Genomic DNA, 57,671 nt, shown 5'->3' on the forward strand with positions numbered 1-57,671 from the left:
AGGAATGGATATTACAGCAATGAGAGCGATCTGGCTGGGGATTTTCATCCTGGGAATCTTTACGGCAGCGGTTTCCTCCACTCTGGTATTCTTACTGTATATTATTCTTTGGGCAGTCCTGCCCAAAGCAGAGACCGCCGCTGATTTCCTGAAAATGAAGGGAAAGCCAATGAATTTCGACAATCTTAAGAATGAGTCCAACAAGCTGGTACAGTTTGCCAACGAGTCTACTCAGAGGGTCGGAGAGATTTATATCGAAAATAAGCCTTACATCAACAACGCCGGCAGCGGAGTGTGGAATGTGCTGAAATACATCATCGGCGGAATCTTTGTCATTATGGCTGTAGGAAGTATTGTAGGAACTTTCGTATTGTTTGGGCTTTTCGGGATCAATTCCAATTTCCCGGGAGCTAATGAGATGCGGTTTTATATGGATGACAATGGCCTGGATAAAGTCCTGGTAGCAATAATGGTTATCGGTTCCCTGATCCCGGCGATTATCTTCAGCCTGCTGAGCATCAGAATTTTCTCCCCAAAAACAAAACTGAAAAATATAGGCTGGGTGCTGGGCGCACTTTTCCTTAGTCTGATTGCATTAGGAAGCTATTTCGGTGTAAGTATGGCGAAAAGAGAAATGCTCTTCAAAGGACATAAGGAAGATACCGAAGAGATTGCCATCGATACGAAGTCTGATACATTATACGTAGATGTTAAGCAGGTCACCATTCCTCAGAATTTCACAGCATACGATGATGATCTTTATTCCGACAAAGTATCAGTATACAAAAAAGACTGGATCCACCTTGACGTGACAAGAAAAGCCGATGTTAAGGCGCCTTACCTGATCATCAAAAAAGAAGCTAAAGGATATAATTTACCATTGAATGTAAGTATTCCGGTTGATGTAATAAACAACAGAATTATCCTTCCGAATTACATCAAATATCCTTACGACCACCGATTCAGAAGCTACAATATTGATTATGAACTTGTACTTCCTTTAAAAACCGTAGTCATTCCGGCAAAAAATGACGAAATCAGTTTCGACGGAGACCTCAATGCAGACGGAATCAACGATAATGACCAGGAAAGAGACGATAACGGAAATATCAGGATTGAAAAAAACAAGATTACCGTAAACGGATCTACCATCGAATACAATTCAGAAGATGAAGACAGCATCATCATCAACGGTAAAAAAGTTCCTGAATCCGAAGCCAACAAAGTAATGGATTCCATCAAGACCAACATCAAGAAAAACTTCAAGAACGGAGATGTAGACATCAAGGTAAATGAAGGGAAAAATGAAATTTCTATAAAAACCAAATAATAAACGGTAGAGAGTGGTTTGAAGGTGTGAATGGAAAGCAACCGTTTGAAATTCACACCCTTCTTCTCTCAGAAAAATAAAAAAAATGCTGTTTTGATATTGATATTTCACCAAATAGTTTTATCTTCGTACAAAATTAATAATCCCAACAAAAAAAATAATCACAATGGTACAGGTCGCATTAGAAATCGTTATAAAAGTCGTTGATTTCATCACCGGTTTGTTTTAAGAAATAATATTTCAATATATTTGTAAAGTATAACCACTTTGGTTATACTTTTTTGCTTTAATGTAAGATCTATGAAAACACTGATCGGCAAACTATTGCTGAAGCTTATGGGCTGGAAAGTCGTTCTGCAGGGCGATGTTAACGTACTCAACCGGTGCATCCTTGTTGTTGCTCCCCATACGCATAATATGGAGTACATCCTCGGCAACCTTGCCTACTGGTCCCTGAAAAAGCCCCTGAAAATCATTATTAAAGATGCCCATACCAAAGCATGGTACGGAAGCGCAGTGAGAGGACTGGGCGGAATAGGTATTGACAGGAGCCAGAAAAACGATCTGGTCAACTTCGTAGCCAAACAGTTTGAAAAAGATGATTTCAGCCTCGTGATTACACCTGAAGGAACGCGGAGCTGGGTACCGAAATGGAGGAAAGGGTTTTACCATATGGCACTGGCAGCCAAAGTTCCCATTGTTCTGGCAGCCGGAGATTTTAAGCGGAAAACCGTTTATCTGGGATACACCATCCCGTATGAAAGGATTGCTTCTGTTCCGTATGAAGAAATCATGGCAGAAATACAGGATTATTATATCAAGAATGACATCGGCCCGAAAGTTCCGGCCAACTGGAATCCGAATATTATGGGGAATTAGGAGTTAGATGTAAGATTTCAGACATCAGATATCAGACTTCAGACATTAGATAGCTTATTAAAATTATAGTATAGTTGTAAACTAATTACCCATTACTCATTACTTTTAACAACTTAAATTACAAAACCATGCAGGGCACCAAGGAAGAAATACTGGCATACATCAACGATTGGGGTGACGAAACATTTCCGAAAACGCTTGACATTAAGTTTACGGATATTGATCTTGAGAATGAGACCTTAACCGCAACAATGCCGGTTTTGCCGAGAATACATCAGCCATTCGGAATTATGCACGGCGGGGCAAGCTGCGTGCTCGCTGAAACCCTGGGATCAAGCCTGTCCAATATTTTTATCGACGGCGATAAATACTATGGAGTAGGCACCAATATCAGCACCAATCATTTAAAAAGTAAAAAGGAAGGAATAGTTACAGGTTTTGTACGGTTCATCAGAAAAGGGAAATCGATGCACGTTTCAGAAATTGAGATCCGTGACGAAAAAGGCCAGCTGATCAGCCATACCACAATGACGAATGCCATTATCCACAAATAAATCCTTCCTGATCCGTGGTCTATTTTAAATTCCCCTTCGATGAACAGCTGTACTCAACCGATGAAGATCCGAATGAAAATCATATAAGCTTTCATCCTTTCAACAGTTCAGAGGGAGTCCGGTGTCCCGGAAAGCTGGTTCAGGTGAATACAGGAACCTTGAACAGCATACCGGATCTTTTTCAGCCATTGCCGGAAGAAGAGCAGGAATACCGGGAAGAAACCCGGGAAGAATATATTGAAAACGTTCATCAGGTTATCCGGCTCATCAAAGAAAACAACCTGCCTAAACTGGTGTATTCCAGAAGAAAAATAGTTGGCGGATTCAGCGAAATTGATCTTCATGCCAGCTTCACCAATCTTTGCCAAGCCTACCCGAATGCTTTCAGGTACATCTTCAATAACGGCGGACATTCCTGGATGGGCGCATTCTCTGAAGTTCTGGGGAAATTCAACAAGTCTACCCATGAATTTGAAACCATGAGCCTTGCAGGCACTCTTCCGGTTTCAGAAGAATGGACGGAAAAGGAAATCGAGGAACAGAAGCCGGTATCGGTTTATATTAAAAATATTCTGGACCGTTACTCCAACGAAGTAAGCATTTCAGCAACCTATGACCATATTTCAGGCAATATCAAACATCTGAGAACGGATTTCAAGGCCAGGATAAAACCTGAAGACCTTGACCGGATCATAGCAGACCTCCACCCTACTCCTGCTGTTTGCGGAATTCCAAAGGACTTCTGTAAAGAACAGATTGAACGGACTGAAAAATATCCCCGCGAGCTCTACGCCGGGTATATCAGGATTGAAACTGGCGAAACAGTACAGTACTATGTGAACCTGCGCTGTGCAAAACTGTTCAAAGACTCGGTTCATCTGTTTGTAGGCGGCGGTATTACCTCCCAGAGTTCTCCTGAAAAAGAATGGAGAGAAACAGAGCTCAAATCTGAAGCAATTTTAAAAAACCTGATCCTTTTATCATAATACTTTCACTGCATCAGGCTGGCTGTACGCTGTAATGAATCAAATAGAATAATAGCTCGGACTAAGTCTTATTTTTTATCTCAATTCAAACTGACCGTCCAATAGAGGCCCATAAAAAAACCTCTTTCAAAATGAAAGAGGTCTATATATAAAAATATTCCGATTATTTCTTAACTCCTACTTTGCTCCAAGTATGTAACACGAAAAGCAAAATCAATCCGATCACTGCCGATGCAATGGAAAATACGAATTTTGAGTTGTCTTCGGATAACATATCCGATTGCCAGTCTAAAGCGTAGATGTTAATCGCTGTAAAAACAATGAACACTACCAAAAATACTTTATAAATCTTCTGCATGATTTTTAAAAATTAATATAATTCTGCACCAGCTGTGCAAAGTTTGCCGTGAATAATTTAATTGAAATAGCCAGCAGGATAATTCCGAAAACCTTCTGAAGGATTGCCAGTGTAGCCTCTCCCATTTTCTTCTCCATCCATTTCGCCGATTTCAGCACCAAATATACGAAAATTGTATTGAGAATAATCCCTAAAATAATATTGATATCATGGAATTCAGCCCTTAACGATAAAGTAGTGGTTAAAGTTCCGGCCCCTGCTACCAGCGGAAATGCGATGGGAACGATGGAAGCGGCCTTTACTTCGGTAGTTTTATGAATTTCAATGCCGAGAATCATTTCCAGCGCTATGACAAAAATCACAAATGCACCGGCAATGGCAAATGAATTGACATCCACGCCGATCAGCTTCAGGATCTTATTTCCTACAAACAGGAATACAATCATGATCAGTCCTGCGGTAACAGATGCCCTGCCGGCTTCTATCTGCCCGAATTTCTGCTGTAAGCTCACTACAATCGGTACAGAACCGATGATGTCAATCACGGCAAAAAGCACCATAAAGCAGGTGACAATCTCTTTTATTGAAAAACCATTAAAAATTTCCATCGTGTTACTTTTAAAGATTTCGCAAAAATATGAAAATAAACTGATTATTTGCTAATCTGTGAATAGAAATTAACGATACCTGTTAGAAGATCATCCAGTGCCTCAGCAGATTTTACAGGAGCATATTTTTCAATCTGTATTTTCTGTAACAGATTCCTGTATTCTTCTGCGATAACAGTACCTTTATAAGATTCCAGGAAAACTCTCATAGCCTCTGAAGAATTCTGTTGATACTGCTTCCTGACTTCAGCATCCAGCTCATCTGCCGTTTGAAAGAATCTTTGATAATCGCCGCTATCTTTAAGATTTTCCAAATAGCTGAAGTAATCATTGATATCACTCTTCATGCTCTCCCTGATCTTTTCTTCAGTTTCTGCTACAGAACCCAATGAATCTGCCGGTGCAGCCTTTTCATTTTTTCGCTGCTTTCTTCTCCAGTTCCTGAATATCAGGTACGCACCGAAAAGCCCTAAAAGGATCAGTACGTTAACCAAAAGTATGTTCCAGTGGAATTTATCCTTTTCTTTTACCTTGAATGAAGTGGTTTTCAGTACAGGAGTGTCAACGGTTTCAAGCAGGTTGTTGGTGTATTCATTGACCTTTTCAACCGTAGTACGAGCTTCCAGCACTTGTTCGTGGGACATGGCAGTCAACGCCAGCATTTTTTGTCCCAGATCTACATATTCTTTGTTTTCCGGGTTAAAAAAAGCAAATGGTTCTGTCTTTACCGAAAGCAGTCCTGCCTTTCTTGGAATAACGATATAATTAGCCAGGATCTCCCCTTTGATACCGGCAGTTCCCGGCACCACCTTAGACGTGATCTTCGGTGCAAACACCTCGTAATCCGGTGAAGGGAGTATTTTAGGCAGTTCCATATTGGTCAGGTTGCCTTCCCCGCTTACCTTAACGACAACATTTACCGGCTTTTTAGCCTCAATTCTTTCTTTGGACGTATTGTAAACACTGATATTAAAATCTCCAACAGCATTCTTAAAACCTTCCGGAGATCCTTCCGGAAGCTTTTTGACGCTGATCTTTACTTTATTGGAGGTCAGCTTATTCTTATTGGAATAGGAATTTAGCGATGCCGTAACTGCCGGAATTTCAACAGAACCGGACTCATTAGGAAAGATCATGAACATAGCAACCACCTGGGAAGAAAGGTTTCCGGGAGCTGAAGGATCAATTTCAGACCTTGCAAAGCTCACAGGCTGCACATCCATATTGTCCTGGTGGGGAAGACGGATATTCTTCACCTTCCTGAAATTGTCTATATTCCTTGAGTAGACTTTCAGGACGGCAATGGTGGGCTGGTCCTGATATACCTCCTTATCCTGTACCTCCATATTCAGATAGACATCCCCGGAGGCTGCGAGAGACTTTTTCTCTACATCCTTTACTACGATATCAAAAGGCTCGGTTTTATAGATTTTATTATTGATGGTCACCAATACGGACCCTATTTTCACTTTTCCTTTTTTCTTCGGCTCAAGCGCCACACGGGTAATGTACTGGGTAATGACGGTATTGGTTTCCGGATCCATATAACCGCTGTTAACGGATCCTGTGCCGATCATATTGAACTTTGACAAATCAGGAAGCCTTATCGGGGTCTGCTGGTTATATTCGCTTCCGTTAAGCTCCAGAACGATTGTCAGATTGACGATATCTTTTCCGCTGTAATCGGTTTTATCAGGCGTTATGGTAAAATTCACCTGCCCGTAAGCGGTTACGGATAGGAGAAGCGCAAGTATGTAAGTTAATCTGTACTGCATTACCAGTCTTTCTCGTTGCTTTCAGGCACCGAATAAGAATTCTTATTTAATATCCTTTTGGCGGTTTCTTTTTCTTTCTCGCCGATTTTATTCAATATGGAGTTTTCCACTTCTTTCGGCATATTGCCTTCATTATTTTTTTTAGGGTCCTGAGTGTCTCCCTGCGGGCCCTGTCCTTTGTTCTGCTGCCCTTTGCCCTGATCCTGCTGCTGGTCTTTAGGATTACCGTTCGGATCATCGTTCTGCTGCTGGTCTTTTCCGCCGCCGCCTTTGCCTGATTTTTTCTGCTGGTCTTTTTTCTGCTTGTTTTCCTTATCCTTCAGCATGGCAATCTCATAGTTCTTGCGGGTAGCTTCACTGTAAGGCTGCTGCTTAAGGGATTGTTTGTAAAATTGGGCGGCCTTTTCAGGATTATTGGTCTGCATGTAGGTATTGCCCAGGTTATGGAGTGCAGCCGCTTTATCCGGAATGGTCTGGGCCAGGCTTTGCGCCTTTTCAAATTCCGCTCTGGCTTCATCATATTTTTTCTGCTTGTACAGGGCATTGCCAAGGTTATAATGAGCCGTAAAATCTTTAGGATTGGATTTAAGCGCGTCTAAATACTTTCCGGATGCCCCGGAATAATCTTTACCATTGAACTTCTGGTTGCCTTCGAATACCAGTGTCTTATAGCTTTTCTGCCCAAAAAGGAATTCCGGGAACATCAAAGTAATAAAAAACGATAAAAAAATAAATTTAGTATTCATCTTGTGCAAAATTATTCCTTTATATGTTAATAAACAGGGGATTATTTGTTAAAGTTGGGTTAAAGTAAAGGCCATCAGATCATGCATCACACATTAAGATCTTTTTTGGGATTAAAAAGGTAAATCAGCATAAAGAAAAAGATGGACACAGCGAGGAAATACTGATAGTAATGGTTGGCATTCTGGGATTTCACCAGTGTTTCCGACGAAGCGGCATTTCTGGCCAGAGCGTCAATAATCCTTTCTGGGGCCTCATTGATGTTATTACCGTCGATAAAGGTTCCGCCGGTAGCTTCTGCCATCTTTCTCAGGGCACCCGTCTGCCTTTTGGAAATCACGGTCTGGCCATTCATATCGGTCTTGTATCCCATCAGCTGCCCGAAGACATATTCCGGTACGGGAGCACCTTCATCCGAGCCTATTCCAACGGAATTGATGGTAATTCCTTCTCTTTTAGCCAGCTGTATGGCTGCGCCGTCATTGCCTTCATTATCTTCCCCGTCACTCAGCAGGATTACTTTCCTGGATCCTTTGGCAACATTCTTAAATTTGTCTGCAGCGACGCGTATGGCTTTCAGGAAATCCGTTCCCTGGATCTGCATGGAATTGGTTTCAATAGCATCGATGTAAGTTTCCGCTGAATTATAATCCGTTGTAAGCGGCATGATGGAACTCGCTTCACCGGCAAAGATGACAATGCCTACTTTATCGTTCTTCATCTTCTGCATGGTTCCCACCATCAGGTTTTTAGCTTCAGTCAGGCGGCTGGGCTGTATATCTTCCGCGTTCATGGAATTGGAAACATCGAGCAGAAAAATTACATTATTCAGCCTCTGGTTGGTTTTCACCACTTCGGAACCATTCAGAAGATCAATAATGGAAAAGATAAGAAATAGGGTTCCCAACAGATACAGAGCCGGAAAAAATTTCGTAAAACCGGATTTTTTCTCAAACAGCTGATCATGGAACCGGCTGTCGGCAAACAGTTCCCTTCTCTTCTTCTTCCATTTCAGGTACTGCACCATTAAAACAGCCAGCAGCGGCAACAGCAACAGCAGCAATACATACCAGTAATTTCCCAAATACCACTCCATCAGCTCAAAATTTTATAAAACAACCATCTCATGAAGGCATCCAGAACCAGGGTTGCCAAAGCGATCCAGAGGAAAATCTTGAAATATTCCTCATAATTATACAGTTTAGAAACTTTTACATCTGATTTTTCAAGCTGGTTGATTTCGTTATATACTTCTTCCAGGCTGCTGTTCGAGGTAGCCCTGAAATATTTCCCGCCGGTCATCTGGGCAATTTCCCTCAGAACAGGCTCGTCAATCTTCACTTCCGCTTCGGTAAATACCAGTTCACCGAAAATATCCAGCTGGGTAGGCATCAGCGCATATCCATTGGTACCGATTCCGATAGCATATACCTTAATGTTGTTATTTTTAGCCAGTTCAGCAGCCAATTGCGGCGACATGGCATTTTCTATTGTATTCACCCCATCCGTCATCAGAATGATGATTTTGCTCTTCGCTTTGCTGTTTTTAAGGTGGTTTACCGCCACTGAAAGTCCTTCTCCGATCGCTGTTCCGGGCTGAAGCTCCAGGGGATTCAGATTTTTAAGCTCATCAATGACTACCTGATGGTCCGAAGTTACCGGCACTTTGGTAAAAGCCTCTCCGGAATAGGTCACAAGGCCTAAACGGTCATTAGGCCTTTTCTCCACAAACTTAATGGCGATATCCTTCAGAGCCGTAAGGCGGTCAGGCGTAAGATCCTTGGCCAGCATACTCAGCGATACGTCTACGGACAGCATAATGTCGATTCCCTTGGTATCGTCACGGTCCTGCGATATGGTAAAAGTTCGCGGCCTCGCCATTGCGATGATAAGCGCGGAGAGAATGATGTACTTGGATAGTTTCAGGAAAAACAATACCGCCTGTATTCCTCCGCTGGCCTGCATATTTTTAACGGTAGGCACTTTAATTCCCTTTCTCTTACTGCTGCTGATATCCCTGAACAGTACAGGGACAAGCAGAATGAAGAGAAGCAGAAACCACGGACTGTAAAACTCAAAATTAAACATCCTTCCTTAAGTTTTCAAATTCAATATCCTTGGACGATCTTTTTACAAACGCGGTGATATCCGCTAAATCCTTTTCCATGGTCCGCTGGTCCGGGAAGGTCTTGGCAAATTTCACCAGGTCCCCCCTCAGGAAAATATCTTCCACTACTTTTTCATTTTCTATCGAAATGGTATTGTTCTTTTTCATTACTTCAATCAGGTCATCAGTGAGCAGGACATCTGCAGGCAGATGATACTGACGGCTGATAAAGTTCCTGGAAATATCGATCAGCTCAACATAGAAAGAACGGTAGTTTCCGTCTTCAATATACTTTTTCTTTTTTAGGGACTCCAGTTCCTTCAGTGTCTGGTTGGTTGTAACCACCGGAGCGCTTTTAACCTTCCTGCCCCATTTGACAAAAGCAATGATAACAATAATCAGCGCGATAAGGGCAATGGCAGCGAGCACATAAAATTTGTAAAGTTCCCAATAATCCTTGATTTCCAGCTTCACCTCCTTATTTTTCATAATGTCATTGATCTGGTCTCCTTTCTGGGCCGTATTAATGACATCTATTTCATAAGGAATGGTTTTCAGAACCCGGTCGCCGACTTTAAATTCAAGTTCAGGAATGGTAAATTTCCCTTCTTCAAATACGGCAAACTCAATTTTTCTTTCGTAAGTGTCTGCATTCTGTCCGATACTGTCTTTGGTTTCTTCAAAGTGGAAAGGCAGAAGCTCATTTTTCGCAGCGGCCGTAACCTGCCTTCCGCTCAGGTTGTCAATCTTCACGGTGAAATGGTCAACTTCTCCTAAGGCTATGGTTTTCTTCTCAAGATTGGAAGAAAGGATCTGCGGAAAAACATGGGCGCAGATAAGAATACAAAATATAAATAATAGTTTCTTCAATGGTTCTTTTACATTTAAACAATATCCCTGTTGTTCCGAAGCATCCATATCAATGGACATTCCGGCACGTCAGGTTTTATTTTTTCTGAAAATAATTATACAGCATCCTGGAATAGTCCGTACCGGTACTGATATTCATAAAGCCTGCCGAACTGTTGGCAAAATCTTCTTCCAGAGCTTTCAATTTCTGTTTTTGTGCTTCGGCAAAAGTATAACGCCAGCGTGCGCTGGAAGTATTGGCCCAGATCTCTTTTCCCGTTTCGGAATCATACAGCAGGGCATACCCAACATCCGGAATGGCATTGTCTTTTTCATCATAAATGCGCAATCCCAATAACTGATGTTTTTTGGAAGCCACCCTCAGCATTTTGGAATCATACGCATCTTCAAAATCTGAAAAAAGGAATACCAGAGACTTCTTTTTAAAAATCCCCATCATATACTCCAGGGCTTTATCCACTTTGGATTCAGCCGGAACATAATCTGCCGTAAGGATCATGCTGATGATGGAAAGGATGTGTTTCCTTCCTTTCTGGGGCGGGATTACTTTATATACCTTATCAGCAAACAGGATCAGACCCACTTTATCGTTATTTCCTGCGGCAGAAAACCCTAAACTGGCGGCAATTTCGGCTACGTATTCCCTTTTCAGCTGGGTTTTGGTCCCGTAATCCATGGAGGCGGAAATATCTACCACCAACATCATCGTGAGTTCCCTTTCCTCTTCCATCACCTTGACGAAGGGCTCCCGGAAACGCGCCGTTTTATTCCAGTCGATCCTCCGGATCTCATCCCCGAACTGATAAGGCCGCACTTCTGAGAACGTCATCCCCTGCCCTTTAAAAGCACTGTGATATTGTCCCATCAAAGTAGCCTCCGTCTTTTTACGGGTACGGATTTCTATCTGCTTTACTTTTTTTACAATATCTTTAATCTGCATGGTCTAATACCGCATTCAAAACAAAGTTAAACTCAGGTTGTTTTTATATTGAGTTATTTCAATTCTATCGAGACATTCAGCCATTCATCATCAAATTTCGGATCATACTTTTTATAGAAGTTAATAGCCGGTTCGTTCCAGTTCAGCACCTGAAAAACCATTCCGGTGTACTTATTGGCCTTACCATATTCCAGTGTAGCCTCAAACAGCAGCTTTCCGATATTCTTTCCGCGCATCCTTTCCGTTACCACGAGATCTTCAAGATACAGTCTTTTACCTTTCCATGTCGAATACCGGCTATAATACAATGAGATCCCTACAATCTCTTTGTTAAGCTCGGCTACAAAAGCGCCCCATACAGGAGATGGGCCGAAGCCGTCTTCCGTGAACTGCACGAGATCAAGGGTAACTTCATGCAGGGCTTTTTCAAAAGCAGCAAGCTCTCTGATCAGCTCCAGCATTGAAGCACAATCTTCCCGAACCGCCTTTCTGATGATTACTCCCTCCATTATGGCGCCTGTATTTTCGCTAAAATCCTGTTGATGATCTCTTCCGTTGAAATTTCTTCTGCTTCCGCTTCAAAAGTAAGCCCGATCCTGTGTCTCAGGACATCCTTGGCCAGCTCTTTAACGTCTTCCGGAATAACGAAAGCCCTTCCTCTAAGGAAAGCATAGGCCCTCGAAGCAATGGCAAGATTGATGGAAGCCCTTGGTGATGCTCCGAATCCGATATAATTTTTCAGTTCGGAAAGCCCGTAATTTTCAGGATAACGGGTAGCAAATACCATATCCAGGATGTACTTTTCTATCTTTTCATCCAGGTAAATCTGATTAATGATCTCTTTAGCGTCAACGATATCCTGCAAACCGATTACCGGATTTACATTCGGCTGATGCGATGTGGAAACCATCCTCATGACCGTTCTTTCATCTTCAAATTCCGGATAGTCAATTGTACATTTCAGCATAAAGCGGTCGCTCTGTGCTTCAGGGAGAAGGTATGTTCCCTCCTGGTCAATCGGGTTCTGGGTTGCCAGTACGAGGAAAGGCTTTGGCAGCTTCATGGTTTCATCACCGATCGTCACCTGTTTCTCCTGCATTACTTCCAGAAGTGCCGACTGTACTTTAGCCGGGGCACGGTTGATCTCATCTGCCAGCACGAAATTGGCAAAGACCGGCCCTTTTTTTATGGAGAAATCGTTATCCTTGATATTGTAGATCATAGTCCCGACCACATCCGCAGGGAGCAGGTCCGGAGTGAACTGGATCCGTGAAAACTCTCCGTGAACGGCATCTGCAAGCGTTTTTATAGCCAGCGTTTTGGCGAGACCCGGCACACCTTCCAACAGGACATGGCCGTTACCCAACAGGCCAACCAGCAGGCGGTCTATCATGTATTGCTGACCGATAATCACTTTATTGATTTCCTGGCGCAGCAGGGTAAAGAGATAATTTTTTTCCTTTACTTTTTCCGTCAGCTGACGGATATCTTCAGCCTGATATGTATCTGACATAGTTCGTTTTAAAATAATGGGTAAATTTCTGATAAATACTTGCATTAATCAACATAATCGATGCCATTTTCTAGTTAAAGTTTGTTAAATATTCCGGCATTGATAACAGCTTTTGAGTAGCAGACAGACTGCGGTACAAGTCCATAATTTCTTTTTTTCATAAAAATCTATAAATTTTACATCAAACCCAGGTTCAAAAATTGTCATTTCCAGTTTATTAAACTATTTTTGGTGATTAAATTTGTGCAAAATGAACTATCATTTTCAGGCCCACAGACAGGTCAGAAAAAACCTTCTGGATATTTTACAGAATACTTCCTATGAAGACCTTTTGCTGATTCCGGACGGTTTCAACAATAATATTTACTGGAACATCGCCCATACCGTGGCGACTCAGCAGCTTTTGCATTATTACCTGAGCGGAAATCCCTTCAGAATAGACAAATACTGGATCGAAACGTACAAGAAAGGGACGCTTCCCAATCTCAACGTCCAGAAATCTGAGATAGAGGACCTTGAATTTCTGCTTACGGAAACTTCCAAAATCCTGATGAAAGATTATGACAGTGACTTTTTTTCAGACTATACGCCTTACACCACAAGTTTCGGAATGGATCTGAAGAGCATTCAGGATGCCATTATTTTCAATAATATGCACGAAAGCCTGCATTACGGCTATGCCATGGCTCAGAAGAGGGCTATTTTAGGAGAAAAATATTAGTACGCATAACAATCAGTACACCTTTTAGATGTAAAATTCCTGAAATACTATTATCTGATCTGATATTCCATCGAGAGATATCCAAAAGACTTCCGGAAACAAGCCCAGGTATCAATACAATTCAGGACAACCTTTATAGACAAATTAATGAATACGAACAACGATAAAAAAGACGATTTTATTTTCGGGCTCCGCCCCGTGATTGAGGCTATTGAAGCAGGAAAGACCATTGATAAAATTTTTGTGCAGAATGCGCTTCAGGGACCGATTTATGCAGAACTGAAGGCTGTGCTGGCCCAGAATAAAATCCGTCCGAACTACGTTCCGGTAGAAAAGCTGAACCGTTTTACGAGGAAAAACCACCAGGGCGTGGTGGCATTCATTTCAGATGTGCCGTTCCATAAAATTGAAGACCTGGTCCCTCAGCTTTTCGAACAGGGAAAGACTCCTTTCTTACTGATCCTGGACCGGCTTACCGATGTGAGGAATTTCGGTGCCATCTGCCGTACAGCAGAATGTGTGGGTATTGATGCAGTCATTATTCCTGAAAAAGGAGCAGCCCCTATCAATTCCGATGCGATCAAAACATCAGCAGGAGGTATTTATAACATTAAAATCTGTAAGGAGCCCAATCTTGCTCACGTAGTGGATTTTCTTCAGCAGAGCGGGATATCTGTTTTTGCCGCCAGCGAAAAAGCCCAGAAACTCATTTACGATGTCAGTTTTACAGAGCCTTGTGCTATTGTCATGGGCAATGAGGAAACAGGGATCTCAAAAGAAGTGCTCCACCATGCAGATGAGAAAATAAAACTGCCGATAGAAGGCAAGACCCAGTCACTGAATGTATCCGTAGCCTGCGGTGCCATTCTGTATGAAGCCGTAAGACAGAAGACGGTAAAAATCAATTAATCAACAACAAGCAAAAGCAATTTAATGAAAAACATAGCAGCAATCGCGCTTATCTCCATAGCCCTGGTATCGTGTAAAAAAGAAACCGCTACAGTCACCAAAGTAGATCCCAAAACCGGCAAAACGGTTACGGTGCAAGTTCCCGCAGATTCTGTGGCGAAAGTGGAAGCCAATCCCGCCATTAAAGATTCAGCAGGCATTTACAAGCAGACCTTTAAACTTGAAAAAGGAAAGACCTATCCGCTGACCACTTACCAAAGAGATGTAAAAACGATGACTGACCCTAAAGGTAAAACCCTAAACGGGATCAGTGAGTCTACCGATGAAATGACGTTTACAGTGAACGATATCAAAGGCAATGTGTATGATATCACTCTTAACCTTATTGCCAAAAGGAATTCCCAGACTTCTCAGGGCAAAACCGTAGTGGTGGATACCAAACAGCCGATTCCTAAAGAAGATGACCTTAAAATGATCTGGAATATCAACCGTGCACTTACCGGAAACAAACTGAGCATGAAAATGGACGATAAAGGAAAGGTAATTTCAATTACCGGTTTTGAGCCTGTTTACACTAAAGTTTCCAATGCCGTGGGAACCCTGATCAAAGATGCCGACCAGAAGGCAGGTATCGTTGCCAGCCTGAAGGAGACCTTCAACGAAAAAGTACTGCGGGACCAGTTCAATAAAAACCTGACCATCATCCCTAAGAAGGGCGTGAAGATCGGGGAAAAATGGTCGACTTCTGAAAATGCGGATGCCGGAGGTAAAATTAAGGTAACTTCCAATTACGTCCTGAAAAGCGTAGGAAATGGCATTGCAGAAATTTCTGTGACCGGAGGGATCCCCAAGAAAACCGAAAAGCAGGCACAGGGTCCGGTTACCCACAGCCTGAGCAGCGAACTGACCCAGAACGGAACGATAAAGTTTGATGAAAACACGGGCTGGATCACCAACCAGAACATCAATGTAAAAACCACGCAGGTGGAATCCATTTCAGACGGAAAACAGTCACAGTCTATGCAGAGCGTAACCAATTCTTCCGTCATGGTAAATCCGTCTGCAAAATAATATAGACAGTCAAAATCATGAAGTATATTTTTGAGTTGGTACTCATTACCATCATTATTTATTTTGTGTGGAACATCCTGAAGAGGATTTTCTTTAAAAAGTTCCACAGCTATATGTTTAATCAGAACCAGAACACCAGAAACAGACAGCAGCAGGATATTCACAACTCAGATAAGGATACAAACAAAGGCCTGAACTGGGATGCGGAAACGGTGGAGTATGAAGAGGTAAAGGAAGAGAAAAAATAAATAACCCAGCCCTTTCAGAGTTTCGGATTCTGAAAGGGTTCTCAAATTAATTAATGTATGCTTAAAAAAAATAAAAACCTGGTTTTCATTCTGGCAAGTCTGGTGGTATTCATCATTCTTGCTTTTGTATATGCCAGTCCCGTACTCAGCGGAAAACAGCTGTTCCAGCATGACATCGTTCAATACAGGGGTGGCGCCAAAGAGCTTCTGGACTACCGTGCCGATACCGGAAAGGAAACCTACTGGAGCGACTCTATGTTCGGGGGAATGCCTACCTATCAGATGGGAAGCCAGTTTAAAGGCGATGTGATCAAAAAGATCGACAGCTGGCTGAATTTCCTTCCGAGGCCCGTGAATTACCTTTTCCTGCTTTTTGCCGGATTTTTCTTTTTGGGAATGGTCGCCGTACGAAACTGGAAATATGCACTTCTGGGCGCTACCTTTTTTGGGCTCTCCACCTATTTTTACATCATTATCGCGGCAGGACATAACGGGAAAGTGAATACCATTGAGTATTTCGCCCCTCTCCTCGCCGGAATACTTCTCGTGTACATCCGGAAACAGTATATCTGGGGATTCATTGTAACAACTTTGTTCATGGGACTTCAGGTTGCTGCAAACCATCCGCAGATGACCTATTACCTGTTTCTGGCCTTAGGATTCTTATTCCTTTCAGAGCTCATCAGGACCATCCAGAAGAAAACACCAGTGAAGCATTTCCTTATTTCTTCGGGAATTATTGCAGCTTCATGCCTGATCGGGGTTGGAATGAATTCCCAGAGGATCATGGCCAATTCGGAATATATAAAAGAAACGGTACGCGGAAAGCAGATCCTGACGAACGAAAGCAGTACGTCCGGTAAATCCGGGATGGATAAAGAAAGCATGCTGATGTGGAGCTACGGCCAGCTGGAGACCCTGAACCTGTTCATCCCGAGACTGATGGGCGGCGGAACACAGGAGCCTGAAGGAAAAGAAATGATGAACCGCGTACAGGAACTGGTGCAGGAAAACGTATCGAGCCAGTCTGAAATGGATCGTATTTCCAAAGGCTTCAGCGGCATGACCTACTGGGGAGACCAGCCCGGAACTTCCGGACCTGCGTATCAGGGAGCCATTGTCTGTTTCCTTGCGGTGTTAGGATTTTTCTTTGCCGGCAGGAAATACAGGTACTGGATCCTCGGAGCTTCAGTACTGACTGTCCTGCTCGCCTGGGGAAGCAATTTCATGCCTCTGTCAGATTTCTTTATTGATTATGTCCCGTTTTATAATAAATTCAGGGCTCCGTCATCTATTCTGGTAGTCGTAGAACTCCTCTTCCCGCTGATTGCCATCATCGGGCTCTACAAGTTTTTCACTGATGAAAAACTGACGGAAGAATACAAGCAGAAGATCCTCCTGTATGTCAGTGGCACAACTTTAGGCCTGCTGCTGATCCTGTTGTTCTTCGGGAAATCACTCCTGGGCTTCCATACGGCAAACGAAAAGATGTACTTCCCGCCTTTCCTTATGGATTACCTGGTGGAAGAACGGTATAAACTCTTCAGGATCGATGCAATCAAAGCATTTTTCTATGTGACGATAGCTGCTGCTGCACTGTTCATGGTGCTTAAAAACAAGCTCAGCCAGAACGTGGCGCTGATCATCATCGGGGCGGTAAGCCTTTTTGATTTATGGACCGTAAACAAGCGTTACCTGAATGATGGAAATTACGTCGACAAGGTTTTTGCAGAAAATCCTTTCCAGACAGAAACTTCAGAACTTTTACAGGAAAAGGTACAGGGCAATCCTAACCTGGAACCTCTCCTGGCGCATGTCAATGTCAACAAAACCCTGGAAACCATCGCAGAAAAAGACCAGACCCATTACCGGATCTTCAATAATATCCTGGGTACATTCAGTGAGACCAATACCTCTTACTTCAAATCCTCCATCGGAGGATACCATGCGGTAAAACTGAGGAGGTATGATGATGTCATCAATGAATATTTCCAGGTTATGGATTCGGTAAAAGTACCGAATGTCCTGAACCTGCTCAATGCCAAATACTGGGTCGTTGGCGGACCGGAGCAGCCTCAGGCACTTCCGAATCCTAAAGCGAACGGAAATGCGTGGCTGTTAAGTGATATCAAATTCGCCAATACACCCAATGAGGAAATTAAATCCATCGGAATCATCGACAGTAAGAAAACGGCGGTTGTTGCTGCCTCAGACCGGAAATACTTTGACGGCAAACCTGTTCAGGCAGATCCGGCGGCGTTCATCAATCTGACGAAATACCAGCCGAATGAACTGGAGTTCAAATCCCAGTCTAAAACGCCGCAATTAGCTGTATTTTCTGAAATTTACTATCCTCACGGATGGAAAATGTTTGTGGATGAGAAAGAAGTTCCTTACATCAAGGCAGATTACCTGCTTCGTGCCGTGCATGTACCGGCCGGAGCCCATAATATCCGTATGGTGTTTGAACCTGAGGTCATTGAAAAGGGGAAATGGATATCCCTGCTGTGCTTCGGGTTGTTCATCCTGCTGAGCGGTGCAGGAATTTTCTGGATGAATAAAAATAAACCCCGGAAAATTACCGTTGAGGAAAAAATATAAATACAACTGCGGGGCTTCATGAAAATGACAGCCCCGCATCATGAAAATCATAACTGTGTTTTATCATTATGCAGCAGAAAAAAGTTCTTATCATCACCTATTACTGGCCTCCTGCAGGTGGACCGGGTGTACAGAGATGGCTGAAATTCGCAAAATACCTTCCGGAATTCGGATGGAAACCGGTCATCTACACGCCTGAAAACCCAAGTTATCCATTGGTAGACGAAAGCCTGATGAGCGACGTGCCTCATGATATTGAAATCATCAGAACGAAAATCTGGGAACCGTACCAGCTGGCAGAAAAGCTGAATAAGAACAATAAAAAATTCAAGGCCGGCCAGTTTGATGTCGGTAAAAACCAAAACTGGAAATCCAGGCTTTCCATCTGGGTACGGGGTAATTTCTTTATTCCCGATGCAAGGGTATTCTGGGTTAACCCATCTGTGAAATTCCTGGAACGTTATCTCCAGGAACATATGATTGATGTCCTCGTTACTTCAGGGCCGCCCCACTCGCTTCACCTGATCGGTTTAAACCTTAAGAAAAAGTTCAGTACCCTGAAGTGGATTGCGGATTTCCGGGATCCGTGGACGGAAATTTCATATTATAAACACCTTAAACTCACTTCCCGTTCGGATATGAAACACCGCCGGCTTGAACAGGAAGTTTTCGCAAAGGCTGACCTGACCCTGGCGACCAGCTACAGCGATGCGGACAATTTCCGTAACAACGGAGCCCATGCTTTATGCATTACCAACGGATTTGATGAAACCGATGCCGGAAGAAGCGGAAAAAGTGCAGATAAAAAAGCTGCCGGAGATAAGTTCACATTAAGCTACATCGGTGTCCTGGAGCAACTCCGGAATCCTGAGATCCTATGGAATGTACTGATTGAACTCGTGGAGGAACAACCGGATTTTGCCCGAGAATTCCAGCTGAAATTCGCAGGCAGGGTAGATAACAGGATCCTCGATTTCCTGATGGCCTCAAATCTTAAAAGCCACATAACCGATCTTGGTTACGTTTCCCACGACAGAGCCGTTGAAGAAATGAGTCACTCAGACCTGCTTTTGATCACCAATTTTCCGGATCCTGCATCCAGAGGCATTATTCCCGGAAAGATTTTCGAGTACCTCGCTACCGGTAAGCAGATCATCTCTTTCGGCCCGGAAGAAGCTGATGTAGCTAAAATCCTGGATGAGAGCCAATCGGGAAAACACTTCAGTTACAACGATGCTGAAGCCGTGAAAATTTTCATTCTTGAACAGTTCAGTAACTGGAAAAGCGGGGTTATCCCTGAAAACAACCGCAATATCAGTCAGTTTTCAAGAAAAAACTTAACCGGCACATTAGCAGAAGTCCTGGATCAGATGGTCCACTGATCATTGATGATGGCGGTCAGGTAATAGGTTCCCTGGTACGGTTCAAAAACCATACGGAGCGTCTTCCAGTCCATTTCATGGTCCGCATCCGGGGCTTTGATGTAATTTTCTGTAAAATCCGCTTCTTTATATACTTCTCTGAGATTATTTAAGGAATTCCCTGCCCCACTGAATTCATTAAAGGTTAATTTTCCGGTGGTAAAATCTCTGGAATATACCCATTTAGAAAGATAATCCCTGAGACTTGCTTTGTATAAATCTCCGGATCCATCCATGGCACCCCAGGTAAACAGGGCCTTGGAAGGCAGGTACTTTTCAAATTCCGCCCTGGTAAAATGCTTGTCTTCCCCGGGACTAACAAATGCATACATGGAGAATGTGATGCCTTTTTCAGGATGGATGTAGGCTGAAAGCTTATTGTATTGCTTATTTTTAAGGATCTGCAGGATTTCATTGTTCAGCCGGGTAATGGCTTCTTCCCTGTTCATTTCGGGTTTGTTCTCTCCTGAAACTTTCTGCTCTGTCTGAGTACTGTCCTGTTGGTTTGCCACAGGCTTTTTCGGTGCTTTTTTACAGCCCAGGATACTTCCTGCGATGATCAGTGACATGAGTATCTTTTTCATTTGTCTTTTTGTTTGCTATAAAGCACCAAATCCGGTGCCATTTATGAAGCACATGAACGGCTAAGGTATCGTCTCGCTTTACGGTTTATACGGTTTTTGTTCTTCTGCAGAAATGGTATGTAATTTATAAATACATTGTACCTTTGTTATATGGAAATGCTGGATATTCTCATCATCGGAGGCGGCCCGATCGGCCTGAACTGTGCACTGGAAGCACGGAAACATCATCTGAACTATCTCATCATAGAGAAAGGCACCATTGTCAATTCCCTGTATCATTATCCTTTATACATGAAGTTTTTCTCCACCGCCGAAAAGCTTGAAATCGGTGAGATCCCGTTCATCTCTGCGGCTACCAAGCCGGGAAGGCAGGAAGCGCTGGAATATTACCAGGGCATCACCCGGCAGAAAAACCTCAATATCCGTCTGTACGAAAAGGTATTGAATGTGATCCGTCATGAAGGATACTTTGAAATCAGGACAACAAAGGCTTCCTATCAGGCTAAAAATGTAGTCATTGCTACCGGATTTTATGACATTCCGAACCTGATGGGTATTCCCGGAGAAGAACTGCCGAAAGTAAAGCATTATTACACCGAGCCCTATCCTTATGCCCAGCAGAAAATAGTGGTTGTGGGTTCAAGCAATTCAGCAGTGGATGCTGCTCTGGAAACATACCGGAAAGGTGCTGAAGTCACCATGATCATCCGGCATGCAGAAATTTCCCCTACCGTAAAATACTGGGTGAAACCGGACATTGAAAACAGGATCGCAGAAGGAAGCATCAAGGCACATTATCATTCGGTACTTACAGAAATTAAGGAACATTCCGTTGTGTTCCGAGATGAAAGCGGGACACTCCGGGAAATCGATAATGATTTTGTGCTGGCTATGACCGGTTACCTTCCCGATTTTGATTTCCTTAAAAACTCCGGGATAGAATTGCAGGGTGACTGCTTAAACCCGTTCTACCATCCGGAAACGATGGAAACCAATGTGAAAAACCTTTACCTGGCCGGTGTTGTGTGCGGAGGAAAAGATACCCATCTTTGGTTCATTGAAAACTCCAGAATACACGCTGAGATGATTGTAAATCATATTCTTTCAACATCAAAATGATCCTTATATTAATGAACCTAAAATGTAAGTCTGACATTTTCCCTTTACCTAAAACTCAACTTTAACCCCGAAAACAAAATTCCTCTTTGCTGCCGGATTGTAAAACCGGTTCCCGAACGCATTGATATCGAATCCTGAAACATACTCCTCATTGTACAGGTTCTGCACCTGTAATTGCAGGCTCACCCGTGTATGCTCAAAGTATATGGGATACCTGAACTGGATATTGCCTATGAAACCGGATTCCGACCACACCGAATTGGCATCATTCAAAGGAATTGCTGAAGTATAAAAATGGGAATAGTCAATGGACAGTTTTTTGAAAAAGGTGAAATTCAGTAAAGAGCTGAGTGTGGTTTTGGGAACGCCTGTCAGGTCATTTCCGGAAAAGTCGTTTTGGTTCTGGCGATAGTCTTTAAAACTGAAATCATAGAAGCTTCCTGAAAACCGGAACCGGAAATGGCTCAGGAAACGATTCCTGAAATTGAAATTCCTGGATTCCAGGAGCAGTTCCAGGCCTTTCTGAACGGTTCCGCCTGCATTCACAAAATATTCCTGCCCTGCTTCATTTTGCCTCCGTACAATAGCATCCTTCAGCCTGAAATCAAAATAGCTACCTTCAACAAAAACAGCATTCCCGAACTCTTTCCGGATGCCGATTTCCTTATTCCAGCCATATTCGGGATGAAGCCCGAGGTTAAATTCCTGATTGGAAGACCGGATTTCCTCATTGGTGGGTGCCGAATTCCCTTTCCCGATTTTAGCCCTCACCGAAAGCCTTTTGGTAATAAGGTACGTCAGTCCGAAATTCGGGAGCCATTGATTCTTAAAATGGACATTTCCCTGTTGACTGCCTGGAAAAAACCGTTCCCATTCATAGGCATTGGAATTCAGGCTCAGAGAAACATCCGTAAACAGCCTGTCGTAAATATTGAGCTTCTGGGAAATAAAATAAAAACCTGACCTGTTTTTAATCCGGTCAAAATTCTGTGGGTTCCCTTCAATTCCCCTGTTGTTATCGTAATTCTTCACCAGGATATCATTCAGTCCGCCTTCAAAACCGAGCCGGTAAGCCAGCGAAATGTATTTCCAGTTCTTTTCATAATTAACGTGGGTTCTTACCGCAAAATTCTTCTCAAAACGGTTTTCAAAATTGGTAATAAAAGGGTTTTCAAAATCTACATAAGATCCCTGGACCATTATAAAATGGGAAAATTCCGGGGTGAACTGATACTGATGGGAAATTCCTGTCAGAATCATCCGGTTGCGGATGCCTGCATGCTGCTCCCGGGCTCCCGGCGTTGTTTTGGTAGCCGGTCTTGCCTGTCTTCTGTCAGACTGCATCTGTTCCAGCGTCAGTCCGCCCGGCGTTTCATAGTCAAGATCACCCAAAAGCAGCATTGCTTTCAGGTTCCCTTTTTCTGAGTACCGGAAATGATCTTTCAGGAATACCTGCATCCGCTGGACGGATGACTGCTCACGGTAAGAATCTGTGCGGTAATAATTCTGGAATAGCTCAATAAAATGCTTTCCCAGCTGTTTTGAAACATCAATGCTCTGACTGAACATTCCGTAACTTCCGATCGCCGCGCCGGCAGAACTGTGTTCCGTATTCCGGGTCTGGAGAAGCACTGTTCCGCCTGTTACCGCTCCGTAATCACCGCTTTCAGGGCCTTTATATACTTCCATCCTGTTGATAAGCTCCGGCGAAATGATATTGAAATACGTATTACCCGAAGCATCGGAAAGGATAAAATCATCCAGGTATACTTTTATGTTCCGTACCCCGAACGGAGACCTGAGCGTACTGCCCCGGACAGAGATCCTGTAGCTTCCCGGAGAACGTTCTTCCATTCTGGCTCCCGGAACCTGATTAAAGGATTCCAGCAATCTTTCCGGGGTATTCTGATTCAATAGTGTCCCGGAAACAACAGCAGCAGATTTGGTAGAAGCCATGAAAGGGACCGGTTTCTTATAGGCATCAATCCGCACTTCCGATATCAGTGTCGCAGAATCTTTTTCCTGAGCATACAGGACAGAGCCGGAAAATACAGTAAGCAGCAAGTATAGTTTCATCATCGCTATAGATGAGCAAAAACTGTTCTTTTTATGCTGATCAGAGCAAATTACCGAAAGACTTTAACATCAAAAGCGATATATTAATTCAGGTTACTCAAAAATAATCTGATTTTCAGGATAATTTGACCAGTTCAGGAAGGGAGATTTCCAATGCGTTGGCTACTTCCAGCAAAGTATAAAGGGTAGGATTAACTTTACCGTTTTCCAGCTTTTCAATGGCCTGCCGGTCTTTGTTGCAGGCACGGGCAAGGTCAGACTGGCTCCAGCCCTTTTGTTCACGAAGTCTGATGATACGTGTACCTAATGCTTTTTTTAGTTGATCTCTGGTCATGATTCAAATGTCAGCCAATTTGCTGACAAAGATGTCATATTTTTATATGACATAGCATTATTTGTCTTTATATTGTAATATAATTATATGACAATGACCACATCAAGAAAATTAAAAGTTCAGAAAAATATCAAACCCGGACTTACGGAATGGTGACTGTTCCTGAAATAAGACTTACGGGAAAATGGCTTATCCGGTCAGGATTTGCGGAAGGACAACGGGTCAATATCCAGCAGAGAAAAAACATGATCATCATCACCATTGATCATTAAAACTTAAAGCCATTGAATTCTATATACCTTTTTCATTATAAATACTATTAACCCTTTAAGTACTTAAAGGGTTAATAGTAATCTGGCGGATTAATTGTGTATCTCTTTCTTATGACGGAGCATCCATGGGACAACATAATAAAATGCAATGGCAACGATGGTTAACACCACTCCGGTCCCGATCCACAATACGGTAAAGCCGAATTTTTCAGCTATAAATGTTCCGAGGGAAGGCGTGATGATGAACGCAATGGAAAAGGAGATGCCAGTCAGTCCCATATACGCACCTTTGTTGTTTTTTCCCGCACGTAACGCCGTGATGGTCGACATAAACGGGAGTGCCCAGATTTCTCCCACACAGAGCAGGCTCATGGAAACGACCAAAGCAACCATGTGATGACTAAAGCCTAAAAGCGCATAGGACAAACCACAGATCAGTGTTCCCAAAAACATGGTTACAGCCAGGCTGAAATATTTTTCCGCTACCTGTACCAGCCCCATTTCCAGCAATACCACTAAAAATCCGCTGTAGCCCAGGATATAGCCTATATTCTGCTGGCTCAGGTGAGCAGAATCCTTATAGAAAATCGTAAGGGTACTGAACAACTGAAAGAAGCAGATGGAAAATACCATGCACAGGAAACAGTACACCATGAATTTGCTGTCGCGGTAAGGCGAACCTTCTTTTTTTAACTCAATGGCCTCCTTTACTTTTTTAACTTTCAGCCTGGCCAGCTTATTACGCTTCCTGAAGAAAACAATATACAGGATCCCTGCAAGCAATGCCGTAAGTGCGTTACTCAAAAACAGGAACTCATAAGAAATCGCTGAAAGAATCCCTCCCAAAGCCGGTCCGATGGAAAACCCCAGGTTTACAGCCATACGGTTAAGCGAGAACGCACGGGTAATATTTTCTGGTTTCGCATATTTTGTAATGGCCACGGAATTCGCGGGCCGGAAGGATTCGCTTACGATACTCTGGAGCAGGATAATGGCCGCCACTCCCGCTTCTGTATTGAAAACAGGAATTAGGCAGAACAGAGGCACACTCAGCAATAAGCTCAGGTACTGCACTTTATATTCCCCTATTTTATCGGTAATAAACCCTCCCAGCCAGGAACCGATTACGGAGCCGATGCCGAAGAAACTCAGTACGATTCCGGTATTTTCTATGCTGAAATGCAGGTGATTGATCATATACACTCCCAGGAATGGCAATACCATGGAACCGGAGCGGTTGATCAACATGACCAGGGCAAGCATCCAGCTTTCGGTGGAAAGTCCTTTAAAAGAGTTGGTATAAAGACGTATCAGTTTCATAATTTTTATTTTTAATCATTTGTTTGTATGTTTTAAAAAGCCCTACAGCCGCAGCCCGGCTTGAACGGAGCTCTTTTTTATTTTTAAGGCGGTTTGGTTGGCCAAATAAAAAAAGCGGGAGTGGAAGACGGAAAAAGCTGCCCAAAAAACTTCTTCATATAAAAAAAACAGGACTTATAATAAGCCCTGTCCATTTATAATATTATATAAATATTGTTTACTCCGGCTTATAAGAGTCTTTTAATGTTACAGTTCTGTTGAAGACCAATCTGTCCTCCGCAGAATCCTGGTCTTTTGTGAAATAACCAATTCTCTGGAACTGAAGGGGCTCACCCACAGCTGCATCTTTCAGTCCAGGCTCTGCAAATCCCTGCACTGAAGTTACGGACTCAGGATTGATGAAGTTGAGGAAATCCACCTCTTTCTCAGCGTCAGGCTGCTCTACGGTAAACAATCTGTCGTAATTCCTCACTTCTACCGGAATCGCATGCTTTGCCGAAACCCAGTGAATGGTTCCCTTAACTTTCCTGAGGCTTTCCTCCGTTCCGCTTCCTGATTTGGACTTTTCGTCATAAGTAGCGTAAATGGTTGTAATTTCCCCGTTCTCATCCTTCTCTACCCTTTCACCTTTGATGATGTAGGCAGATTTTAAACGGACTTCCCCGCCTAACTTGAGCCTGAAAAATTTATTATTGGCTTCTTCCTTGAAGTCTTCACGTTCAATATACAATTCCCGTGAAAACGGTATTTCCCTGGTTCCTGCATCTTCCTGCTCAGGATTATTTTCCGTTTCCAGCCATTCTTCTTTTCCTTCAGGATAATTTTCAATCACCAGTTTAACAGGGTCTACAACCGTCATGACCCTTTTGGCGACTTTATTCAGGTCTTCACGGACACAGAATTCCAGTAACTGGATCTCAATGAGGTTTTCCCTTTTGGCAACCCCTACTTTTTCTATAAAGTTCCTGATCGAGGCAGGGGTGTATCCTTTCCTTCTCATTCCTGAAATGGTAGGCATCCTCGGATCATCCCAACCGTTGACCACTTTTTCGGCAATCAGCCTCTGTAGTTTACGCTTGGACGTAATCATGTACGAAACATTCATCCTTGCAAATTCCCTTTGCTTAGGAGCAATCTTGGAATCGTCATATACCTGTTCCAGGTACCAATTGTATAATGGCCTGTGGTTTTCGAATTCCAGAGAGCACAGTGAATGTGAAACCTGTTCTATATAATCGGATTCCCCATGGGCCCAGTCGTACATCGGATAAATTTTCCATTCTGTACCGGTTCTGTGGTGAGGCCTTTTCAGGATCCTGTACATCACAGGGTCCCTCATATTCATATTCGGCGAAACCATATCTATCTTTGCTCGCAAAGACATGGAACCTTCGTCAAACTCACCGTTTTTCATTCTTTCAAACAGGTCCAGCGATTCTTCTGCCGGACGGTTTCTGTACGGTGATTCCACTCCCGGCTCAGCAGGGTTTTTGCGCTGTTCGGTAATCAGTTCGGAAGGCTGTTCATCCACATAGGCTTTTCCTTCTTTAATAAGCTGTACGGCCCAATCATAAAGCTGCTGGAAGTAATCTGATGTGTACAGTATTTTATCCCATTTGAACCCTAACCACTCAACATCTTTAATGATGGAATCCACGAATTCCTGTTCTTCTTTCTCAGGATTCGTATCGTCAAAACGAAGGTTAACGGGAGCGTTGTACTTTTCGCCCAGGCCGAAGTTAATGCAGATAGCCTTGGTATGGCCCACATGCAGGTAACCGTTTGGTTCAGGCGGAAAACGGAAACGGATCTGTTCTTTGTTCAGACCGTTTGCCAGATCATCTTCAATGATTTGCTCAATAAAATTGAGTGATTTTTTTTCTTCTTCCATGACTAGCTTTTTACATAAAAAAGGTCCACAAAGTTATGTAAAATTTAGGGTTTATGAAAAACTTCTTTTACAGCTATCCAGGAAGGATATATGACAGGCCTTTAGAACGCTGTCCTGTCACTGTCATATTTTTCTAATTTATGTGACATATTCAGACAGGATGGCTCTCCGGAAATAATAACCAATATGAACTGATAAAAATCACCTTTAAGAGAAAACTAAAGCGCAAATACCTATATTACAATACTTTAATACTAATAAGTCAATAAATCTACAAATTAACTCTAATTATTACAAATACCTGATATTCATTTAATTAATATAAAATATCGAGTTAAAAAACAAATCAGATAAAATATCTATTATATGAACATTTATAAGAAAAACCATTCAAATACATCGATTGGCATAGATATTGCAACACTTCCCTTTGTAGAGAAACACATGGTAACCAAAATTTCAAATAATGAAAAGTCTTAAGCTAAAGTTTTCACATTTTTTAGAAAACATTAAACGGGCCATTTTCGTGACCAACGAAATTTAATGGCCAGGATTACGGAAAATCAACACATTTCCGAAAAAATTTATTACTTAAAATAAAGCTGTTCGCCCTTAAGGTCCAAATAATTATCGAAATTATTGGTAAACAAGCCTCCCGTGCCTAAGCCCTGAGGCTTATTACTTTTTTTGGTATAGGTATATTGCGCTATGGCATTGAGGCCAATGTTGCTTTCAAGAGCAGAGGTAATCCACCAGTCAATATTCCGGTTTTCTGCCAGTTCTATCCATTCGTCACAGCCTCTGAAACCTCCCACAAGGGCAGGCTTCAAAATAATGTATTGTGACCTTATGGTTTCCAGCAATTCCACTTTTTCCTCTGTACCCGCAATTCCGATCAGCTCCTCATCCAATGCTATAGGGGTTGGCGTATTCAGGCAGAGTTCTGCCATGTGCATCCAATGGCCGGCTTTAATAGGCTGCTCAATAGAATGGATATCAAGGTCTGCCAGCTGCTGTAAAACAACGCCTGCCTGTTCTTTTGAAAATGCCCCGTTGGCATCTACACGCAATTCCAGGACGTCCCGTGAGAATTTCTCCCGCAGCTTATGCAGGATCCTGTGTTCAGACTGCCAGTCCGTCCCTATTTTAAGCTTGATGCAGTGAAACCCCTGGTCCAGTTTGTCCTGTATCTGCTCTTCCATAAACTGAACATTCCCCATCCAGATGAGGCCGTTAATTATAACCGGAACCTTGCGCTCCGTAAATTCGCTTGGAAAATACAGATTCCCGCCGTATTTCAGATTGAGCATGGCCTGTTCATAACCAAACCATATGGATGGATAGTCTTTAAGCTCTCCATATAAATTATCAGGGTGCTGATGAATATTAAGACAAAGCCATTGAAGCTTTTCTTCGTAATCCGGCCTGTCGTCAAAGCTCAGTCCCCTGAATAGGGCACATTCCCCTACTCCTTTGTTTCCCTGATCTGACACTTCAAGAATAAAGGTTTCTTTTTCATGCAAAACGCCTCGGGAAGTTCCTCCCGGGCGTTTAAATTCTAATAGATATCTGAAATATTCTGCTTTCATTCTTTCACACTGTCAATTCTCATAAATTCTTCTGCTTTTTCCACCATCTTGATATTCCCGCAGAAAAACGGTATTCTCTGGTGCAGTTCCGTGGGCTCAATTTCCAGGATCCTTCTGAAACCATCTGTAGCCTTACCGCCGGCCTGTTCTGCCAGGAGGGCCATAGGATTGCACTCATACAGCAATCTCAGCTTACCATTCGGCGCCTGAGAGTAAGACGGATAGATATAAATCCCTCCTTTAAGCATATTCCTGTGGAAGTCTGCAACAAGTGAGCCAATGTACCTTGACGTATACGGACGGTCACCTTCTTCCATCTGGCAGTATTTAAGATAATTTTTTACACCCTGAGGAAATTTGATATAATTTCCTTCGTTGATAGAATATATCTTACCATTCTCAGGAAACCTCATATTCGGATGGGAAAGGTAATAGGTTCCTAAAGAAGGATCCAGTGTAAATCCGTTCACACCGTTACCGGTAGTATACACAATCATGGTAGAAGAACCATACACTACATATCCTGCTGCAATCTGGTTGACCCCTTTCTGCAGGAAATCTTCGAGCTGAACCGGTGTCCCGGGTTCTGTCACCCTCCTGTAGATGGAAAAGATGGTCCCTACGGAAACATTGACATCAATATTGGATGATCCGTCCAGCGGATCAATCAGTACAACATATTTGCTCAGATGCCCGTTGCCCATGCACTTGATATCAATGAAATCGTCATTTTCTTCCGATGCAATCCCACAGACTACCTCCCTTTGTGATAAAGCAGTAATGAAAATATCGTTGGCCATTACATCGAGTTTCTGCTGCTCTTCTCCCTGTACATTCTGGCTGCCCACTTTTCCGATGATATCTGCAATCCCGGCCTTGTTAACTTCTCTGTTAACTACCTTTGAAGCCAGCCTTATTGCGCTGAGGAGCCGTGAAAGCTCTCCTGTTGAATACTGAAAATCGTCCTGCTTATCAATGATGAATTCCCCTAACGTCTGTAGTATCTGATCTGGCATATTTTGCTTTTTATGATTTGCCTCAAATTTCGTAAAATTTATAACATATGGAAATTTTTTAGAACAAAAGACACTAACCCCTGTTTTTCAAATATATACAGTGTTAAAAAGCATTTCATTCATCATTTTTGCACTGCTGTGCTTCACCTTTTAACAGGCTAAGAAAGTAAAAAGTAATGATATCCTGTCCAGTTTATATTTTAATAAAATCTTAATTCTGAGTTTTCGGCCTGCATTTTCATATCTCACCTTAAATTTATAATTTTGACAACCGAAAAAAACACCTGTATTTAATCTAACAATTTTATTTTTAATATTTTAATGAAAGTTTTCAAGTTTGGCGGCGCATCAGTTAAAGATGCCGAAAGTGTAAAGAATGTATCTATGGTGCTGAAAAGCCAGGGGTTTTCCAAATGCCTGCTGGTTATTTCCGCTATGGGTAAAACGACGAATGATCTTGAAAAAGTGGTAGAACTTTACTTCAAGAAAGATAACTATCAGGCCGAAATTGAAAAGATAAAACATAAACACATCGGTATTGCAGAAGGTCTTTTTAATGAAGGCCATGCTGTTTTTGCTGAAATCAATCTTTTTTTCGATGATATAGATTCTTTCCTGAGAAGAAACAAATCCCCGAACTATAATTTTGTCTATGATCAGATAGTAAGCTGCGGGGAAATGATCTCCACTAAAATTGTAAGCGAATACCTCAACGAAATCCAGTTTACCAACCAGTGGCTGGATGCGAGGGATTATGTAAAAACAGATAACTCTTACCGTGAAGGGGTTGTTGACTGGGATAAAACGGAAGAATTCATTTCTACCTTAAGCAGGGATATCTGCTATGTCACCCAGGGATTCATAGGTTCCGATGACAATAACTTTACCGTAACCCTGGGCCGTGAAGGTTCCGATTATTCAGGTGCTATCTTTGCCTACTGCCTGAATGCAGAAGCCATGACGATCTGGAAAGATGTTCCGGGTGTCATGACCGGAGATCCAAGGAAATTCCAGAACGTATCCCTACTTTCCCATATCTCCTACGAAGAAGCTATTGAAATGGCATATTACGGAGCGAGCGTCATCCACCCTAAAACACTGCAGCCTCTACAGCAGAAAAATATCCCGTTCTATGTAAAATCCTTTATTGATCCTACCAAAGAAGGAACAAAAGTAGGTGCTTCTGAAAAGAACCTGAGTGAAGAATCCTATATTTTAAAAGAAAACCAGACCCTACTGAAAATTTCTACCCGGGATTTTTCATTTATTGCAGAAGACCATATGAGCCTGATTTTCGGATATCTTTCCAAATATAAAATCAAAGTTTCCCTGATGCAGAATTCTGCCATCTCATTGGCCTTATGCCTGGAGGATAAATTCAACAATGCTGAAGAGCTGAATCTTGAGCTTCAGAAAGTATTCAAAACAGACCTGATTAAAAATGTATCTTTGTTTACGGTAAGAAATGCTAAGATGGACCATATCGATCAATTTTATCAGGAAAAAAACGTATTGCTGGAACAGATTTCCAAAAATACGCTTCAAATGGTAACACAATAAAACTAATAGCGACTAAACACACATGAGTTTAATTTCGAAAAACGATCTGATCAAAGCTTCCGGTTTAAGCAAACTTGGATTCCTCAAGAATCCGGTAGCCTCTGCCATCATGCGTATTGCCAAAATCAACGAGGTCAACAAACTGTATAATACCCTGAAGGACAAGGAAGGAAAAGACTTTTTCGACTCATTTGTAAGAGAAAGAAACCTCAGCTATATCGCTTTTGAAGAAGACCTTGCCAAAATTCCCAAAACAGGACCCTTTATTTTGGTCTCCAACCATCCGCTGGGTGCTATTGACGGAATTCTGATGTGCAAGATCCTTACGGAAGTCCGTCCGGATTTCAAGGTCATGGGCAATTTCCTGCTGGAAAAAATAAAGCCTATGGAACCGTATGTGATCTCCGTCAATCCTTTTGAAGGAAGAAAAGAAGCGTACAGCAGTTCTTCCGGAATGCGGGGAACCCTTAAGCATTTACAGAACGGAGGCTGTGTAGGTATCTTCCCTGCCGGGGAAGTATCCAACAAGAACAATCCATATGGTGAAATACTGGATAAAGACTGGGAGAAACCGGCGTTAAAGCTGATCCGTGCTGCAAAGGTACCAGTGGTCCCTATGTATTTCCATGCCAAAAACAGCCGTCTCTTCTATCAGCTGTCCAAATTGCATCCTAACCTTCAGACACTGATGCTGCCTGCGGAAATGATGAATGAGCGGGAAGATCCTATCAGGATCCGTTTCGGAAGGCCGATTTCAGTAAAAGCCATGGATGAAATGGAAACTATTGAAGAACTCGGCGAATTCCTGAAGCGTAAGGTATACATGATGAAATCCTATTATGAAAAGAGGAAATCGCTTGCCCAGGCCATCAACCTGAAAAACCTTTCGGTTAAGTTCCCTTTGCTGAAAGAAGAAAATATCGTCCAGAATATTATTGATGAAACCCCGAAAGAGGACATCCTTCAGGACATCCGCAAACTCAAGGATACGGATAAAATGCTTTTCAGGAACGGAAACTATGAAGTTTATTTTACCAATTATGAGGAGATACCTTCCATCATGAGGGAAATCGGACGCCAGCGTGAGCTGACTTTCCGTGCCGTTGGAGAAGGCAGTAACCTTCCGTTTGACCTGGATGAATATGATAAGAATTATCATCACCTTTTTCTCTGGGACAGCACGGCAGAACGCCTTGTAGGAGCTTACAGGATGGCGCTGGGTAAGGAAGTGATGAAGAAATCAGGCATTAAAGGATTTTATACAAGTTCCCTGTTTGAATTTGAGCAGGATATCCACCCTTTCTTCAAGAAAGTAATTGAAATGGGAAGAGCCTACATCTGCCAGGACTACCAGCAAAAGCCTTTGCCATTATTTCTTTTGTGGAGGGGAATCGTGCATGTATGCCTGAGAAACCCGGATCATAAATTCCTGATGGGCGGAGTGAGCATATCCAATAAATTCTCTGAGTTCTCAAAGTCCCTGATGATTGAATTCATGCGTTCCAACTATTTCGATTCTGCGGTAGCCCAATACATTACTCCGAGAAATGAGTATAAAGTAAAGCTCCGTGACCGGGATAAGCACCTGTTCTTTGACGAAATGGAATCTGACCTGAATAAACTGGATAAGATCATCGATGATCTGGAACCGGAACTGAGGCTTCCTGTCCTGATTAAAAAATATATTAAGCAGAATGCCAAGGTAATTGCCTTTAACGTGGACCCGAATTTCAACGATGCGATAGACGGTCTGATGTACATCAGGATCAGTGACCTCCCCGAAAGCACCATAAAACCGGTACTGGAAGAGATGAGCGAGCAGATCCGGAAGGAACAGGAAAATAATCCGGCTGAAAATCAATAGGTTTTTGATTTCTTCTAAAAAAACACGGTTAATATTTGCTTCATAAACAAAAACGCAGTACTTTTGCAACACTTTAAAACAACGAAGTAACACAACAACCATATAATGGTTTCTTAGCTCAGTTGGTAGAGCAATGGATTGAAAATCCATGTGTCCCTGGTTCGATTCCTGGAGAAACCACTTGAAAACCTCTGATGAGTCAGAGGTTTTTTTGTTTCTGCAATCAGCATCAGTTTCAAATGGAATACAGTTATGCTTACGTTTTTTTATTTGCTCAGATCCTATAAACCTGAACCTATTCAACAAAAAAAGCAGAATGAACACTGTATCCATTCTGCCTGATGTATCAATTGTATCCTGATTGATTTATTACATTGGCCATCCTCCGTGGTAAGAAGAGTTCCCAAGATCAATCTTTTCTGCGCTAACCACGAAACTGATGTACATGCTGTTATCGTCTACAGCATCAAAATCTACCTCGTGCTGGATTACGTATCCGTTGGTCCATTTCAGTGTTGTTAATGTTCCTTCTTCATGAGATTTGTTAAAGGTTACTTCTCCTTCGGTAGGCTTGTACTTACCGTTCAGCAAACTTTCAAGGATATCTGATTTGTCAGTCGCCTCTACAGTAATCTTGATGAGTGCATTGGAAGGATCTGATGCTACACGTCCGGAAACGTCTGTGGATCTCGATACGCTGTAGTTAAGTTTTAACAGCTTTTGTGCTTCACCGTTGTTGAATTTTAAAATTCCTCTTGAATTCATTTCTGCCATGATCTGTAAATTTTAATGGTTAATATTCTGTGATTGTTCTTTTGTATGCATCAAATTTAGATGGAATAACAATATGCAGGTACAAATTCCAGTTAAATTTTAAAAAGTGTAGTAGTTCTACGATTTTTCAAATCTCTGAATATGATGTCATTGAAATGATAAACCGGCAACAGCACAGCAATTATCTAAAAATTTAAACCAAATCACTTGCGTGGTATTGTAAAAAAATATACTTTTGCAACACTTTAAAACAATGAAGTAACACAACAACCATATAATGGTTTCTTAGCTCAGTTGGTAGAGCAATGGATTGAAAATCCATGTGTCCCTGGTTCGATTCCTGGAGAAACCACTTGAAAACCTCTGATGAGTCAGAGGTTTTTTTGTTTTAATCTGATATTTTCAAAGACCTCACAGACCCGTCAATTTATATAAGAGAATCATCAGATTTATTGTAATTCCAGTAACAATTTTCCTGAATCCCAGACGGTTGCAAACTCACCGTTTAAATTGGCGAGAGCGGTAAGGTGGATCAGTTCTGAATCATATTTCTCACCATTAATACCGATCCTGTCGAATGCAGCGGTTGCATCAGAAATTACGTAGGTTTCATACCCAAAGTTTCCTGCCATCCTTGCAGTGGTTGAAACACAATGATTCGTGGTGATTCCTGCGATGACGAGGGTTTGAATATGCTGCGCGTCCAGCTTTTCCTTTAAATCAGTCCCGATAAACGCACTGTTTACCTTTTTAGTGATAACAGATTCTCCGGAATGAGGCAGTACTTCATCACTGAACTGAAATCCGGGATGGGACTCATGAAGTCTTGAGTCCGGATTTGCGGAGCTGTGCCTGACGTGAAAAACAGGAAGCTCAAGTTCCCTCCACTTTTCCAGCAGCCTTGCACAGATTTTTTCTGCATCTTTATTATTCCTGTTGCCTCCCCAATACGCATCATCCAAAAAGCCTTTCTGTATATCAACCAGAATTAATGCCGGTTTCTTATCCCTTAGTTTACCCATAGTAATTTATTTTGAATATAACAATCAGAACATACGGTTGTAGAGGAATTCGTTGTACCGGTCAGTCAAAGAAGCTTCAAACAGGTCAAATACATGGATCGCTCCGGGAATCACCCACAGTTCAGTAGGCACTCCTGCCTGGTAAAGCAGTTGGGAAAATTCAATTGCTTCATCCCTTAAGGGATCAAGTTCGCAGGCAACGATGGTGGTTCTCGGAAGATTTTTAAAATCATCATAGTTGGTGAGGTCTGCATACCGGATGCCTTTATCTTTATCATCAGGCCCTAAAAAATGGGCCCAGGCAATTTCAGCATAGTTCCTGTTCCATATCGGCGCATCCGTAAACTCTTTCATGGAAGGCGTGTCAAGCCTGTTATGGATCACAGGATACAGTAAAAACTGATGTTTTATATTTTTAATATCCTGATCATTGGCCATTTGGCTGACTGCAGCTGCAAGATGTCCGCCTGCACTGCCACCGAAAACAGTGAGGTTTTCCGGATTAATTCCCAGCTGCTGTTTACCGTTTGTAATCGTCCATTGCAATGCATCAAAGCCATCCTGCACCGGAACCGGAAACCTGTATTGCGGAGAAAGCCTGTAATCTACTGAGATAATTGTAGCATGAAGTTTTACTGCGATTTCAAACATCTGCTTATCTACCTGTTCCGGAAGCCCGAAAATATACCCTCCTCCATGAAAATAGATGATCGTCCTGTTGCTGTCGAACTTTTCCGGCTGATAAATATGAAGCCTTATCTGATGATCGTCACCGGAACTTTTGACAAAAATATCTTGTACTGTGATATCACCAGGTGCTGTAAAAGGATATGTTTTTGCAAATGTCTCTTTTTCTTCCTGTACAAGTTCCGGATGATTCAGAAATTCATTTTCGTCTAATTCCAGTGAAAACGGAAAGCGATCTATGCTTTCTTTAAGGTCTTTATCGATTCTGTTTAAATCCATAATGCTTGTGTTTTTGAAATATAAAATTATGTATTTTTTATTTTTACCAATGGCGGTTTCTTTTATTGTGTAAATTTATATAATCAATATACAACGGTCAATAGGACGGTCAATTGTAAGAAACGAACAAAAATGTAAGTATGAAAATTAAAGAGTCTTCTACCAATCATGAAAATAAGAAGAATTTAGAACAAAGCTGCTCAGAGATCTACGCCGTAAATCTGATCAGCGGAAGATGGATTCTTTCCATCTGCTATTGTCTTAGACAAGGTACACTCAGGTTTTCCGAACTCAAAAGTAGGATGCCGAATATCAGTGAAAGAATGCTTACCATGCAGCTAAAAAAAATGGAAGAAGAGCAGTTGATCTCCAGAAAATTGTATGCAGAAATCCCTCCGAGAACCGAATATGAATTAACGGCAACAGGAAAAAAATTAATCCCAATTCTTGATGAGCTGGAAATATGGGGCAAAGAACATAAAAAGCTGAAAAACGAACTTTAATTAGAAATATGCTCAGGATATTAAATTGATCTGCATCGGAAAAACCCTAACAATAATTAACATAATACCTGGTAGCGGTTTACATGGAAATTAATTATCTTCGCCCTTTAATTTATTTGGAACAATGAAGAAGATCATCTCCGGATTATTTCTGTTTATAGGGGTATTGATATTTTCCCAGGAATCCATCCAGTTTCAGGATGTGCCTTTCAAAGATCTTATTGCAAAAGCGAAGAAAGAAAATAAACTTATTTTTATTGATGCCTATGCATCTTGGTGTGGCCCCTGTAAGATGATGGAGAGGAATGTATTTACCAAAAAATCCGTCGGAGATTACTTCAATACCAATTTTGTGAATGCAAGATTCGATATGGAAAAAGGCGAAGGAAGGGAAATTGCGGCCAAATTCGGAGTTCGCTCCTATCCTACCTACCTTTTCCTGAATGGTGACGGAGAACTTGTTTCGCAAAACTTCGGATATATGGAGGAAAGCCTGTTCCTATCGATGGCTCAGGACGTTAATTCACCCAACAACAAAAAAGGGTCTTTAAAAGACAGGTTTGCCAAAGGGGAAAAAGACCCGGAATTCCTGATCAACATTATGAAGCTGAACTCCGGTTCCGATTTTGATTTCGCCAAAAAAGCATCAGAAAGATATTTTGAAAATAAAAAAGCTGCCGATGAGCTTTCCAAAGAAGATATCGGATACCTTCTTTTTTTCCTTAAGTCGAGTGAAGATCCCAATTATAAGATTTTTACAGCAAGAAAAGCACAGATCATCCAACAGCTTCCTGAAGAAACATACAGGCAGTTTGACAACCAGCTGAAGCTTGCCAAAATTGTGGAACAGTCCATCGATGAGAAGACTAAAACCATTAACAGCGCTTATTTTATGAAAGCAGCGGAACCGTTGGTAGGCACCTATGATGCCACTCTAAAGCTTAATCAGACCAAACTGGCCTATTATAAGCAGAATGCCAATTTCCCTGAATATGAAAAGGCAGCCCTGGAATATTATAAAAATTCAGATTCTTTTGAACCGAATGAACTGCTGAAAGCGGCGTGGGTATTTTCGGAACATATAAAGAATCCGGCATCCCTGAAAAAGGCGGCTGAATGGGCGGAAAAATCCGTCATGAGAGGAGAGACATCGGAGAACACCTACATCCTTGCAAAACTGTATTTTTTAACCGGAAATATGGAAATGGCTAAAACCTATGCGGAAATGGCCAAGAAGATGGCCATCCAGTCCGGCAAAGATGACTCGCTTTCAGAAGATTTACTTAATCAGATCAAATAACACAGATGAAATATACTTTATTGACCGCAGCTTTCACCCTGTTGGTATACGGAAACATTCAGGCTCAGGAACAGGAGCCATCCAAAAGCCTTTACATCAAAGGAAATGCATTATTTATTCCTATAGGGGTTCTTAACGCAGGGGTGGAATACCAGCTCAGCAAGAAATATACTGTGCAGGGAGATATTTTTATTTCTCCATGGAAATCATTTGCAGGACATGAGTTTCAGTATTATTCAGTTTCCGCAGAAGGGAGGTATTATTTTGATGAAGCTTTCAAGCACTGGTACGTCGGAGCCAATATAGCAACTTCGGCTTTTGTACTGCAGAAGTGGAATTACTGGAAAGCCGGGGTGTACGAAAATAAAGAGACCGGCGAAAAGTTTGAGAATTCTGAACTGTACCAGAAAGGGCATTCAGTAATTTTCGGGATTACAGTCGGGTACCAGTTTAACCTTTCAGAACGGTGGAATATCGACATCTATGCCACTGCCGGGACATCCCAGGATTTTTACAAAGGGTATGAAAGAAGCACCGGAAGGCGCTACGATTCTGCCCAGAAGTTCAATAAGAGCGGTGAGATCCTTCCTTACAGAGGAGGGGTGATGATTTCCTATAAACTCAAATAATATGAAACTATTCGGACAAAAACACCTGATCATCTGTGCCATTACCTTTGTCATCCTTTTCCTGATGAATTATATCGGGAATGATCTGCCTGACAAGCTGCAGAGAGCGCTTTTAACGGCATTTGCAGGGGTAATCGGTTTATCTATTGGGCTTATCATCTATAACAGGGGCAAGAATGACAATCAGCCTCCTCAGAATTTTGATTAATCCTGATATACGACATACTTACTTCTGATCTTTTCGAACTTCTCAAGATCCGGCTGCCAGGATTTTTTAATCTCTGACACTGAAGTTCCTTTAATGATCTGTTTTCTCAGTTCATCTGTACCCGCAAGCTTATCAAACCACAGGTTTTTTAGGAAAAAATCCTGTTCAGGATTTTTATAATACTGGTATGCTTTGACTACCCATTCAAGGTTCAGCGCACGCAGGTCCTCAGGATACTCGGAAAGGTTTTCTCCATAACATAATTTACCGTTCAGGAACGGGTCTTTCGCTCCGGCATTTGGCTTTGGAATAAATGTATATGGCAGGCCTTTGGTCCAGGGAGAACCGTAAACCTGAAACGGAAGGGCTGTTCCTCTCCCTACAGAAACCTGGGTCCCCTCAAAAAAGCACAGGCTCGGATACAGATTGATCGACTGGTCATTCGGGAGATTCGGAGAAGGCTTGTCTGAAATAGCATAACGTTGTTTCTTACGGTAATTCTGCATTGGGATTAAGATATATTTAACCTGAATACCATTCTTCAGCCATTTTTCGCCATTCACCATTTTCCCGTATTCACCAATGGTAAGTCCGTAAACTACCGGAACTTCATGGAGACCTACAAAACTGGACCATTTCTTTTTCAGCACAGGTCCGTCTGTATATCCGTCATGGGGATTGGGCCTGTCCAGCACCATCACTTCAACATTGTTTTCAGCCGCAGCTTCCATAAGATAGGTAAGCGTTGAAATATAAGTATAAAACCGGACACCAACGTCCTGGATATCAAACACAACAATATCAATTCCTTTTAACTGTTCGGGTGTAGGTTTTTTGTTATTTCCGTACAGAGAAATGATAGGAATCCCGGTCTTGGCATCAGTGCCGTTCTTTACTGTTTCTCCCGCATCTGCATCTCCCCGGAAGCCATGCTCAGGAGCGAAGATGGCTTTGATACGGATGTTATTTTTAATCAGGAAATCTACCAGATAGGTTCTGTCATGCATCAGTCCGGTCTGATTGGTTACAACCCCAACTGTCTTATTTCTGAGCAGGGGAATGTATTTTTCCGGCTGATCCGCTCCTGTTGCAAAGCCGGATTCCTTCTGAGCCTGAGAATAATATTGGTTGAATACTCCTAAAAAAATTAGGCAAATAAAAAGTAAATTTTTAATTTTGAAATCTAAATTCATAAACTTGAGCTTTCCTTTATATTTCTCCAGAAAAATAGCGCTTTCCAAAGATAACAAAAATAACCTTTCGAGGGTGATTATCTTTATCGGCAGGCTCTCCGTGGCACTCGGAATCATTGTTTCCCTGATTACGGTTTCTACGGGTTTCGGCTCAAAAAAAGCCATAAAGGAAAGACTTGCTGATTTCAGCGGCCACATTACCATAAAATCCACGCGGTCCAATTCTTCCTACAATACTTCTGTCCTGGACAACAATGGCCTTGAGCTTAATAAAATCAAAGCACTGCCGGATGTGCAGAGCGTTCAGAAGTATGCTATGGTGACAGGGATTATGCGTAACGAACATAATTTTGCCGGCGTGATCTTTAAAGGAGTCGGCAAAGATTTCGACAGCCTGCGCTTCAAGAAATTCCTTATCGCAGGAACAACTCCTAAAATAACGGAACAGGGCTACAACAACGGCATTACCATTTCGCAGAAAGTAGCCAATGACCTTCACCTGAAAGTAAAAGACAGCATTGTCACCATCTTTTCAAAAACAGACCAGAAACCTGTCTACAGGAAATTTGAAGTGGTAGGCATTTACAAGACAGATATTAAAATGATTGATGACCAGTTTGTGATTGGCGACATCAACCAGGTCAGGAAAATCCAGGATATGAAACCGGATGAAGCAGGCGGAATTGATATTTTCCTCGATAATGTAAACGACATCGATGCTGTTTTTCCGGATGTTGAAAAACTGATCGGCTATAAAAACTATGCTGAAAAAGCAACTGAAAAGTATCCTCAGATTACTGACTGGATCAGCATTTTTGATACGAATATTGCCCTGATCATCATCATTATGCTAATCGTTGTTGTTATCAATATCATCATGGTCCTTTTAATCCTGATTATTGAACGCACCAATTCTATCGGACTTCTTAAAACGCTGGGCGCAAGCAATGGACAGATCCGTGCTACATTCATTAATTACACCCTGATCATTATGGTTCCCGGACTTTTATACGGTAACCTGATCGGCATCGGACTGCTGCTGCTTCAGAAGTTCCTGGGCATTATCCGGCTGAATCCTGAAAACTATTACGTCAGCACCGTTCCTGTAGACCTTAATCCTGTGGCGATCATTTCGATCTCCCTGGGAATCCTTCTTATTTCCGGTCTGGCCCTCATTATTCCGAGTTATCTGATCAGTAAGATTTCTCCGGTGAAGGCGATTAAGTATAATTAGGGGGTTAGACATTAGATATCAGATACTAGACTTCAGATTTCAGACTTCAGATATCAGACTTTAGGCAGGAGGTTTTGAGGGAAGGATAGCAAAGATGTTATCATAGTTCTGACCGATCACCAGTACCGGTTTGGTTTTTCATTATAATTTAAAGCCGTATCTTTGCAGCGTTTATATAACCATTTATGAAATACGCTAACAATATTCTTGAAACAATAGGAAATACCCCCTTGGTAAAGCTGAATAAAGTGCTTGGAGAAGATTTCCCCGCGCTGGTTCTCGCCAAAGTGGAAACCTTCAATCCGGGAAATTCCGTAAAAGACAGAATGGCTGTCAAAATGATCGAAGATGCCGAAAAAGACGGCAGGCTGAAGCCAGGCGGAACCATCATTGAAGGTACTTCCGGAAATACCGGAATGGGACTTGCCCTTGCAGCCATCATCAAAGGCTACAAATGTATCTTTGTGACCAATTCAAAACAATCCAAAGAAAAATGCGATATCCTGCGTGCCGTAGGTGCTGAAGTTATCGTTTGCCCTACTGACGTAAAACCTACCGATCCGCGTTCTTATTATTCGGTTTCCAAAAGACTGGCTACCGAAACGGAAAACGGATGGTATGTAAATCAATATGATAATTTATCCAACAGGGCTGCCCATTATGAGTCTACCGCTCCTGAAATCTGGGAGCAGACGGATGGCAAACTGACCCATTTTGTAGCAGGTGCAGGAACAGGAGGTACCATTACGGGATGCGGAATGTTTTTCAAGGAAAAAAAACCTGGTATCAAAGTTATCGGTGTGGACACTTACGGTTCCATCCTGAAAGAGTATCATGAAACCGGCGAACTTCATTATGATCATGCCTATACCTACATTACGGAAGGAATCGGGGAAGATATCATCCCTGACAATTACGATATGTCCATCATTGATCACTTTGAAAAGGTAACAGATAAAGATGGTGCACTTTACGCAAGAAAACTGGCTAAAGAAGAAGGCATTTTCTGCGGTTACTCTGCCGGGAGCGCCATCGCTTCACTGGTACAGATGAAAGACCAGTTTACAAAAGATGATATCATCGTCGTTTTGCTTCATGATCACGGTTCAAGATACGTGGGTAAAGTATATAACGATGAATGGATGAGAGAAATGGGCTGGCTTGACTAAGCAGGCTCCGCTATAATCAATAAAAAAAACCAGGGCACAAATCGATGTGCTCTGGTTTTTTTTATTTGTCATCCATATTTTGCTTAATGGCTTTTTTTAAGTACTGATAATCACTTTTGCTCATTGCTGCCGCGGGAAACATGTAGCTGTATTTGCCTTCCAGCGCTATGTATTTTTCCTGAATGTCAAAATGCGCAAAGTCTTTCCATTCACTCGTTTCCTTCTCGCCATCTATATTTACAGTAAAGAAGTTCCCATCCAGCCTGATTTCATATACTTTGCATCTGTCCAGAGTATTGAGGTAAGCATTGACCTGCTTTTTCCATCTTGATACTTTATTGATGCTCACGGACAGAAAAACAGCACACAACAGAAAAAGAAAGCTGACGAAATATAAGATGCCGGACTTCTCCTTACTGAACTCATCCCTGAACAGAAATAAGATCAAAAGAATCAGCGCTGTGATGATGGTCGTTACCGTTTTCCCTCTGGTTGTTGAAGAGAAAAAAAGGCTTCCCTGATTTCCGCTGAAATAAATCTCTTCGAAATACGACCGTTCTGGTTTCAGTACAATTACTTTTTCTTCACTCATACTATTGTTTATCCTGCAAAGCTAACCAATTGGGCCGATATGAACCGATTAAATACCCATTAAAGATGTATTATTCTAGAATTTCCGGTGAATGTAATACCTCACTGGAATTGATCATCTATTGTCCTTCTTCATACCGATTGCTTATTGCGGCCAGTTTCGTCATCAACTCACGGTTTTTCTGTTTCATATCTTCAAGCTTTTTCAGCATTTCGTGGATTACCTCCAGTCCGGGGAGATTGATTTCCAGGTCATAATGCCAGTTGGCAAATTTTTCAAATGCAGGCAGGTCCTCATACATTAGATAGCTTGTTTCATTTTCCGTCTTCACGGTGAGGAGGCCATTATCCACAAGGTCATTGAAAAATGTGATTTCAATATTGTATATTTTTACGAGTTCTTCCCTCGATATTCTTTCAGTCATGGCTCAGGAATTTTTCATTTGTTCAAAAAGTTCTTTCTGCTTATCAGTAAGCTGGGTTGGGATTTTTACATCATAGGTAACCAGGAGATCCCCATAATGCCCTTCTTTCCTGTACACCGGAAATCCTTTTCCTTTCAAACGTACGGTTGTCCCGTTCTGGGTTCCGGGTTTTACTTTAAGGTTAACGCTGCCTTCAAGCGTTTTTATGTTGACCTCCCCTCCAAGCACTGCCGTATACAGATCAATGCTTACTTTGGTTTTCAGATTGTCTCCTACCCTTTCAAAATCAGGATCCGCAGGAATATTGAATGTTATATACAGATCTCCGGAAGGGCCACCGTTAACTCCGGGACCGCCATGTCCTTTAAGCTTGATCTGCTGCCCGTCATAGACCCCGGCAGGAATGGTAATCCTTACTTTTTTTCCGTTGATCTCAAAAGTCTGGGGATGGGTAACAGCAGCATCCCTCAGATTTAGATTCAGCTCAGCGTGGACATCCTGCCCTTTGAATTTTCCTGAAGCACTTCCGCGTGAACTTCTTCCGAAACCACCCCCACCGCCGAACATGCTCTGAAAGAAGTCGGAAAAATCTTCACCTTCCCCAAAATCGGCACCGGAGAATCCGCTTCCGCCAAAATCCTGTCCCTGATATTGTCTTTGCTGTTGCTGCTGGGCTTTTTCATATTCCTCGCCGTGTTTCCAGTGCTCGCCGTACTTATCATATTTGGCCCGGTTCTCCGGGTTGCTCAGCACTTCATTGGCTTCATTGAGTTCCTTGAATTTTCTTTCTGCTTCTTTATCACCTGGATTGAGATCAGGATGAAGCTTCCGGGCCAGTTTCCGGTACGCTTTTTTAATATCATCCTGTGTGGCGTTCTTACCTACGCCCAGAATGGTATAGTAATCTATATAAGCCATAGAACAGTGTTTTCTGAAAAATCAGCAAATTTGATGCTGAAATCATTTATAAGAATGTTAAATAAAGCTATCTTTGGTTAAAAGCAGTATATGAAAGAGGTATTGAAAAATTATTCCGGCATTCTCTGGTTGTTGTCCGGTATCGTATTGGGAAGCATCATCGGAATCACTGCTCCCGGAACCGTACCTTACCTGAAACCTCTGGGCGATATTTTCCTGAACCTTCTTTTTGTAAGTGTTGTTCCGCTGGTCTTTTTTGCAGTGGCCAATTCCATAGCTTCTCTTGAACAGCAATCTGAATTCGGGAAAATAGTTTTCACCATGATCCTCACTTTTCTGCTGTTCATTATCATTGCGGCCCTTTTTACCATTGGTGCGGTTTACCTGTTTCCGGTTTCCGGAATCACCGGAAGTGCGGAAGCCCTTGCTGAAACGGCTTCTGAAGACAGCTGGGGGAATCGGATCGTCAGTTTTTTTACGGTAGGTGAGTTTACAGAACTCTTTTCCCGTAAAAATATGCTGGCCCTGCTGATCTTTGCTTTCCTTACCGGTTTTGCGGCCAGGAAGTCCGGTGAACAAGGACATGCCTTCAGGACGTTTATGGCTTCGGGATATGAGGTCATGAAAGAGCTGCTGCTGATCATTATGAAACTGGCTCCCATCGGGCTGGGTGCTTATTTTGCGTATCAGGTAGCGACGTTAGGCCCGCAACTATTCGGTTTCTACGCCAAACCTCTCGGACTTTATTACGTTGCAGGAATCATTTATTTCTTTGTATTTTTTTCCCTCTATGCTTTTGTTTCAGACCCTAAAAGCGGAATCAGGAACTTCTGGGGCAGTGCAGCCTATCCTACTCTAACAGCTTTGAGTACGTGCAGCAGCTTTGCTACTATGCCTGCCAATCTCCAGGCTGCCGCAAAAATCGGTATTCCCAATGCGATTTCAAACCTTGTGATTCCTATCGGCACTACGTTGCATAAAAACGGATCGTCCATGTCTTCCATCATTAAAATTTATGTGGCGTTTATGATTATCGGCCGGGATTTTTTTGAACCTACGAATTTATTGCTGGCCCTTGGGATTACTGTTTTTGTGAGCATTGTAGCCGGTGGTATTCCCAATGGCGGATACATTGGGGAAATGCTGATGATCTCAGTTTACAAGCTTCCACAGGAAGCAGTTCCGGCAGTAATTATCATCGGAACATTGGTAGACCCGTTGGCTACGGTTTTGAATGCCGTGGGACAGGTGGTAGCGGCGATGTTTGTGAACAGGTTTGTGAAGGTCGAGGTTTGAGGGATTTTAGATTATAGATCTTAAATTTAGATTCTGGATTCTGTATTTTTAGTGTGTCGTCTTGGTTATTCACTTCTTTTTACCGGTTCCAGGTTTTCGTATTCTTCTGAGGTGAATAGGCGGTATTCTACCCGGAATGTTTTGCCCAAAGGGGTTTCCAGGGAAAAGCCGCCCGGCCCGAAACCATCGGTGACATCCAGGGTAAAGTGGGAATATTTCCAGTATTCGAATAAATCGCGGTCGATCCAGAATTCGTGGCCGTTGATCGTTCCGATCATGGCATCATTCATCCTGGGAAAAAACCCTCCTTTCTCAAAGCACTGGGGCTGGGTTCCTTCGCAACAGCCGCCGGCCTGATAGAACATCAGGTCTCCATACTTTTTTTCAAGCTCCCAGATCACTTCCAACGCTTTTTCTGTGGCGGACAACCTTGATATTTTGGTCTGCATATTTTTATTTTTTAATGTTCGTTCTTAAGAGTCTCAACGGTTAATCCCTGCAAATGCCGGGCAAAAGCTTCCGGGCATCTTCAATCAGGATTGTATGCTTTAAGATGTTCCTTTCCGGAAGGATTTAAAAATCCGGCAAGGTTATTTGCCGGATTTTCAGGATACCAGATGCATCCATCCGATATGTATCCCTTAAAATTATCGTTATCCTTTAGCGTGAGGGATAGGAAGGGCGGCGAGGAACGAGCCGGTGCGCAGCGAAGCGGAGCACCGAAACGAAGTGCAGCCCTGGATAGCCCGACCCGCTTGTAACGGCAATGCAAAATCTTACAGATTTCAAATCTGTAAGATGAAGCCCGGATACAAAGGGGCACGCCCAAACCTTAGTTAGAAGAATCCTAATTTATTCTTGTTGTAAGAGATCAGCATATTCTTGGTCTGACGGTAATGGTCCAGCATCATTTTATGGTTCTCTCTACCGATTCCCGATTGCTTATATCCTCCGAACGGTGCTCCTGCCGGATAAGAATGGTACTGGTTCACCCAAACTCTTCCTGCCTGGATCTTTCTCGGAATATTGTACAGCTGGTGTGCATCCCTGGTCCAGACTCCGGCTCCCAAACCATAAATGGTATCATTGGCAATCTTAATGGCTTCTTCTTCATCTTTAAAGGTTGTAAATGCCAATACCGGCCCGAAGATTTCTTCCTGGAAAATCCTCATCCTGTTATTGCCTTTAAAAATGGTCGGCTGGATGTAATATCCGTTTTCCAGTCCGTCTCCTACATGGTTCACATCTCCTCCGGTAAGCACTTCCGCACCTTCTTCTTTTCCAAGTTTAATGTACGAAAGGATCTTATCTTTCTGGATCTGGGAAGCCTGTGCACCCATCATAACGGTTTTATCTAAAGGATTCCCCACTTTGATGGCTTTTACCCTTTCAATTACTTTTTCTATGAAGGCATCTGCAATATCTTCCTGCACAAGCAGCCTGGACGGGCAGGTACAGATTTCCCCCTGGTTCAGCGCGAATAGTACCGCACCTTCAATGGCCTTGTCTAAAAACTCATCGTCAGCCGCCATTACTGAACTGAAGAAGACGTTTGGAGATTTTCCTCCTAATTCCAGGGTTACCGGAATGATATTTTCCGTAGCATACTGCATCACCAGCCTTCCTGTCGCCGTAGATCCTGTAAATGCGGCTTTGGACACTTTCGGATTGGTGACCAGCGCTCTTCCGAGTTCCGCTCCGAACCCGTTAACGATATTAACGACACCCGCCGGCAATAAGTCTCCGATAAGCTCCATCAGTACCAAAATGGAAATGGGTGTGCTTTCTGCGGGTTTCAATACCACGCAGTTTCCTGCGGCAAGAGCCGGAGCCAGCTTCCATACCGCCATCAGGATCGGGAAATTCCACGGGATGATTTGCGCGATAACGCCCAGCGGCTCATGAACAATCAGGGATACGGTATCTTTATCCAGCTCGTTATGCGAACCTTCCTCTGCCCGGATCACGGAAGCAAAATACCTGAAATGGTCAATGGCCAACGGGATATCGGCAGCAAGCGTTTCACGTACAGCCTTACCATTATCAATGGTTTCTACCGTGGCCAGATACTCCAGGTTCTGCTCTATCCGGTCGGCAATCTTGTTCAGGATCACGCTCCGTTCCGTAGAGGAAGTGTCCTTCCAGGTCTGAAAAGCTTTTTCAGCAGCATTTACTGCCAGTTCAAGGTCTTCTTTGGAAGAATGGGCCGCCTGCGTAAATACTTTCCCGTCTACCGGGGAAACGACATCAAAATACTGTCCGTTGACCGGTGCCGTAAATTGTCCGTTGATATAATTGTCATATTTTCCTTTGAATTCAGGCCACTGTAAAATAGTGCCGGATTGTTGTTCTGTCGTAGTGCTCATAACTGTGTTATTTGAATTTTAATTTTATACTGTCACCAAATTACACATCTCATGAAAAAACAGATAGCACAATCGTCCAGAAAAACTTCATAATCGTATTACCTACCTTAATTTTATCATTTCATTAACAAAACTGCTCTGTTAAAATTGTTTATATTTGGGTTAATATGCCCATCAAAATGTTTCACTTATGAATTCCAATAAGGTTTTACTCAACAGCCCAGCATTGAAAGCAGAAAAGCAGCTATCCACCCTGGTTGAACACCGGACAACATTCAACCTGAACAACTGTGAATTCAGCATTTATGAAACCCACCGGGCGGCTTACGGCGTAAAACTGCATTTTGACCATATTGCCTTTACCGCCATGCTCCGCGGCAAGAAACATATGAAACTGGAAGATAAGACAGGGTATTTTGATTATTTTCCCGGCGAAAGCATCCTCGTTGCTCCCGGCGAAACCATGGTCATTGATTTCCCCGAAGCAGACGAAACCCCGTCCCAATGCATTTCCCTGAGCCTGAATCCCGATTTTATCGAAAATTCCCTTCAGCATCTGAATTACCATCTTCCAAAAATCGACGAAACCTCGCAATGGAACATGCAGCTGGATGAATATTTCCTGTTCAACAATCCTTCCCTTGCCTCAGCCACCAATAACATCATGCGCATCGCCATGGACGATAATTCTCAAAAGGATATCATGGCCGATTTTGCCCTCAAGGAACTGCTGATCCGGCTGATGCAGACCCAGGCCAGAAGCATGGTGGAAAAGAACATTTCACGGAACAAATCCCGCATCAGCTTCGCCGTCGACTATATCCGCAAAAACCTCCATCAAAAACTCACCATAGAAAAGATTGCTGAATTTGTTTACGTCAGCAAATCCAATTTCTTCAAGCTGTTCAAAGAAGAACTGGGCATCTCCCCCAACGATTTCATTTTACAGGAACGCATCAACCGCGCCAAAGAACTCCTGGCCACCCAAAACAGCATCAAAGAAACGGCTTTCCAGACCGGCTTCTCCGATGCGAATTATTTTACGCGGGTGTTTAAGCAATGGGTAGGCGTGACGCCGGGAAGTTATCGGGAAAGGAGGATGTTATAGGATTTGAAAAAAATATTCCTGCCGTTGCAGAGGTTGTTTATAAGATTAAATGATTTCTGAGCTTCCATAATCATTTCTTTTCTACCCAGATCTTAAAATTGAAGCCAGCTGATACATCTATCCAATCTCTTTTGTCTTCTGCTATTTTTATATTGGAATAGCATGTAATAAATTTTTTAACCATCTATTTCAAATATAATTCAATAGAATTTGATGTAACTATACCATCGTAAATATTAAACTCATCTGAATTTAATATATTTTCCTTTACTACCCTACCATTATAAACCAATCTAAAACTGACCATACTTTTACGGTAAGCATCTTTTACTAAATAATAGTGTTTCAGGTTTTTATATTTCTCCCTGTCTTTTTCGAAAAAAACGGTTACCGGCATAGTGACTTCCAGCATTTCATCAGGTTGAATAGCAAAAAAATGATCTTTTACGTCATTAAAATGAGGTGCGGAATAGTCACTGATTCCATAAGTCATGTTTTTGACCGTATATTTTCCTTTTACTGATAATGTTATGCTGTCTATATCATAAGCTCTGTTAAGGCTGTTTTGCTCTGTCAGATCATACTTATACATAATAAAAGTTTCTTTACACTCATTCTTAAAATTGATTTTTATCCTGTCATTATCTTTTTCTTTCACTGTCATCGATATACATTTAGATTGTGACCAAATGAATACCGGACAAAACAACAGGTATAAAATTAATAATTCTACTATTCGTTTTTCTTTAGCCATTGATGATCTAGCGCTTTCTTCGTTGGTGCGAATATTTCGTTTGCATTGCATGAGCAGTTTAAATCTATTTTTTAATTTTTTCAAAATTTTTGCTGATAAACTAGTAGTACTTAAATTTTGCACCTGTTTATTTACATGCTTCCTTCCATTCTTCAGTACACTTCTTTTTCCACCCTTTAGGAAAACATCTGCTATTTTGTAAATCTTTAGTTTGCTAAATGCCTATTAAATATCACTCTTATTAAGTAAATGCAATAATGGATAAATTCATTAATCAAAGAGGCCGTCTCACAACTCGTGGAAACGGCCTTTTTTATGATTTTGCTCGGCCTCCTTATTGGAAAATGATTTTCATATAGGGGAATTTCGACCCACATCGTTGAGTTGTGAGACTAACTCTAATTGGTTAGATCTTTCTCTGAAATCTTTAATATCAGACTGTCTTCTATTAAAGGCTGCGCTACAAACTTTGCTCTACCAAAATTAAGTTTTGAAAATCTTCTTAAGTATTCTCCTTCCGGATAGTTTCCTTTTAGGACTTTATCATAAGGATAATAGTTTTGTTTAAATTTTGATGAATAGCTTTTTTTAAACATTACCATCATCGATTTAATAACTAGATTGTATTTAATTTTTATTTTTGCTTTACCTTTTAAAAAAAATACTGAATTTCCATCACCTTGCTTTATCTCTTTTATAACATCAGGCATACCTCTCTTAAAAAAATCATTATCTCGAATACTATCTAATTTTTTTTGATAAAATTTTGAAGATTGATCAGGTTTTATGATTGCATAGGTTGTTATTGGAAAAGAACCTTCCTTACCCCCTTGAGTAGAAAAACTTTTGTAGTTCTCATCACCAAATTCAAGTGTATTAGGAACTAAAAATACTATATCATGGTTTGTACCATTTTCAAAACTAAGATATATTTGGTTATTAGCTCTAATGTACTTTAAGCCAAAAGCGTTTTTCGCTTTTTCTTTACAACTTAAAAATAAAGTCGCTATTAATGATGTAATTACAAGTTTTTTCTTTTTAAAGTACTTTTTAAATATTGATTGTATTTTATTCATAAAAAGGCACTAAACATTCTCCCTTGGGTCATTAGAAGTAAAGAAACTTTTTAATTTAAAAGCTTACTTTCAAATTTATCTTCAATACTCCACCTGTTATTATTATTTTTAAAAAAATATATAACATTTGAATAACCCATAGTTTGTTTGAAGCTGATAATTTGTAATAAACAGTATTTGTTATCATTAGAATAAACTGGTAATGAAAGCTTTGTATATTCTTTTCTATTGTTCGATATTCTATGATTTATTTTAGAAACTTTTAATACTCTTTTTTTTATTTTTACATTTTTAGAAAAATTATACTTTTTTAAAAATATATCATCAAATTCAGATAAAACTTCTGTTTCTGAAATTGGTTCTTGATATACATTAATAAGTGAAATCTTATCTTTATTAATGAAATTATTAATAAAAACTTCATCATTTTTACATGATAATAAGAATAGCAGTGCAAAAATTGAAAATATACGCATAATTATTTAAAATTAATATTTATTTTTTTATCAGTACCTTGTAGTAACCTCCAAATCTTTTCATTTCCCATTTGATAGTTAAAACTATTAAAAACTTCCTAGGGACAGAACTTTAATATTATTCCAACCATACTATGTGCATAGAACTCAGTAATACTTGAAGCTTCTGTAGCACCATATCTTATAGTCCATGTTTTAAATATGCCTGTAGCAGAATGGATTGAATGTAGCCTAATGCTGTTCTCATTCTATATACAGAAACTAAATTAATAATAATCGACAAAAAACACTCCTGAATTAGAAGTGTTTAACTAGCATTACCAATAAATTTTATTGCCTGTACCCATAATACCGCGCCCCCTTCAGCACAGGATCATCATATTCCACCAACTGCAATCCAAAACCCTTATAATCCGGGTTCACAGACTGGTCAAGCTGCTTCCTGTGAAGCTTTTCGTAAATGTTGAAATCAATGGCAGTACGTTGTTTTAAATGGTTAAACAGATTCCATTTTGAAACAGTATTCTTCCAGTTTTTTGAGACCGTCCCGGCAAAGACTTTTGATTTTGATCCGCTTCCGTAGCCTAGGAAACCGATTTCCTTTCCGGCAAGCTCTTCATGTTCATCAAACGAGGTCTGTAAGGCCGAGAGAAGAGCCATGAAAATGGAGGCCGTATACATATTCCCTATTTCAGACGAAGCCCGCTGTGATTTTTCTATCTTATCACTGATCAATTGAAGGTAACCTTCAGATTTTGCCACCGTTTTCTGTTCTTCAGGCGTGCTGTAGGATAAGCCGTTCTCCATGCTGTAAATTTCCGTGAAGACCCTTTTCCCGTGGAACGCATAGGGAAGGTGGAAAATCAGGTATTTCCAGTTCTCATAGGGTTTTTGTTTACCGGAAATCTCCTGGTAATGCTGGTAAGCTTCCCTGATCCGGTCCTGGTAGCACTGGTTGGAATACTGTCCGTCAAAAACGGGTTCATCCGTAAAAACTTCTATGGCATCCGGAAAAGTCTCCGGTGCATTGCTTAGGTGTTCTTTCCGGAAATAGCGTCTCGGCTTGAAAAAATCAAATACACTTTCGGTTGCGACTCCCCACTGATTATCAATTTCAATAAGATCAGACTTTGAAGAAATGAGAAGAGCAACCGCTCCGCCGCCCTGTGTATATTCTCCGGAAGAAGCCAGTTCATATTTGGCATAATCGCTGGCAATCACTACCGCTTTCTGTTCCGGGTTAGCACGTACAAAATCAAGGGAATTGTGTAAAGCGTCCACAGCGCCGATACAGGCAAATGTCATATCCACCACATCGCAGTTCCTGAAACACCGTTCACCGAATTCATCCTGAAGCACCTCCTCTACCATCTGCATGGCATAAGAAGCAGTAGGTTTTGCAGCATCAAGGGCACTTTCTGTTCCCAGGTAAATCCTTGTGATCTCTTTCGGGTTGATCTTATGATCCCTGATCAGCCTCAACAAAGCTTCTGCAGCAAAAGTAGCGGCGTCCTCATGAACATCGGGTAACGCCATTTTATGCAATCCTAGCCCCTTTTCAAGCTTTGCAGGTTCAATTCCTCTTTTTTCTGCCAGTTCTTTAATATCAAGATAAAGTGACGGCACATAATAAGCCGCCGCTTCAATTCCAAAAGTCATCATTCCTTAAATTTTATACGAATTTAAAAAATGTAAACGTTTAACCGGCTATGATATTTAACAGATTGGAAAATTTTAAGGGTTAATTTAAAACATCTTTCATCTGGAAAAAGCATCTTACAGGAGCTTCATCAAACCATATTTATAAAATGCATAAGCAAGACTTTATTATCACTCCGGTATTGATTGCCGACTCTCATCAATAAAGAAGCACTCCTTTTCAGAAGTGCTTCAGGTATTGTTTTCAGCTATTTAAAATCTGCAATTGCCTTGTTGATAAGGTCAATCTGCTTATTGATGCCGGATGCATTCTGCGGATTCTGCTTCAGCAGTTCCATCTTTTTATTCAGACCATCTTTGAGCATCTGGGAAATCATCATCTTTACCTGCGGGTTATCACCCATCTGGCCTTTGGCCTGGCCCAGGATTTTGGTAATGCTTTCCGTCGCTTTCAGGTTATCGGAAGCCATGATCCAGTTGTAGCCTTCTTCCGCCACTTTACCCAGTTCAGGATTCTGGAATTTAATGAACGGATAGAATGCAGCATATTGTGCAATATTCGGCATCTGAGAAGTAACTTTATTTTTAACGATAACCGGAAGTAAGGCTTCCATCATACTTTCCGGAGCCCCTTCCAGGTCAATTTTATCGGCAAGTGCACCGGCTCTTGAAGGATCAATACCGATAATGGCGGCTACTGAACTCCCTTTTACGGCATTGGAAACGGCATTCACTCCTTTTTCAAAAACAGGAAGGTACTTTTTATCCTTGGTCTTTGCCAAGGCCGCAATAGCCGCAGCCTGTACGAGTGTTTTAGGATCGTTTGTGGCTAATTTTTCAACCTCTGCACCCATCGCCTTCATTTGTTCTGCATTGGAAAGGTCCATCAGCTGAAGCGCTTTGATCCTGGTCCTGAAGAACGGATCTTTTAGGGCTGCCGAAAGCAATTTTGTCGCTGCCGGATTTTTGCCCACCTGATCTTTGATTCCATTCAGCGCGTTGTACCTGCTCTTGAATTCTTTTGATCCCTGGAATTGCATCAGATACTGTTCCGGTGTTTTGGTGTCTGTAATATCAGCCAGCAATACACCGTCTGCATTGATGTTGACCAGATCGGCATTTTTAGAAACGTCAAAACTGAAGGTGTTTTTTGCCTGCGCATTGACCCAGACATTGTATCTTTTCGGTTTTCCGTTATCGTATACATCAATCGCAAGCGGGAACTGGAACGGCTCATCCTGCGTCTGTTCGATACTTACCGCCACCTGTTTTTTCACCGGCTCAAAAGTGTAGGAATATTTGATCTTCGGATTTCCGCTTCCGAAATACCACTGGTTGAAGAACCAGTTCAGGTCTTTTCCTGAAACTTTCTCAAAAGACAGCCTGAGCTGATGCGCTTCCGCATTCTGATATTCATTAGTCTTCAGGTAATCCTGCATACCGGCAAAGAAAGCATCATCCCCGAGGTAATTTCTCAGCATATGAAGGATTCCGCCGCCTTTCTGGTAGGTTACAAGGTCAAAAACATCTTCACGGGAATCATAATTGAACCTCACCAGGTTTTTTTTGAAATCTGCCGGATTGTGGATGTACATATTGACATCCGTCATCTGATGGTAGTCGGCCTGGTCTTTTCCGTATTTGTATTCATTCCACAAGTACTCGGAATAGTTGGCAAAAGATTCGTTTACGGTAAGATTGCTCCAGCTTTCCGCCGTTACCAGGTCACCGAACCAATGATGGAACAGTTCGTGGGCAATGGTATCTTCCCAGGCATTTTCATCGATAAGCTGTCCCGGTTTTTGCAGAACTCCGCTACCATGAAGCGTTGCCGTTGTATTTTCCATGGCACCGCTTACATAATCCCTTCCTGAAATCTGGGCATATTTTGCCCACGGATAATCATAGCCCATCCTTTTGGAAAAGAATTCGATCATTTCCGGAGTGTTGCCGTAAATCTGTTTTGCATACGGCTCATATTCTTTCTCGATATAATAATCTACGGGAATATTCCTCCATTTATCCTTTACAATCGCATATTCGCCTACGCCCATGAAGAACAGGTAGGTTGAATGCCTCTTATCCATCACCCAGTGGTCGGTCCGTAACCCGTCTGATTCTTTTTTTGAATCCTTTAAAATCCCGTTGGAAAGGGTTACGTATTTATCCGGTACCGTCATATAGATTTCCTGCGTGGTTTTCTGGTTGGGCTTGTCAATGGTCGGGAACCAGGCAGATGAAGATTCAGTTTCACCCTGGGTCCAGATCTGGGTAGGCTTATCCGCCTCTTTACCCTGTGCGTTGATGAAGTACAGGCCTTTTGCATCGTTGATGGCAGCGCTTCCCTGCTGCTTAACTTCATTCGGACGGGCTGTATATTTGATGTATACGGTGTAATCCTGATTCCTCTGATAGGTTTTATCCAGCATGACCTTCAACATATCATCCTTGTACTCATACTTGAGAGGGGATTTTTTACCGTTGTTGTCCAAAGCCACTTCATGGATAAGCATTCCTTTGGCATCGAGGGTGAGCTCATTGGTCGGATAAAAGAAAGGCGAAGCGGTTAACCACTCTTCACCGCTCATCTGCTCCTTCTGATAATCAAAATTTACTTTAAGCTTGGTATGTTTAAGTTCCGTAACCTTGGTATGGGTAGCCCGGTACACCTTTTCCCTCCCGGAAGTTTCGGTTTGCGCGTACAGCTGGGAAGAAAAGAACATCCCGCTCAGTACTACAATGGATAAAATCGCTTTTTTCATTTATTGTTTAGCATTATTTTTTGTTAGAATATCGAAAATATCATTCACCAGGGTTTCATAATCGCCTTTCTTCAGCTGTTCCTTGGTCTTGGCAAACGCTTTTTTAAGCTCGCTTTCGGGATTTTCATCATCGATGATCTCCGCCGAACTTACGCCTTTCAATTGTAAAATGGTATTTTTCAGAGCTTCAAGGTCAGCCGTATTCTCGGTATTGATTTTTAAGTATTTCATATTTATTCTTTCGTAAAAGTGGTTTTAACGCCTCTCTGAATAATATCAAACTGCTTTTTTTCAGGATTGAAGTTAATGACGATGCCTGCCATATCATATTTAAAACTGGTTTCGGAAGTAGCATCCAGAGGAAAAGCGCTCTGTCCGGTTGCCTGCGCCATCAGCACTTTATCCTGAATAAAGATATTGATTTTCAGCGGAACAGCGGGGCTTGCATAATTTCCGGTCAGTTTCTGCAGTTCAGCTTCAGGAATCTGTATCACGGCGAAGCTTGGTATGGTAAAATCCTTTCCTGTAGCCGCCGACATCATTTTATCAAAAATTTCATCTGTATCTATACTGGACTGATTGACCACATAACTTGCGGCAATTTTAAGGTCAGGGAAATAATATACGGCTGAACGGAAGCCATCAATACCGCCGTTGTGGCCAAAGCCGGAACTTTGATCATACGTCAGCTTGATCAGACCATATCCATAGTTGTCTTCAAAGCTTTTCATTTTATCCAGACTTGCCTTTTTAATCAGCTTTCCCTGCTCCAGTCCCATGATAAACTCCAGCAGCTCAGAAGGTGTTGACACCATGTTCCCGGCACCTCCCGGAATACTCATATCGGTTTCCGGCATTTTCCTGTATCTTCCTTCTATATATTCATAAGATTCAGCCTGATTTTTTGAAGGGTCAATAGCACCTCCCACCTTTGTTAAAGTCAGTTTCAGCGGCCGGGTAACTTTAGTACTGATCAGCTCTGCATACGATGTTTTGTATATTTGCTCTAAGATCAGGCCTAACAAGATGTAGTTGGAATTGCTGTATTCAAACTTGGAACCCGGTTCAAAATCGCTGGCGTATTTTTTTATGATGCCAACAAGATCAGCTGGCTTTTGGGATTTAGTATAATACTGCATATATTCAGGCTCATCCGTCAGGTTATGGATACCGGATCTGTGCTGCAGCAGATGCTCAATGGTAATCCTGCCTGCATTGGCAATTTCAGGATAAAAGTCAGATAGTTTCCGATCCAGTGATATCTTCTTTTCCTCCACCGCTTTCATAACCAGTACAGCGGTAAAGGTTTTACTGATGGACCCGATCCTGTACTGTGTATTCATGTTGGCATTCTGCTGGCGTTCTACATCAGAAAAGCCTACCACCTTTACAAACTTTGCCTGGCTTTTATCTGCAAAAGCAAAGCTTCCCATCACTTTATGGTGCAGATATAAGGAATCCAGATAGTTTCCGAGTTTTTCCTTTACTGTATGCTGGGAAAAGGCAGTACCGGAAAGACCTATGGCAGAAAGAAGAAGTATCTTTTTAAGCATGCTGATTATTTTACCGATAAGTTAAAAAATTCCAAGAGATGTTACAGAAGGAATACAATCTCCGGCTTTGAACTCTTATCATTTTTCCCAAAAACAGTTTTTAATTTCCTGAAGTTCCATCAACAGCGTTGATTTCTTATTCATTTTAAATCATCCGTTTATGGAAGGCTGATCTTTTTGCCCTGTTCGGGAAAAACATACTGTACTTTCAGCATATTATTCTCCAACAATTCCTTTCTGATGATTTCGGGATTATCTTTCGTCGGTTTTCTGTGGGTGACGACAATGGTAAGTCCTTCAAGGGAAGTATATCCGAGTTTTTCTTTCAGCTGAGTCAGCTCTTCAGTCAGAAGCTTTGGAGTAAGATGCCCGAACAGCAGATGTTCCGGCTGGCTATTCGGGAAAGAAACCTCGATCATGATCGTATTC

The 57,671-nt window shown here is 41.9% G+C and carries 56 protein-coding genes and 2 tRNA genes (2 of these 58 only partly in view); 24 read left to right on the top strand and 34 right to left on the bottom strand.

Annotation, left to right across the window (positions count from 1 at the left end; genetic code table 11):
- The 4 genes from CGB83_RS06265 to CGB83_RS06280 all read left to right on the top strand — a co-directional run.
- Positions 1–1,330, top strand: partial view of a PspC domain-containing protein gene (locus tag CGB83_RS06265; RefSeq protein WP_100075046.1) — the 3' portion only. It extends 395 nt beyond the left edge of the window; only the last 1,330 of its 1,725 coding nucleotides appear in the window; the start codon falls outside the window, past its left edge; it ends in the stop codon at positions 1,328–1,330.
- Positions 1,331–1,630: 300 nt separating this feature from the next.
- Positions 1,631–2,209, top strand: a complete 579-nt coding sequence (locus CGB83_RS06270) for a 1-acyl-sn-glycerol-3-phosphate acyltransferase (RefSeq protein WP_100075047.1) — start codon at positions 1,631–1,633, stop codon at positions 2,207–2,209.
- Positions 2,210–2,337: 128 nt separating this feature from the next.
- A complete protein-coding gene (locus CGB83_RS06275; protein ID WP_100075048.1) occupies positions 2,338–2,763 on the top strand; it encodes a PaaI family thioesterase in 426 nt (141 codons plus the stop codon).
- Between the two features lie 14 nt (positions 2,764–2,777).
- Complete coding sequence (locus CGB83_RS06280; RefSeq protein WP_100075049.1) at positions 2,778–3,749, top strand: chorismate-binding protein; 972 nt, start codon at positions 2,778–2,780, stop codon at positions 3,747–3,749.
- 163 nt (positions 3,750–3,912) lie between these two features.
- Here the strand turns inward: CGB83_RS06280 and CGB83_RS06285 are convergent, their stop codons facing one another.
- From CGB83_RS06285 to CGB83_RS06330, 10 genes are all read right to left on the bottom strand, one after another.
- Positions 3,913–4,107 carry a hypothetical protein gene (locus CGB83_RS06285; RefSeq protein ID WP_100075050.1) on the bottom strand — a complete coding sequence of 65 codons (195 nt, stop codon included), beginning with the start codon at positions 4,105–4,107 and terminating at the stop codon, positions 3,913–3,915.
- 5 nt (positions 4,108–4,112) lie between these two features.
- On the bottom strand, positions 4,113–4,715 hold the full coding sequence (locus tag CGB83_RS06290; RefSeq protein ID WP_100075051.1) for a MarC family protein: 603 nt from the start codon (positions 4,713–4,715) through the stop codon (positions 4,113–4,115).
- A 44-nt stretch (positions 4,716–4,759) separates the two neighbouring features.
- Positions 4,760–6,490 carry a BatD family protein gene (locus CGB83_RS06295; protein WP_100075052.1) on the bottom strand — a complete coding sequence of 577 codons (1,731 nt, stop codon included), beginning with the start codon at positions 6,488–6,490 and terminating at the stop codon, positions 4,760–4,762.
- Positions 6,490–7,236, bottom strand: a complete 747-nt coding sequence (locus CGB83_RS06300) for a tetratricopeptide repeat protein (protein WP_100075053.1) — start codon at positions 7,234–7,236, stop codon at positions 6,490–6,492. Before CGB83_RS06300 ends, CGB83_RS06295 begins: the two co-directional genes overlap by 1 nt.
- 86 nt (positions 7,237–7,322) lie before the next feature.
- A complete protein-coding gene (locus CGB83_RS06305) occupies positions 7,323–8,330 on the bottom strand; it encodes a VWA domain-containing protein (RefSeq protein WP_100075054.1) in 1,008 nt (335 codons plus the stop codon).
- Positions 8,330–9,322 carry a vWA domain-containing protein gene (locus CGB83_RS06310; protein WP_100075055.1) on the bottom strand — a complete coding sequence of 331 codons (993 nt, stop codon included), beginning with the start codon at positions 9,320–9,322 and terminating at the stop codon, positions 8,330–8,332. Before CGB83_RS06310 ends, CGB83_RS06305 begins: the two co-directional genes overlap by 1 nt.
- Positions 9,315–10,211, bottom strand: a complete 897-nt coding sequence (locus CGB83_RS06315; RefSeq protein ID WP_100077516.1) for a BatD family protein — start codon at positions 10,209–10,211, stop codon at positions 9,315–9,317. Before CGB83_RS06315 ends, CGB83_RS06310 begins: the two co-directional genes overlap by 8 nt.
- Positions 10,212–10,287: 76 nt before the next feature.
- On the bottom strand, positions 10,288–11,151 hold the full coding sequence (locus CGB83_RS06320; RefSeq protein ID WP_100075056.1) for a DUF58 domain-containing protein: 864 nt from the start codon (positions 11,149–11,151) through the stop codon (positions 10,288–10,290).
- A gap of 53 nt (positions 11,152–11,204) precedes the next feature.
- Positions 11,205–11,660, bottom strand: a complete 456-nt coding sequence (locus CGB83_RS06325) for a GNAT family N-acetyltransferase (protein ID WP_100075057.1) — start codon at positions 11,658–11,660, stop codon at positions 11,205–11,207.
- Complete coding sequence (locus CGB83_RS06330; protein WP_100075058.1) at positions 11,660–12,664, bottom strand: AAA family ATPase; 1,005 nt, start codon at positions 12,662–12,664, stop codon at positions 11,660–11,662. The genes CGB83_RS06325 and CGB83_RS06330 overlap by 1 nt, the downstream gene beginning before the upstream one ends.
- Before the next feature lie 250 nt (positions 12,665–12,914).
- Here CGB83_RS06330 and CGB83_RS06335 point away from each other — a divergent pair, with 250 nt between their 5' ends.
- The 6 genes from CGB83_RS06335 to CGB83_RS06360 all read left to right on the top strand — a co-directional run bounded on the left by CGB83_RS06335 (position 12,915) and on the right by CGB83_RS06360 (position 19,596).
- Positions 12,915–13,385 carry a DinB family protein gene (locus CGB83_RS06335; RefSeq protein ID WP_100075059.1) on the top strand — a complete coding sequence of 157 codons (471 nt, stop codon included), beginning with the start codon at positions 12,915–12,917 and terminating at the stop codon, positions 13,383–13,385.
- Between the two features lie 147 nt (positions 13,386–13,532).
- On the top strand, positions 13,533–14,294 hold the full coding sequence (rlmB, locus tag CGB83_RS06340) for a 23S rRNA (guanosine(2251)-2'-O)-methyltransferase RlmB (protein WP_100075060.1): 762 nt from the start codon (positions 13,533–13,535) through the stop codon (positions 14,292–14,294).
- A gap of 24 nt (positions 14,295–14,318) precedes the next feature.
- A complete protein-coding gene (locus CGB83_RS06345; RefSeq protein ID WP_100075061.1) occupies positions 14,319–15,365 on the top strand; it encodes a DUF6263 family protein in 1,047 nt (348 codons plus the stop codon).
- Positions 15,366–15,382: 17 nt separating this feature from the next.
- Positions 15,383–15,613: a hypothetical protein gene (locus CGB83_RS06350; protein WP_172954682.1), complete on the top strand. Its 231-nt coding sequence runs from the start codon at positions 15,383–15,385 to the stop codon at positions 15,611–15,613.
- A 57-nt stretch (positions 15,614–15,670) separates the two neighbouring features.
- Positions 15,671–18,214: a hypothetical protein gene (locus CGB83_RS06355; RefSeq protein ID WP_100075063.1), complete on the top strand. Its 2,544-nt coding sequence runs from the start codon at positions 15,671–15,673 to the stop codon at positions 18,212–18,214.
- Positions 18,215–18,282: 68 nt separating this feature from the next.
- Complete coding sequence (locus tag CGB83_RS06360) at positions 18,283–19,596, top strand: glycosyltransferase family protein (RefSeq protein ID WP_100075064.1); 1,314 nt, start codon at positions 18,283–18,285, stop codon at positions 19,594–19,596.
- On the opposite strand, the gene CGB83_RS06365 is transcribed toward CGB83_RS06360, so the two are convergent.
- A complete protein-coding gene (locus CGB83_RS06365) occupies positions 19,581–20,219 on the bottom strand; it encodes a hypothetical protein (protein WP_100075065.1) in 639 nt (212 codons plus the stop codon). The genes CGB83_RS06360 and CGB83_RS06365 overlap by 16 nt on opposite strands.
- A gap of 150 nt (positions 20,220–20,369) precedes the next feature.
- On the opposite strand from CGB83_RS06365, the gene CGB83_RS06370 reads away from it, so the two are divergent.
- Complete coding sequence (locus tag CGB83_RS06370; protein WP_100075066.1) at positions 20,370–21,338, top strand: YpdA family putative bacillithiol disulfide reductase; 969 nt, start codon at positions 20,370–20,372, stop codon at positions 21,336–21,338.
- A gap of 48 nt (positions 21,339–21,386) precedes the next feature.
- Here CGB83_RS06370 and CGB83_RS06375 read toward each other — a convergent pair whose 3' ends face one another.
- Both CGB83_RS06375 and CGB83_RS06380 read right to left on the bottom strand, forming a co-directional pair.
- Complete coding sequence (locus CGB83_RS06375) at positions 21,387–23,417, bottom strand: TonB-dependent receptor (protein WP_100075067.1); 2,031 nt, start codon at positions 23,415–23,417, stop codon at positions 21,387–21,389.
- A gap of 112 nt (positions 23,418–23,529) precedes the next feature.
- Positions 23,530–23,748, bottom strand: a complete 219-nt coding sequence (locus tag CGB83_RS06380; RefSeq protein ID WP_100075068.1) for a helix-turn-helix domain-containing protein — start codon at positions 23,746–23,748, stop codon at positions 23,530–23,532.
- A 149-nt stretch (positions 23,749–23,897) separates the two neighbouring features.
- Between CGB83_RS06380 and CGB83_RS06385 the strand changes: the two genes are divergently transcribed.
- Positions 23,898–24,020 carry a SymE family type I addiction module toxin gene (locus tag CGB83_RS06385; RefSeq protein ID WP_100075069.1) on the top strand — a complete coding sequence of 41 codons (123 nt, stop codon included), beginning with the start codon at positions 23,898–23,900 and terminating at the stop codon, positions 24,018–24,020.
- A gap of 90 nt (positions 24,021–24,110) precedes the next feature.
- Here the strand turns inward: CGB83_RS06385 and CGB83_RS06390 are convergent, their stop codons facing one another.
- The 4 genes from CGB83_RS06390 to fbp form a co-directional block, all read right to left on the bottom strand.
- Positions 24,111–25,340: an MFS transporter gene (locus CGB83_RS06390; RefSeq protein WP_100075070.1), complete on the bottom strand. Its 1,230-nt coding sequence runs from the start codon at positions 25,338–25,340 to the stop codon at positions 24,111–24,113.
- 217 nt (positions 25,341–25,557) lie between these two features.
- Complete coding sequence (locus CGB83_RS06395; protein WP_100075071.1) at positions 25,558–27,231, bottom strand: glutamine--tRNA ligase/YqeY domain fusion protein; 1,674 nt, start codon at positions 27,229–27,231, stop codon at positions 25,558–25,560.
- Between the two features lie 587 nt (positions 27,232–27,818).
- A complete protein-coding gene (locus tag CGB83_RS06400) occupies positions 27,819–28,820 on the bottom strand; it encodes an o-succinylbenzoate synthase (RefSeq protein WP_100075072.1) in 1,002 nt (333 codons plus the stop codon).
- A complete protein-coding gene (fbp, locus tag CGB83_RS06405) occupies positions 28,817–29,836 on the bottom strand; it encodes a class 1 fructose-bisphosphatase (RefSeq protein WP_100075073.1) in 1,020 nt (339 codons plus the stop codon). The genes CGB83_RS06400 and fbp overlap by 4 nt, the downstream gene beginning before the upstream one ends.
- A 321-nt stretch (positions 29,837–30,157) precedes the next feature.
- Here fbp and CGB83_RS06410 point away from each other — a divergent pair, with 321 nt between their 5' ends.
- From CGB83_RS06410 to CGB83_RS06420, 3 genes are all read left to right on the top strand, one after another.
- The gene (locus CGB83_RS06410; protein ID WP_100075074.1) at positions 30,158–31,396 is read left to right on the top strand and encodes an aspartate kinase; all 1,239 of its coding nucleotides are present in this window, start codon (positions 30,158–30,160) and stop codon (positions 31,394–31,396) included.
- Between the two features lie 22 nt (positions 31,397–31,418).
- On the top strand, positions 31,419–33,260 hold the full coding sequence (locus tag CGB83_RS06415) for a lysophospholipid acyltransferase family protein (protein ID WP_100075075.1): 1,842 nt from the start codon (positions 31,419–31,421) through the stop codon (positions 33,258–33,260).
- A gap of 107 nt (positions 33,261–33,367) precedes the next feature.
- A tRNA-Phe gene (locus tag CGB83_RS06420) sits at positions 33,368–33,440 on the top strand.
- Between the two features lie 189 nt (positions 33,441–33,629).
- Here CGB83_RS06420 and tssD read toward each other — a convergent pair.
- Entirely contained in the window at positions 33,630–34,034 is a 405-nt protein-coding gene (gene tssD / locus CGB83_RS06425; protein WP_100075076.1) for a type VI secretion system tube protein TssD, read from the bottom strand.
- A gap of 279 nt (positions 34,035–34,313) precedes the next feature.
- Here tssD and CGB83_RS06430 point away from each other — a divergent pair.
- A tRNA-Phe gene (locus tag CGB83_RS06430) sits at positions 34,314–34,386 on the top strand.
- A gap of 97 nt (positions 34,387–34,483) precedes the next feature.
- Here the strand turns inward: CGB83_RS06430 and CGB83_RS06435 are convergent.
- On the bottom strand, positions 34,484–35,056 hold the full coding sequence (locus CGB83_RS06435) for a cysteine hydrolase family protein (RefSeq protein ID WP_100075077.1): 573 nt from the start codon (positions 35,054–35,056) through the stop codon (positions 34,484–34,486).
- Positions 35,057–35,080: 24 nt separating this feature from the next.
- Entirely contained in the window at positions 35,081–36,022 is a 942-nt protein-coding gene (locus CGB83_RS06440) for an alpha/beta hydrolase (RefSeq protein WP_100075078.1), read from the bottom strand.
- Between the two features lie 140 nt (positions 36,023–36,162).
- On the opposite strand from CGB83_RS06440, the gene CGB83_RS06445 reads away from it, so the two are divergent.
- The 4 genes from CGB83_RS06445 to CGB83_RS06460 all read left to right on the top strand — a co-directional run bounded on the left by CGB83_RS06445 (position 36,163) and on the right by CGB83_RS06460 (position 38,662).
- Positions 36,163–36,525: a winged helix-turn-helix transcriptional regulator gene (locus CGB83_RS06445; protein ID WP_100075079.1), complete on the top strand. Its 363-nt coding sequence runs from the start codon at positions 36,163–36,165 to the stop codon at positions 36,523–36,525.
- 124 nt (positions 36,526–36,649) lie between these two features.
- Positions 36,650–37,825, top strand: a complete 1,176-nt coding sequence (locus CGB83_RS06450) for a thioredoxin family protein (protein ID WP_100075080.1) — start codon at positions 36,650–36,652, stop codon at positions 37,823–37,825.
- Positions 37,826–37,830: 5 nt separating this feature from the next.
- Positions 37,831–38,454 carry a DUF3575 domain-containing protein gene (locus CGB83_RS06455; protein ID WP_100075081.1) on the top strand — a complete coding sequence of 208 codons (624 nt, stop codon included), beginning with the start codon at positions 37,831–37,833 and terminating at the stop codon, positions 38,452–38,454.
- A gap of 1 nt (position 38,455) precedes the next feature.
- The gene (locus tag CGB83_RS06460) at positions 38,456–38,662 is read left to right on the top strand and encodes a hypothetical protein (protein ID WP_100075082.1); all 207 of its coding nucleotides are present in this window, start codon (positions 38,456–38,458) and stop codon (positions 38,660–38,662) included.
- Here CGB83_RS06460 and CGB83_RS06465 read toward each other — a convergent pair.
- The gene (locus CGB83_RS06465) at positions 38,659–39,855 is read right to left on the bottom strand and encodes an exo-beta-N-acetylmuramidase NamZ family protein (RefSeq protein WP_100077517.1); all 1,197 of its coding nucleotides are present in this window, start codon (positions 39,853–39,855) and stop codon (positions 38,659–38,661) included. The two genes, CGB83_RS06460 and CGB83_RS06465, sit on opposite strands and share 4 nt — an antisense overlap.
- Positions 39,856–39,859: 4 nt before the next feature.
- Here CGB83_RS06465 and CGB83_RS06470 point away from each other — a divergent pair, with 4 nt between their 5' ends.
- Both CGB83_RS06470 and CGB83_RS06475 read left to right on the top strand, forming a co-directional pair.
- On the top strand, positions 39,860–41,089 hold the full coding sequence (locus tag CGB83_RS06470) for an ABC transporter permease (RefSeq protein WP_100075083.1): 1,230 nt from the start codon (positions 39,860–39,862) through the stop codon (positions 41,087–41,089).
- A gap of 185 nt (positions 41,090–41,274) precedes the next feature.
- The gene (locus tag CGB83_RS06475) at positions 41,275–42,258 is read left to right on the top strand and encodes a PLP-dependent cysteine synthase family protein (protein WP_100075084.1); all 984 of its coding nucleotides are present in this window, start codon (positions 41,275–41,277) and stop codon (positions 42,256–42,258) included.
- Positions 42,259–42,319: 61 nt separating this feature from the next.
- Here CGB83_RS06475 and CGB83_RS06480 read toward each other — a convergent pair whose 3' ends face one another.
- From CGB83_RS06480 to CGB83_RS06490, 3 genes are all read right to left on the bottom strand, one after another.
- The gene (locus CGB83_RS06480) at positions 42,320–42,850 is read right to left on the bottom strand and encodes a hypothetical protein (RefSeq protein ID WP_100075085.1); all 531 of its coding nucleotides are present in this window, start codon (positions 42,848–42,850) and stop codon (positions 42,320–42,322) included.
- Positions 42,851–42,968: 118 nt separating this feature from the next.
- Positions 42,969–43,274 carry a chaperone modulator CbpM gene (locus CGB83_RS06485; protein WP_100075086.1) on the bottom strand — a complete coding sequence of 102 codons (306 nt, stop codon included), beginning with the start codon at positions 43,272–43,274 and terminating at the stop codon, positions 42,969–42,971.
- A gap of 3 nt (positions 43,275–43,277) precedes the next feature.
- Positions 43,278–44,192 (bottom strand): DnaJ C-terminal domain-containing protein, encoded by a 915-nt coding sequence (locus CGB83_RS06490; protein ID WP_100075087.1) that lies wholly within the window; start codon positions 44,190–44,192, stop codon positions 43,278–43,280.
- Positions 44,193–44,282: 90 nt separating this feature from the next.
- Between CGB83_RS06490 and CGB83_RS06495 the strand changes: the two genes are divergently transcribed.
- Positions 44,283–45,488 carry a dicarboxylate/amino acid:cation symporter gene (locus CGB83_RS06495; RefSeq protein WP_100075088.1) on the top strand — a complete coding sequence of 402 codons (1,206 nt, stop codon included), beginning with the start codon at positions 44,283–44,285 and terminating at the stop codon, positions 45,486–45,488.
- Between the two features lie 65 nt (positions 45,489–45,553).
- On the opposite strand, the gene CGB83_RS06500 is transcribed toward CGB83_RS06495, so the two are convergent.
- Positions 45,554–45,937, bottom strand: a complete 384-nt coding sequence (locus CGB83_RS06500) for a DUF779 domain-containing protein (RefSeq protein WP_100075089.1) — start codon at positions 45,935–45,937, stop codon at positions 45,554–45,556.
- Positions 45,938–46,324: 387 nt separating this feature from the next.
- Entirely contained in the window at positions 46,325–47,854 is a 1,530-nt protein-coding gene (locus tag CGB83_RS06505; RefSeq protein WP_100075090.1) for an aldehyde dehydrogenase family protein, read from the bottom strand.
- A gap of 190 nt (positions 47,855–48,044) precedes the next feature.
- Here CGB83_RS06505 and CGB83_RS06510 point away from each other — a divergent pair, with 190 nt between their 5' ends.
- Entirely contained in the window at positions 48,045–48,962 is a 918-nt protein-coding gene (locus CGB83_RS06510) for an AraC family transcriptional regulator (RefSeq protein ID WP_100075091.1), read from the top strand.
- A gap of 184 nt (positions 48,963–49,146) precedes the next feature.
- Here CGB83_RS06510 and CGB83_RS06515 read toward each other — a convergent pair whose 3' ends face one another.
- From CGB83_RS06515 to CGB83_RS06550, 8 genes are all read right to left on the bottom strand, one after another.
- Positions 49,147–49,800 (bottom strand): hypothetical protein, encoded by a 654-nt coding sequence (locus tag CGB83_RS06515; protein WP_157761358.1) that lies wholly within the window; start codon positions 49,798–49,800, stop codon positions 49,147–49,149.
- Positions 49,801–50,114: 314 nt separating this feature from the next.
- Complete coding sequence (locus CGB83_RS06520; protein ID WP_100075093.1) at positions 50,115–50,792, bottom strand: hypothetical protein; 678 nt, start codon at positions 50,790–50,792, stop codon at positions 50,115–50,117.
- A gap of 50 nt (positions 50,793–50,842) precedes the next feature.
- The gene (locus CGB83_RS06525; RefSeq protein WP_100075094.1) at positions 50,843–51,268 is read right to left on the bottom strand and encodes a hypothetical protein; all 426 of its coding nucleotides are present in this window, start codon (positions 51,266–51,268) and stop codon (positions 50,843–50,845) included.
- A gap of 330 nt (positions 51,269–51,598) precedes the next feature.
- Positions 51,599–52,927 (bottom strand): hydroxymethylglutaryl-CoA synthase family protein, encoded by a 1,329-nt coding sequence (locus CGB83_RS06530; protein ID WP_100077518.1) that lies wholly within the window; start codon positions 52,925–52,927, stop codon positions 51,599–51,601.
- Between the two features lie 248 nt (positions 52,928–53,175).
- On the bottom strand, positions 53,176–55,689 hold the full coding sequence (locus CGB83_RS06535) for a M1 family metallopeptidase (protein WP_100075095.1): 2,514 nt from the start codon (positions 55,687–55,689) through the stop codon (positions 53,176–53,178).
- The gene (locus CGB83_RS06540) at positions 55,690–55,920 is read right to left on the bottom strand and encodes a hypothetical protein (protein WP_100075096.1); all 231 of its coding nucleotides are present in this window, start codon (positions 55,918–55,920) and stop codon (positions 55,690–55,692) included.
- 2 nt (positions 55,921–55,922) lie between these two features.
- On the bottom strand, positions 55,923–57,242 hold the full coding sequence (locus tag CGB83_RS06545; protein ID WP_100075097.1) for a serine hydrolase domain-containing protein: 1,320 nt from the start codon (positions 57,240–57,242) through the stop codon (positions 55,923–55,925).
- A gap of 158 nt (positions 57,243–57,400) precedes the next feature.
- Positions 57,401–57,671: the 3' end of an MBL fold metallo-hydrolase gene (locus CGB83_RS06550; protein ID WP_100075098.1), read on the bottom strand. It continues 674 nt past the right edge of the window; 271 of the gene's 945 nt are visible here — the last part of the coding sequence; its start codon lies off the right edge, out of view — the gene reads right to left on this strand; its stop codon occupies positions 57,401–57,403.

It is taken from the genome of Chryseobacterium camelliae (genome assembly GCF_002770595.1).
In the GTDB taxonomy this organism is placed as follows: Bacteria; Bacteroidota; Bacteroidia; order Flavobacteriales; family Weeksellaceae; genus Chryseobacterium; species Chryseobacterium camelliae.

Bases quoted from the DNA above. Each gene is read 5' to 3' on its own strand.
- CGB83_RS06350 (WP_172954682.1), top strand. From the start codon at position 15,383: ATGAAGTATATTTTTGAGTTGGTACTCATTACCATCATTATTTATTTT.
- CGB83_RS06380 (WP_100075068.1), bottom strand. From the start codon at position 23,748: ATGACCAGAGATCAACTAAAAAAAGCATTAGGTACACGTATCATCAGA.
- CGB83_RS06440 (WP_100075078.1), bottom strand. From the start codon at position 36,022: ATGGATTTAAACAGAATCGATAAAGACCTTAAAGAAAGCATAGATCGC.
- CGB83_RS06500 (WP_100075089.1), bottom strand. From the start codon at position 45,937: ATGCAGACCAAAATATCAAGGTTGTCCGCCACAGAAAAAGCGTTGGAA.
- CGB83_RS06535 (WP_100075095.1), bottom strand. From the start codon at position 55,689: ATGAAAAAAGCGATTTTATCCATTGTAGTACTGAGCGGGATGTTCTTT.
- CGB83_RS06410 (WP_100075074.1), top strand. From the start codon at position 30,158: ATGAAAGTTTTCAAGTTTGGCGGCGCATCAGTTAAAGATGCCGAAAGT.
- CGB83_RS06345 (WP_100075061.1), top strand. From the start codon at position 14,319: ATGAAAAACATAGCAGCAATCGCGCTTATCTCCATAGCCCTGGTATCG.
- CGB83_RS06305 (WP_100075054.1), bottom strand. From the start codon at position 8,330: ATGGAGTGGTATTTGGGAAATTACTGGTATGTATTGCTGCTGTTGCTG.
- CGB83_RS06290 (WP_100075051.1), bottom strand. From the start codon at position 4,715: ATGGAAATTTTTAATGGTTTTTCAATAAAAGAGATTGTCACCTGCTTT.
- CGB83_RS06385 (WP_100075069.1), top strand. From the start codon at position 23,898: ATGGTGACTGTTCCTGAAATAAGACTTACGGGAAAATGGCTTATCCGG.
- CGB83_RS06285 (WP_100075050.1), bottom strand. From the start codon at position 4,107: ATGCAGAAGATTTATAAAGTATTTTTGGTAGTGTTCATTGTTTTTACA.
- CGB83_RS06510 (WP_100075091.1), top strand. From the start codon at position 48,045: ATGAATTCCAATAAGGTTTTACTCAACAGCCCAGCATTGAAAGCAGAA.
- CGB83_RS06395 (WP_100075071.1), bottom strand. From the start codon at position 27,231: ATGGAAGAAGAAAAAAAATCACTCAATTTTATTGAGCAAATCATTGAA.
- CGB83_RS06355 (WP_100075063.1), top strand. From the start codon at position 15,671: ATGCTTAAAAAAAATAAAAACCTGGTTTTCATTCTGGCAAGTCTGGTG.
- CGB83_RS06475 (WP_100075084.1), top strand. From the start codon at position 41,275: ATGAAATACGCTAACAATATTCTTGAAACAATAGGAAATACCCCCTTG.
- CGB83_RS06375 (WP_100075067.1), bottom strand. From the start codon at position 23,417: ATGATGAAACTATACTTGCTGCTTACTGTATTTTCCGGCTCTGTCCTG.
- CGB83_RS06495 (WP_100075088.1), top strand. From the start codon at position 44,283: ATGAAAGAGGTATTGAAAAATTATTCCGGCATTCTCTGGTTGTTGTCC.
- CGB83_RS06485 (WP_100075086.1), bottom strand. From the start codon at position 43,274: ATGACTGAAAGAATATCGAGGGAAGAACTCGTAAAAATATACAATATT.
- CGB83_RS06465 (WP_100077517.1), bottom strand. From the start codon at position 39,855: ATGAATTTAGATTTCAAAATTAAAAATTTACTTTTTATTTGCCTAATT.
- CGB83_RS06390 (WP_100075070.1), bottom strand. From the start codon at position 25,340: ATGAAACTGATACGTCTTTATACCAACTCTTTTAAAGGACTTTCCACC.
- CGB83_RS06325 (WP_100075057.1), bottom strand. From the start codon at position 11,660: ATGGAGGGAGTAATCATCAGAAAGGCGGTTCGGGAAGATTGTGCTTCA.
- CGB83_RS06480 (WP_100075085.1), bottom strand. From the start codon at position 42,850: ATGAGTGAAGAAAAAGTAATTGTACTGAAACCAGAACGGTCGTATTTC.
- CGB83_RS06530 (WP_100077518.1), bottom strand. From the start codon at position 52,927: ATGACTTTTGGAATTGAAGCGGCGGCTTATTATGTGCCGTCACTTTAT.
- CGB83_RS06545 (WP_100075097.1), bottom strand. From the start codon at position 57,242: ATGCTTAAAAAGATACTTCTTCTTTCTGCCATAGGTCTTTCCGGTACT.
- CGB83_RS06525 (WP_100075094.1), bottom strand. From the start codon at position 51,268: ATGCGTATATTTTCAATTTTTGCACTGCTATTCTTATTATCATGTAAA.
- tssD (WP_100075076.1), bottom strand. From the start codon at position 34,034: ATGGCAGAAATGAATTCAAGAGGAATTTTAAAATTCAACAACGGTGAA.
- CGB83_RS06455 (WP_100075081.1), top strand. From the start codon at position 37,831: ATGAAATATACTTTATTGACCGCAGCTTTCACCCTGTTGGTATACGGA.
- CGB83_RS06330 (WP_100075058.1), bottom strand. From the start codon at position 12,664: ATGTCAGATACATATCAGGCTGAAGATATCCGTCAGCTGACGGAAAAA.
- CGB83_RS06460 (WP_100075082.1), top strand. From the start codon at position 38,456: ATGAAACTATTCGGACAAAAACACCTGATCATCTGTGCCATTACCTTT.
- CGB83_RS06400 (WP_100075072.1), bottom strand. From the start codon at position 28,820: ATGAAAGCAGAATATTTCAGATATCTATTAGAATTTAAACGCCCGGGA.
- CGB83_RS06450 (WP_100075080.1), top strand. From the start codon at position 36,650: ATGAAGAAGATCATCTCCGGATTATTTCTGTTTATAGGGGTATTGATA.
- CGB83_RS06520 (WP_100075093.1), bottom strand. From the start codon at position 50,792: ATGAATAAAATACAATCAATATTTAAAAAGTACTTTAAAAAGAAAAAA.
- CGB83_RS06445 (WP_100075079.1), top strand. From the start codon at position 36,163: ATGAAAATTAAAGAGTCTTCTACCAATCATGAAAATAAGAAGAATTTA.
- CGB83_RS06365 (WP_100075065.1), bottom strand. From the start codon at position 20,219: ATGAAAAAGATACTCATGTCACTGATCATCGCAGGAAGTATCCTGGGC.
- CGB83_RS06370 (WP_100075066.1), top strand. From the start codon at position 20,370: ATGGAAATGCTGGATATTCTCATCATCGGAGGCGGCCCGATCGGCCTG.
- CGB83_RS06505 (WP_100075090.1), bottom strand. From the start codon at position 47,854: ATGAGCACTACGACAGAACAACAATCCGGCACTATTTTACAGTGGCCT.
- CGB83_RS06270 (WP_100075047.1), top strand. From the start codon at position 1,631: ATGAAAACACTGATCGGCAAACTATTGCTGAAGCTTATGGGCTGGAAA.
- CGB83_RS06415 (WP_100075075.1), top strand. From the start codon at position 31,419: ATGAGTTTAATTTCGAAAAACGATCTGATCAAAGCTTCCGGTTTAAGC.
- CGB83_RS06540 (WP_100075096.1), bottom strand. From the start codon at position 55,920: ATGAAATACTTAAAAATCAATACCGAGAATACGGCTGACCTTGAAGCT.
- rlmB (WP_100075060.1), top strand. From the start codon at position 13,533: ATGAATACGAACAACGATAAAAAAGACGATTTTATTTTCGGGCTCCGC.
- CGB83_RS06320 (WP_100075056.1), bottom strand. From the start codon at position 11,151: ATGCAGATTAAAGATATTGTAAAAAAAGTAAAGCAGATAGAAATCCGT.
- fbp (WP_100075073.1), bottom strand. From the start codon at position 29,836: ATGCCAGATCAGATACTACAGACGTTAGGGGAATTCATCATTGATAAG.
- CGB83_RS06435 (WP_100075077.1), bottom strand. From the start codon at position 35,056: ATGGGTAAACTAAGGGATAAGAAACCGGCATTAATTCTGGTTGATATA.
- CGB83_RS06360 (WP_100075064.1), top strand. From the start codon at position 18,283: ATGCAGCAGAAAAAAGTTCTTATCATCACCTATTACTGGCCTCCTGCA.
- CGB83_RS06335 (WP_100075059.1), top strand. From the start codon at position 12,915: ATGAACTATCATTTTCAGGCCCACAGACAGGTCAGAAAAAACCTTCTG.
- CGB83_RS06275 (WP_100075048.1), top strand. From the start codon at position 2,338: ATGCAGGGCACCAAGGAAGAAATACTGGCATACATCAACGATTGGGGT.
- CGB83_RS06300 (WP_100075053.1), bottom strand. From the start codon at position 7,236: ATGAATACTAAATTTATTTTTTTATCGTTTTTTATTACTTTGATGTTC.
- CGB83_RS06310 (WP_100075055.1), bottom strand. From the start codon at position 9,322: ATGTTTAATTTTGAGTTTTACAGTCCGTGGTTTCTGCTTCTCTTCATT.
- CGB83_RS06490 (WP_100075087.1), bottom strand. From the start codon at position 44,192: ATGGCTTATATAGATTACTATACCATTCTGGGCGTAGGTAAGAACGCC.
- CGB83_RS06295 (WP_100075052.1), bottom strand. From the start codon at position 6,490: ATGCAGTACAGATTAACTTACATACTTGCGCTTCTCCTATCCGTAACC.